Origin of the sequence: Streptomyces sp. NPDC059169, assembly GCF_042755225.1 — a bacterium.
Classification (GTDB): Bacteria; Actinomycetota; Actinomycetes; order Streptomycetales; family Streptomycetaceae; genus Streptomyces.
Map to the genome: position 1 here is coordinate 1 of NZ_JBHZCF010000021.1, position 55,335 is coordinate 55,335.

Annotated in this window: 56 protein-coding genes (1 of these 56 only partly in view); 20 read left to right on the top strand and 36 right to left on the bottom strand. The window is 69.6% G+C overall.

Annotation, left to right across the window (positions count from 1 at the left end; genetic code table 11):
• Positions 1–296: 296 nt before the first annotated feature.
• The 3 genes from ACFXOM_RS30400 to fxlM are packed head-to-tail and all read right to left on the bottom strand — an operon-like array spanning position 297 to position 4,688.
• On the bottom strand, positions 297–1,505 hold the full coding sequence (locus tag ACFXOM_RS30400; protein ID WP_361370291.1) for a bifunctional class I SAM-dependent methyltransferase/NUDIX hydrolase: 1,209 nt from the start codon (positions 1,503–1,505) through the stop codon (positions 297–299).
• Between the two features lie 26 nt (positions 1,506–1,531).
• Positions 1,532–2,401 (bottom strand): NUDIX domain-containing protein, encoded by an 870-nt coding sequence (locus tag ACFXOM_RS30405; RefSeq protein WP_385040449.1) that lies wholly within the window; start codon positions 2,399–2,401, stop codon positions 1,532–1,534.
• Positions 2,394–4,688 carry a methyltransferase, FxLD system gene (fxlM, locus tag ACFXOM_RS30410; RefSeq protein ID WP_385040451.1) on the bottom strand — a complete coding sequence of 765 codons (2,295 nt, stop codon included), beginning with the start codon at positions 4,686–4,688 and terminating at the stop codon, positions 2,394–2,396. Before fxlM ends, ACFXOM_RS30405 begins: the two co-directional genes overlap by 8 nt.
• On the opposite strand from fxlM, the gene ACFXOM_RS30415 reads away from it, so the two are divergent.
• The 4 genes from ACFXOM_RS30415 to ACFXOM_RS30430 are packed head-to-tail and all read left to right on the top strand — an operon-like array spanning position 4,687 to position 10,619.
• Positions 4,687–6,165, top strand: coding sequence for a site-specific integrase (locus ACFXOM_RS30415; RefSeq protein ID WP_385040454.1), 1,479 nt, complete (start codon positions 4,687–4,689; stop codon positions 6,163–6,165). The genes fxlM and ACFXOM_RS30415 overlap by 2 nt on opposite strands.
• On the top strand, positions 6,165–7,940 hold the full coding sequence (locus ACFXOM_RS30420; RefSeq protein WP_385040456.1) for a hypothetical protein: 1,776 nt from the start codon (positions 6,165–6,167) through the stop codon (positions 7,938–7,940). The genes ACFXOM_RS30415 and ACFXOM_RS30420 overlap by 1 nt, the downstream gene beginning before the upstream one ends.
• Entirely contained in the window at positions 7,937–10,117 is a 2,181-nt protein-coding gene (locus ACFXOM_RS30425) for a site-specific integrase (RefSeq protein ID WP_385040459.1), read from the top strand. Before ACFXOM_RS30420 ends, ACFXOM_RS30425 begins: the two co-directional genes overlap by 4 nt.
• Before the next feature lies 1 nt (position 10,118).
• Positions 10,119–10,619, top strand: coding sequence for a hypothetical protein (locus ACFXOM_RS30430; RefSeq protein ID WP_385040462.1), 501 nt, complete (start codon positions 10,119–10,121; stop codon positions 10,617–10,619).
• A gap of 210 nt (positions 10,620–10,829) precedes the next feature.
• On the opposite strand, the gene ACFXOM_RS30435 is transcribed toward ACFXOM_RS30430, so the two are convergent.
• The gene (locus ACFXOM_RS30435; RefSeq protein WP_385040464.1) at positions 10,830–11,165 is read right to left on the bottom strand and encodes an alkylmercury lyase; all 336 of its coding nucleotides are present in this window, start codon (positions 11,163–11,165) and stop codon (positions 10,830–10,832) included.
• Between the two features lie 87 nt (positions 11,166–11,252).
• Here ACFXOM_RS30435 and ACFXOM_RS30440 point away from each other — a divergent pair, with 87 nt between their 5' ends.
• Both ACFXOM_RS30440 and ACFXOM_RS30445 read left to right on the top strand, forming a co-directional pair.
• Entirely contained in the window at positions 11,253–11,678 is a 426-nt protein-coding gene (locus ACFXOM_RS30440) for a heavy metal-responsive transcriptional regulator (RefSeq protein ID WP_385040466.1), read from the top strand.
• Between the two features lie 75 nt (positions 11,679–11,753).
• A complete protein-coding gene (locus ACFXOM_RS30445) occupies positions 11,754–12,074 on the top strand; it encodes a DUF427 domain-containing protein (protein ID WP_385040468.1) in 321 nt (106 codons plus the stop codon).
• A gap of 10 nt (positions 12,075–12,084) precedes the next feature.
• On the opposite strand, the gene ACFXOM_RS30450 is transcribed toward ACFXOM_RS30445, so the two are convergent.
• Positions 12,085–12,756 carry a CDP-alcohol phosphatidyltransferase family protein gene (locus tag ACFXOM_RS30450; RefSeq protein ID WP_385040470.1) on the bottom strand — a complete coding sequence of 224 codons (672 nt, stop codon included), beginning with the start codon at positions 12,754–12,756 and terminating at the stop codon, positions 12,085–12,087.
• Positions 12,757–12,902: 146 nt separating this feature from the next.
• Here ACFXOM_RS30450 and ACFXOM_RS30455 point away from each other — a divergent pair, with 146 nt between their 5' ends.
• Complete coding sequence (locus ACFXOM_RS30455) at positions 12,903–13,472, top strand: SRPBCC family protein (protein ID WP_385040473.1); 570 nt, start codon at positions 12,903–12,905, stop codon at positions 13,470–13,472.
• Positions 13,473–13,827: 355 nt separating this feature from the next.
• Here the strand turns inward: ACFXOM_RS30455 and ACFXOM_RS30460 are convergent, their stop codons facing one another.
• The 3 genes from ACFXOM_RS30460 to ACFXOM_RS30470 are packed head-to-tail and all read right to left on the bottom strand — an operon-like array spanning position 13,828 to position 16,975.
• Positions 13,828–15,204 carry a dihydrolipoyl dehydrogenase family protein gene (locus tag ACFXOM_RS30460; RefSeq protein WP_385040476.1) on the bottom strand — a complete coding sequence of 459 codons (1,377 nt, stop codon included), beginning with the start codon at positions 15,202–15,204 and terminating at the stop codon, positions 13,828–13,830.
• 32 nt (positions 15,205–15,236) lie between these two features.
• Positions 15,237–15,947: a hypothetical protein gene (locus ACFXOM_RS30465; RefSeq protein ID WP_385040478.1), complete on the bottom strand. Its 711-nt coding sequence runs from the start codon at positions 15,945–15,947 to the stop codon at positions 15,237–15,239.
• Positions 15,944–16,975, bottom strand: coding sequence for a DUF3179 domain-containing protein (locus ACFXOM_RS30470; RefSeq protein ID WP_385040481.1), 1,032 nt, complete (start codon positions 16,973–16,975; stop codon positions 15,944–15,946). Before ACFXOM_RS30470 ends, ACFXOM_RS30465 begins: the two co-directional genes overlap by 4 nt.
• Positions 16,976–17,119: 144 nt before the next feature.
• Between ACFXOM_RS30470 and ACFXOM_RS30475 the strand changes: the two genes are divergently transcribed.
• The 8 genes from ACFXOM_RS30475 to ACFXOM_RS30510 all read left to right on the top strand — a co-directional run bounded on the left by ACFXOM_RS30475 (position 17,120) and on the right by ACFXOM_RS30510 (position 23,313).
• Positions 17,120–17,575 (top strand): MauE/DoxX family redox-associated membrane protein, encoded by a 456-nt coding sequence (locus tag ACFXOM_RS30475; RefSeq protein ID WP_385040484.1) that lies wholly within the window; start codon positions 17,120–17,122, stop codon positions 17,573–17,575.
• Positions 17,559–17,876, top strand: coding sequence for a hypothetical protein (locus ACFXOM_RS30480; RefSeq protein WP_385040487.1), 318 nt, complete (start codon positions 17,559–17,561; stop codon positions 17,874–17,876). Before ACFXOM_RS30475 ends, ACFXOM_RS30480 begins: the two co-directional genes overlap by 17 nt.
• 32 nt (positions 17,877–17,908) lie before the next feature.
• Positions 17,909–19,477, top strand: a complete 1,569-nt coding sequence (locus ACFXOM_RS30485; protein WP_385040490.1) for a radical SAM protein — start codon at positions 17,909–17,911, stop codon at positions 19,475–19,477.
• Complete coding sequence (locus ACFXOM_RS30490; protein WP_385040493.1) at positions 19,474–20,295, top strand: class I SAM-dependent methyltransferase; 822 nt, start codon at positions 19,474–19,476, stop codon at positions 20,293–20,295. The genes ACFXOM_RS30485 and ACFXOM_RS30490 overlap by 4 nt, the downstream gene beginning before the upstream one ends.
• Positions 20,296–20,379: 84 nt before the next feature.
• Entirely contained in the window at positions 20,380–20,862 is a 483-nt protein-coding gene (locus tag ACFXOM_RS30495) for a hypothetical protein (protein ID WP_385040496.1), read from the top strand.
• Positions 20,859–21,758: a Crp/Fnr family transcriptional regulator gene (locus ACFXOM_RS30500; RefSeq protein WP_385040498.1), complete on the top strand. Its 900-nt coding sequence runs from the start codon at positions 20,859–20,861 to the stop codon at positions 21,756–21,758. The genes ACFXOM_RS30495 and ACFXOM_RS30500 overlap by 4 nt, the downstream gene beginning before the upstream one ends.
• An 88-nt stretch (positions 21,759–21,846) precedes the next feature.
• Positions 21,847–22,437, top strand: coding sequence for a redoxin domain-containing protein (locus ACFXOM_RS30505; protein WP_385040501.1), 591 nt, complete (start codon positions 21,847–21,849; stop codon positions 22,435–22,437).
• Positions 22,438–22,449: 12 nt separating this feature from the next.
• The gene (locus tag ACFXOM_RS30510; protein ID WP_385040504.1) at positions 22,450–23,313 is read left to right on the top strand and encodes a cytochrome c biogenesis CcdA family protein; all 864 of its coding nucleotides are present in this window, start codon (positions 22,450–22,452) and stop codon (positions 23,311–23,313) included.
• A 676-nt stretch (positions 23,314–23,989) separates the two neighbouring features.
• On the opposite strand, the gene ACFXOM_RS30515 is transcribed toward ACFXOM_RS30510, so the two are convergent.
• The 26 genes from ACFXOM_RS30515 to ACFXOM_RS30640 all read right to left on the bottom strand — a co-directional run bounded on the left by ACFXOM_RS30515 (position 23,990) and on the right by ACFXOM_RS30640 (position 49,691).
• On the bottom strand, positions 23,990–24,946 hold the full coding sequence (locus tag ACFXOM_RS30515) for an NUDIX domain-containing protein (RefSeq protein WP_385040506.1): 957 nt from the start codon (positions 24,944–24,946) through the stop codon (positions 23,990–23,992).
• A gap of 21 nt (positions 24,947–24,967) precedes the next feature.
• The gene (locus ACFXOM_RS30520) at positions 24,968–26,950 is read right to left on the bottom strand and encodes an ABC transporter ATP-binding protein (protein WP_385040509.1); all 1,983 of its coding nucleotides are present in this window, start codon (positions 26,948–26,950) and stop codon (positions 24,968–24,970) included.
• The gene (locus ACFXOM_RS30525; RefSeq protein ID WP_384738937.1) at positions 26,947–27,414 is read right to left on the bottom strand and encodes an NUDIX domain-containing protein; all 468 of its coding nucleotides are present in this window, start codon (positions 27,412–27,414) and stop codon (positions 26,947–26,949) included. The genes ACFXOM_RS30520 and ACFXOM_RS30525 overlap by 4 nt, the downstream gene beginning before the upstream one ends.
• A 387-nt stretch (positions 27,415–27,801) precedes the next feature.
• Complete coding sequence (locus ACFXOM_RS30530) at positions 27,802–28,638, bottom strand: 3-deoxy-manno-octulosonate cytidylyltransferase (protein ID WP_385040513.1); 837 nt, start codon at positions 28,636–28,638, stop codon at positions 27,802–27,804.
• Between the two features lie 33 nt (positions 28,639–28,671).
• Entirely contained in the window at positions 28,672–29,220 is a 549-nt protein-coding gene (locus tag ACFXOM_RS30535) for an NUDIX hydrolase (RefSeq protein WP_385040515.1), read from the bottom strand.
• Positions 29,221–29,224: 4 nt separating this feature from the next.
• Complete coding sequence (locus ACFXOM_RS30540; protein ID WP_385040518.1) at positions 29,225–30,346, bottom strand: adenosylhomocysteinase; 1,122 nt, start codon at positions 30,344–30,346, stop codon at positions 29,225–29,227.
• A gap of 31 nt (positions 30,347–30,377) precedes the next feature.
• Positions 30,378–31,376, bottom strand: coding sequence for an NAD-dependent epimerase/dehydratase family protein (locus ACFXOM_RS30545; RefSeq protein WP_385040521.1), 999 nt, complete (start codon positions 31,374–31,376; stop codon positions 30,378–30,380).
• Between the two features lie 37 nt (positions 31,377–31,413).
• Positions 31,414–32,250, bottom strand: a complete 837-nt coding sequence (locus ACFXOM_RS30550; protein ID WP_385040524.1) for an aminoglycoside phosphotransferase — start codon at positions 32,248–32,250, stop codon at positions 31,414–31,416.
• Positions 32,247–32,903, bottom strand: coding sequence for a histidine phosphatase family protein (locus ACFXOM_RS30555; protein ID WP_384738926.1), 657 nt, complete (start codon positions 32,901–32,903; stop codon positions 32,247–32,249). Before ACFXOM_RS30555 ends, ACFXOM_RS30550 begins: the two co-directional genes overlap by 4 nt.
• Positions 32,900–33,667 carry a phosphotransferase gene (locus ACFXOM_RS30560; protein WP_356050323.1) on the bottom strand — a complete coding sequence of 256 codons (768 nt, stop codon included), beginning with the start codon at positions 33,665–33,667 and terminating at the stop codon, positions 32,900–32,902. Before ACFXOM_RS30560 ends, ACFXOM_RS30555 begins: the two co-directional genes overlap by 4 nt.
• Positions 33,664–34,509 (bottom strand): methyltransferase domain-containing protein, encoded by an 846-nt coding sequence (locus ACFXOM_RS30565; protein ID WP_385040527.1) that lies wholly within the window; start codon positions 34,507–34,509, stop codon positions 33,664–33,666. The genes ACFXOM_RS30560 and ACFXOM_RS30565 overlap by 4 nt, the downstream gene beginning before the upstream one ends.
• 31 nt (positions 34,510–34,540) lie before the next feature.
• Positions 34,541–35,050, bottom strand: coding sequence for a topology modulation protein (locus ACFXOM_RS30570; RefSeq protein ID WP_385040530.1), 510 nt, complete (start codon positions 35,048–35,050; stop codon positions 34,541–34,543).
• A 96-nt stretch (positions 35,051–35,146) separates the two neighbouring features.
• The gene (locus ACFXOM_RS30575) at positions 35,147–36,199 is read right to left on the bottom strand and encodes a hypothetical protein (RefSeq protein ID WP_385040532.1); all 1,053 of its coding nucleotides are present in this window, start codon (positions 36,197–36,199) and stop codon (positions 35,147–35,149) included.
• Complete coding sequence (locus tag ACFXOM_RS30580) at positions 36,196–37,914, bottom strand: carbamoyltransferase (RefSeq protein ID WP_385040533.1); 1,719 nt, start codon at positions 37,912–37,914, stop codon at positions 36,196–36,198. Before ACFXOM_RS30580 ends, ACFXOM_RS30575 begins: the two co-directional genes overlap by 4 nt.
• A gap of 8 nt (positions 37,915–37,922) precedes the next feature.
• Complete coding sequence (locus tag ACFXOM_RS30585) at positions 37,923–38,879, bottom strand: thymidylate synthase (protein WP_385040534.1); 957 nt, start codon at positions 38,877–38,879, stop codon at positions 37,923–37,925.
• Entirely contained in the window at positions 38,876–40,723 is a 1,848-nt protein-coding gene (locus ACFXOM_RS30590; RefSeq protein ID WP_385040536.1) for a hypothetical protein, read from the bottom strand. Before ACFXOM_RS30590 ends, ACFXOM_RS30585 begins: the two co-directional genes overlap by 4 nt.
• On the bottom strand, positions 40,720–41,460 hold the full coding sequence (locus tag ACFXOM_RS30595; protein WP_385040539.1) for an HAD family hydrolase: 741 nt from the start codon (positions 41,458–41,460) through the stop codon (positions 40,720–40,722). The genes ACFXOM_RS30590 and ACFXOM_RS30595 overlap by 4 nt, the downstream gene beginning before the upstream one ends.
• The gene (locus ACFXOM_RS30600) at positions 41,457–41,936 is read right to left on the bottom strand and encodes a LuxR C-terminal-related transcriptional regulator (RefSeq protein WP_385040542.1); all 480 of its coding nucleotides are present in this window, start codon (positions 41,934–41,936) and stop codon (positions 41,457–41,459) included. The genes ACFXOM_RS30595 and ACFXOM_RS30600 overlap by 4 nt, the downstream gene beginning before the upstream one ends.
• 24 nt (positions 41,937–41,960) lie before the next feature.
• The gene (locus ACFXOM_RS30605; RefSeq protein ID WP_385040545.1) at positions 41,961–43,193 is read right to left on the bottom strand and encodes a cytochrome P450; all 1,233 of its coding nucleotides are present in this window, start codon (positions 43,191–43,193) and stop codon (positions 41,961–41,963) included.
• A gap of 13 nt (positions 43,194–43,206) precedes the next feature.
• A complete protein-coding gene (locus ACFXOM_RS30610) occupies positions 43,207–44,385 on the bottom strand; it encodes a cytochrome P450 (protein WP_385040547.1) in 1,179 nt (392 codons plus the stop codon).
• Positions 44,382–44,984 carry an ATP/GTP-binding protein gene (locus tag ACFXOM_RS30615; RefSeq protein WP_175309475.1) on the bottom strand — a complete coding sequence of 201 codons (603 nt, stop codon included), beginning with the start codon at positions 44,982–44,984 and terminating at the stop codon, positions 44,382–44,384. Before ACFXOM_RS30615 ends, ACFXOM_RS30610 begins: the two co-directional genes overlap by 4 nt.
• The gene (locus ACFXOM_RS30620) at positions 44,962–45,318 is read right to left on the bottom strand and encodes a DUF742 domain-containing protein (RefSeq protein WP_329159791.1); all 357 of its coding nucleotides are present in this window, start codon (positions 45,316–45,318) and stop codon (positions 44,962–44,964) included. Before ACFXOM_RS30620 ends, ACFXOM_RS30615 begins: the two co-directional genes overlap by 23 nt.
• Positions 45,315–45,725 carry a roadblock/LC7 domain-containing protein gene (locus tag ACFXOM_RS30625; RefSeq protein WP_385040550.1) on the bottom strand — a complete coding sequence of 137 codons (411 nt, stop codon included), beginning with the start codon at positions 45,723–45,725 and terminating at the stop codon, positions 45,315–45,317. The genes ACFXOM_RS30620 and ACFXOM_RS30625 overlap by 4 nt, the downstream gene beginning before the upstream one ends.
• Entirely contained in the window at positions 45,722–47,185 is a 1,464-nt protein-coding gene (locus ACFXOM_RS30630) for an ATP-binding protein (RefSeq protein WP_385040553.1), read from the bottom strand. The genes ACFXOM_RS30625 and ACFXOM_RS30630 overlap by 4 nt, the downstream gene beginning before the upstream one ends.
• The gene (locus tag ACFXOM_RS30635) at positions 47,185–49,029 is read right to left on the bottom strand and encodes a glycoside hydrolase family 15 protein (RefSeq protein WP_385040556.1); all 1,845 of its coding nucleotides are present in this window, start codon (positions 49,027–49,029) and stop codon (positions 47,185–47,187) included. Before ACFXOM_RS30635 ends, ACFXOM_RS30630 begins: the two co-directional genes overlap by 1 nt.
• A gap of 233 nt (positions 49,030–49,262) precedes the next feature.
• Positions 49,263–49,691 (bottom strand): DUF6415 family natural product biosynthesis protein, encoded by a 429-nt coding sequence (locus ACFXOM_RS30640; protein WP_385040559.1) that lies wholly within the window; start codon positions 49,689–49,691, stop codon positions 49,263–49,265.
• 255 nt (positions 49,692–49,946) lie between these two features.
• Here ACFXOM_RS30640 and ACFXOM_RS30645 point away from each other — a divergent pair, with 255 nt between their 5' ends.
• Together ACFXOM_RS30645 and ACFXOM_RS30650 are read left to right on the top strand one after the other, a co-directional pair.
• Complete coding sequence (locus ACFXOM_RS30645) at positions 49,947–51,335, top strand: Tat pathway signal protein (protein WP_267804764.1); 1,389 nt, start codon at positions 49,947–49,949, stop codon at positions 51,333–51,335.
• Between the two features lie 72 nt (positions 51,336–51,407).
• Positions 51,408–51,908 (top strand): SAM-dependent methyltransferase, encoded by a 501-nt coding sequence (locus ACFXOM_RS30650; RefSeq protein WP_329159780.1) that lies wholly within the window; start codon positions 51,408–51,410, stop codon positions 51,906–51,908.
• Positions 51,909–51,970: 62 nt separating this feature from the next.
• On the opposite strand, the gene ACFXOM_RS30655 is transcribed toward ACFXOM_RS30650, so the two are convergent.
• Positions 51,971–52,357, bottom strand: a complete 387-nt coding sequence (locus ACFXOM_RS30655) for an ATP-binding protein (RefSeq protein ID WP_327372178.1) — start codon at positions 52,355–52,357, stop codon at positions 51,971–51,973.
• Between the two features lie 254 nt (positions 52,358–52,611).
• Between ACFXOM_RS30655 and ACFXOM_RS30660 the strand changes: the two genes are divergently transcribed.
• The gene (locus ACFXOM_RS30660) at positions 52,612–53,853 is read left to right on the top strand and encodes a helix-turn-helix transcriptional regulator (protein WP_385040562.1); all 1,242 of its coding nucleotides are present in this window, start codon (positions 52,612–52,614) and stop codon (positions 53,851–53,853) included.
• 66 nt (positions 53,854–53,919) lie between these two features.
• On the opposite strand, the gene cutA is transcribed toward ACFXOM_RS30660, so the two are convergent.
• Positions 53,920–54,246, bottom strand: coding sequence for a divalent-cation tolerance protein CutA (cutA, locus tag ACFXOM_RS30665; RefSeq protein ID WP_361370203.1), 327 nt, complete (start codon positions 54,244–54,246; stop codon positions 53,920–53,922).
• A 157-nt stretch (positions 54,247–54,403) separates the two neighbouring features.
• On the opposite strand from cutA, the gene ACFXOM_RS30670 reads away from it, so the two are divergent.
• A complete protein-coding gene (locus ACFXOM_RS30670) occupies positions 54,404–54,802 on the top strand; it encodes a WbqC family protein (RefSeq protein ID WP_385040566.1) in 399 nt (132 codons plus the stop codon).
• 258 nt (positions 54,803–55,060) lie between these two features.
• Positions 55,061–55,335: the 5' portion of an NUDIX domain-containing protein gene (locus ACFXOM_RS30675; RefSeq protein WP_385040569.1), read on the top strand. 259 nt of this gene lie beyond the right edge of the window; only the first 275 of its 534 coding nucleotides appear in the window; the start codon lies at positions 55,061–55,063; the stop codon falls past the right edge of the window.

Genomic DNA, 55,335 nt, shown 5'->3' on the forward strand with positions numbered 1-55,335 from the left:
TTCTGCGAGCTGGTGATGTCTGACCGCTCGGACTCGCTGCGGTCGTGGGCGGTCGCCAGCTCTTCCACGGCGATCAGAAGCGCGGGGCTGGTCCCGGCCTGTGTGGATGCCCTGTCTGCCATCTGGCTCTCCTCTCGGCCTCTCCGCCCGCTCCGGGCGAAAGCTTCGAGTTACCCCCCTCCACCACATGGCAGTAGAGCGAGATTCGGACATATGTGCGAGATCGGTGTGGCGCGCACTGGTGAAGCCATAGCGCAAGTCGCGGTGCCGCCACAGGCTCGTACTCGACGATGGGTTCATGCGCTTTCACTTCCCGAGTGGGACGACGGTGTCGCGCGGCGGGCGTAGGGAGTGAAGTGGGCCGGCGGGTGATCGATGGGCAGGTCGGGGCGCCAGGCGGTGAGGATCTGGGCGCTGCACTCGAACAGCCCGTCAGGCAGTTCGTCAAGCGGCCACCAGGACCAGTCGCCGACGCTCTCGTCCGGCTGGGTGGTGGGTTCGCCCTGCCAGGCGGTGACGAGGGCGCCCACGGTGACGCGTACGACGCCGCCGAGGTGATCGACGAGGGTGCCCAGGAGGGTGATGTCCTCGGGGCGCGCGGACAGGCCGGTCTCCTCGGCCAGCTCGCGCACGACCGTCTGCTCCAAGGGCTCGCCGACCTCAACGGATCCTCCGGGTAGCTCGAGAGTGCCGCGACGGTGGCGGCCCAGGAGCAGGCCGCGCTTGCCGAGGACGATGGCGCCCACGCCGAACGCCGCGTGCGGGACGGGCGGGCGACGGCTGCGGGGGCGGCTGGTGATCCGCGCAGATGCGGCGGTCCTGCGCCGCGCCTGGATGAGCTGGCAGATCACGGGGTTGTCCGGCTCGGGCGCATGGAGCTGAGTGATCGCCTCCACGGTGAATCCGTAGTCGGTCAAGAGGTCTTCCCACACCTGCGCGGTCAGCACCCAGGTCTGCAGCGGCAGCGGCTGCATTCCCTTGAGACCGACTGTCTCCTCGCGCGGGGCCACGGTCGCGGAGGGGCTGTGGCCGTACCAGTTGGTGTGCAGCACGGAGAAGACGAGCGGGGCGCCGGGGAGCAGCCCGTCGCGCAGCGCGGGCAGGACGATGTGCGGGTCGATCCCGGCGAGCGTGCAGATGCCGTACGCCGCGTCGTACGGCTGAGCATGCCGAAGGTGCTCGATCACGTCCGCGTGCAGGAACCGGACGCCGGGTACGTCGCCGAAGTGTCCGGTGGCGCGTCGATGCTGGGTGGGCGAGAGTTCGACCGCATCGACGAGTGCGCCGTGGCTCTGGGCGACGTGGACGGCGTAGTGGCCGGCGCCGGAGCCGATGTCCAGGACCCGCTTTCCGGTCAGAGGGCCGAGGACGTCGTCGCCGGGGCCGATGCCGTCCCAGAAGCCCCATCGCAGCTGTTCAGGTACGGGCGGCATGTAGGAGCGGTCGAGTTGGAACTGGCCGTAGGCGGTCCAGGTCTCGGGGTTGGGGGATACCTCGGCGGACATGCGAACTCCAAAGGGGAGGGGCGGGGTCAGGCGGGACCGGTGGCGAGGTACTGTGGTCCGTTTCCGGCGCGGGCCTGTTCGATGGCCTCCAGGCGGGCGAACGCCGTCTTGCCCATCAGGCGTCGCCACTCGTCGAGGTCGTGGATGGCCCACAGGTCGTGCTCGGCCGGGTCGAGGCGTATCTGCCGCAGCTGTTCCGTGCTGAGGGTGCCGCCGTCGAAGATGAAGCCGACCTTGCCCATAGGCCAGCGGGGGCCGGGGTGCAGGTAGTGCGTGAGCAGCAGACGGGGCTGGTCCTGGCCGAGCTGGAGCCCGGTTTCCTCGGCCGTCTCGCGGCGCGCGGTTTCCAGGGGGTCCTCGCCGGCGTCTGTGTTCCCGCCGGGAAGCTGCCAGGGTCGATCGCCGTACACCGAGCGCAGCTGGACGGGCCGGTCGTGGTCGTCGCGTACGTAGAAGCAGCTGTACACCGTGTGGTGAGGAACGGTCTGTACGTATGCCTCGGGGGACATGGGCAGGGGCTGCCCGGCGAGTGCCGGCCGGTGGTCGAACTCGATCGCGAGCGGTCCCAGCGCCTCCTTCACCGGCGGGTAGATGCGGCGCAGGTTGGCGAGCTGCTCTGCGCGCGTGGTGTCAGGGTCGATGCGGCTGGCGTCCTCCGTGGTGAGCAGCTCGGCGAACGAGGCGTACGGCGTGATCCGCGCGGCCTGCAAGTCGAGGGCGCGTCCCGACTCCTCGCCGTGGAACATGAGGACGTCGCCGACCGCGATCTTCTTCATCCGTGGGGTGCGTACCCGGACTTCGATGGTCTTGCGGCCGGATTCCACCTGGGCGTAGTAACGCTCGTAGAGGCCCAGTCGGTGCTGCGGCTGCACCAGGTCGGGTACCGGATCAGTCATGGGCGCTCACCTTCTCCGGCTGCACGTCCGTGGCATCGACGGCGTCTGAGCGCCAGGTCCACACGAGCCGGCTGTGGGTCTTGTCCAGCAGGTGCCCCACGGGCAGCTCAAAGTCGGGGGTGCCGGCAGGGAAGACGTTCAAGTCGGGGTAACCGTGAGCCCGTTCGTGAGCGTGCCAGCGGTGCACGCCGACGGCGAGCTGGTCGGCAAGGGTGGGTCCGGACGGTCCGAAGCCGTGCGCCAGGAACTCCGAGCGGCGCTGCTCGGGCGTGGGGCCGTCCTGGACCAGGGTGTGGGTGAGGTAGGCGAGGGAGCCGTCGGCTGTGATGGCGGCGGCGTCGGACCGCTTGGGTAGCGCGGTGATGCCGCTGTCCGGGTCATGGTTGCGGGCGAGGCGGCAGAAGCCGGGCAGCGTGGTGGCGAGGAACAGTTGCAGGGTCTCGAACGACTCGTTGCCGGCCACGGTCACGCCGGTGGCCACTTCGTGGCGCGGGCCCGCGAGTGCTTCGTCCAGGCCGGAGGTGTCGGCGGGGTCGCCGTCGGGGAAACGCAGCTGCAGTTCGCCGTCGGCTAGGTTGACGGAGGGGACGGCGAGGGCAGCGGGCCCGCGGTCGCGGATGAACCCGCAGAACGTGAAATCGGTCGCACGCAGCATCTGGCCGTGCTTCTGGAAGGCGATGGCTCGGGTGTAGTCGTGCACTTCCAGCGGGAGCACGAGATAGCGCCCGTCGGCGAGGTGGTCGCGCCAAGCGGGAGCAATGTCCCAGCAGTTGTAGGTGATCACAGCAGCGTCGAAGCCGCCACGGGGGATGTACTCGACGGCGCCGTCGCTGGCGGAGCCGAGCGCCGCGGTGACGCGACCGTTGCCGGCCTCGGCGGTCAGCCGCCGCGTGCGGTGTACGACATACGGGGCTAGATCGACGGTGATCACGCGACCGGTCGGGCCAACCACGTGCGCGATCAGTTCGGCGTTGTAGCCGCCCGAGCCTCCCTCGAAGACGGTCATCCCCTCGGCTAGACGCAGGTGCTCGATCATGTCGGCCTGGAGCCAGGCCGCGGAGACAGAGCTGGTCGCGCGGGCCCGGTCGTCGTGCTCGGTGACCACGGCCAGGTTGCTGTGGTAGGCGGTACGTAGAGGGCTTTCGGGGGTGAAGCGGTGGCGTGGGACCGAGCGGAGCGCCTGCTGGACGGGCAGGGAGGGTGCCCAGCCGCCGGCGATGACGCGGTCGGCCATCTGCTGGCGCCGTTCGATCGCCTCGGATGATTCGCCGGGCACCGGCGGGCAGGTGTTGTTGACCGGATAGGTGTGCGCGGACGGTACGTACGGCAGGACTCCTGGCCAGACCGTGTCCAGCGCCCGCGCGGATACGGCGGACAGTCGGTCCAGGCGCTGCAGATCATGAAGCGGATGCCAGTCCACGTGCCCGGACTGGTCCGGTTTCGGCGGCTGGGCTTGGCCGGTGTGAGCAGTGATTCGGACGATCGCGCTTGTCCGGGAAAACCCCTCCTGAGCGTCCACGGATAGTCCGAGGACGTGGGCGTCGGCGGGATCGGCCGTCATTCCGGTCTGCTCGGCCAGGGCGCGCACCGCGGTGTGTTCGAACCGTTCTCCGGGCTCACTCGGCCCGCCGGGCAGCTGCCACCATCGGTGCGTCGACCTGCTCAGCAGCACGCGGCCGTGGGCGTCGGTGACCACGGCCTGCACCTCATTCGTCGAACTCGGCTGCGGGCACGGTGGATTCGCGATCTGGACCGCGGGCTTGTTGAGGCCGCGCAGCACCAAGACGGCCATGCCGTTAGCGGTAAAGCGCTGCGCCTGGGCCCACATGCTCATCAGAAGGGCGACCTCGTCCTCGTCGAGCGCGATACGCCGCCGTTCGATAGGGGTGGTCGCGGCCAGCGGGGTCACGACAACGAGGGCGCCGTGCTCGCGGAGCCGCCGGCCGAGAGTGCGGACCAGCCGCATACGGTCACGCACGAATGCGTACACCATCCGCAGGGTGATCAGGTCATAGCCGCCTGGGGCGAGCTTCGAAAGGTTCCCGCGCTCGATGTCCAGGTTCAGCCAGCGGACGGACGGGGCGTCGGGGCTCGTGTCGGCGGTGGGGAGGGCGCTCTCGGCCCAGTCCAGGGCGTCGACGGCATAGCCCATCGAGGCAAGATGCAGAGCAAGCTCGCCGGTCTTGTTTCGGCAATCGTGCAGTGTCTCTTTGATGACGGCGCCTCCCGCTGACCAGCAGTTGTGAGGGAGTTCAAGGGGTGTCTCTCTGCTTAACATCCCTTGCATGGAACAGGCGTTCTACTCATCTGAGGGCTGGGAAGGCTGGGGCTTGGAGTTCAAGCCGGTCATTCCCGAGGGGATGGTGCTCGTCTTCGACGACGACCTTCGGTTTGAAGACGAGCACGGGCTGCGTACCTCGGCGATCGTGAACCGGTGGGCCTGCGAGCTGCCGACCAACGGCTGCCCCGCGGCGAACTCGTGGCCATCGTATGTCGGTGCCGTACGCCAGTGGTCGGAGTTCGGGGAAGAGCACGGAGTCGGTCTCTTCGACAGCCGCGAACGGCTCAAGGCGCTGCTGAGCGCCTACGCGGTGTACCGGTCGCAGGGTCCTGTCGACGGCAAGCAGAGGTTCAGGGTTACCACCTGGAACCAGCACATGACCATGCTCAGCACCTTCTATGGCTGGGCGATCGAGAACGGCTACACCACCTCGCTGCCGTTCACCTACCGGCAGGCCACGGCGGTCTTCTCCGGCCAGCGGCGGGAGGTCCGCCGGAACTCCGCCCGGCGTCGGCAGTCGAAGTCCCATGTGACCGTCAAGTACCTGGAAGACGAGTTCGCCGACCTGTTCCACAAGGGTCTGGCCCGGCTGCAGCCGGACGGGTCGGTGGAGCGCGGCTACCGCGGCCGGGAGATGGCCCGCAACGCGGCGGTCGGACGGTTCGTCTTTTCCTCGGGGCCGCGCAAGCAGGAGTTCTCGTACCTGCTGGCCTGCGAGGTGCCGAAGCTGCCCAGCCGTCGCAGTGACGTGCCGGTCCTCGTCCCGCTGCCGGAGGGCATCACCAAGGGCAGCAAGTTCCGCAACACGTGGATCGACTACGAAGCGCTGGCTGAACTGCACAACTACCTGGAGTTCGAGCGGGCTGCGGCCGTTCAGGGATCCACCTGGATGCCGCCGCGACGCTGGGGTGAGCCGCTCGTCGTGACGGAAGCGACGGCGCGGGGCGGACGGGTGAACGGCAGCTGGATGAGCTGGGAAACACTGGGGCCGGCCGAACGGCGTCGGCTGGTCGCGCCCAGCGGCGGTTCGATGCTGCTGTCCGTGTGGGGGCCGGGGCGCCCGTTCACCGACTGGAACACCGTGTTCGAGCGGGCGTCAGACCGGATCCGTGAACGCTACGAACCGCGCTTCCCCCATGTCACCCCGCATCGCGGGCGCCATACCTTCGCCATGCAGACCATGGCCAAGCTGGTGCGCGGGTACTACGAACGGGCTGCTCGCGTAGTTGGGGAAGGCGATGACGATGCCGGTCTGGCGTTGTACCTCAAGACCACCGAGCCGCTGCTGGTGCTGCGTGACCTCCTTGGTCACTCCAGCGTCTTGACCACGGAGCTTTATCTCAACCGCCTTGACACGACCCGGATCTTCGCCGAACTGTACCGGCGGGTCGGCGAGGACGCCGGTCTCTTGGACCGGTCCGCTGCGGACGAGGCCGCGGCGGAGTTCGAAGACGAAGATGACGACAACGGCGAGGACCGCTGATGCCTGCCACCGTGATCGAGGACCCGCTGGGCATCGCCGCCGTCTTCAGCGACGGGACGAGCGTGTCCTTGACGGTGAACGTCAGGGCGGGCGGCAAGACCTACAGTACGCGGAACCCTGTTCTGGCCCGGGACATGCTCTCGGGGCTGGCCGATCTCGTGCATCCGCACGGTGACGTGGATGCGACGCGCACGCTCAACGAGTACACCTCGGCGATCCGTGCGCTGACCAACGGCCTGGCCGACCTGGGGTTCACCGGCGGTGCGGCCGAACTGACGCGTGCTCATCTCGCCGAGCACTGGCTGCGCGGCGAGCACCGGGCCGCGGTCGAGTCTCTCAGCCGTCGGATGCTCGCCCGCATGGACGATCTGCACGGGCTGTTGAAGCCGGACGTCCGGGAGATGGTGGACGGCCGCCAGTTCCAGGTGTCGCGGCGCCGCCGTACCGAGAGCTCGCTCGTACCGTACACCGAGGGCGAGTGGGCCCGGCTGACCGAGGCGTGCGAGAAGGCGGTGAAGGACTCGTACTCCGTCTTCCGCAGCGCGAGAAGTGCCGCTGAAGGCGGAGAGGATCCGCTCACCGGTGGGTGGAGCGAGGCGAACGTGTACTGGGCCTACGTGAGGTGGGGTCCGCTGGAGGCGATGCCGTATGCCGACTGGTCGCCCGGCCACTTCTCCGGCCTGCCGGAGGGCCAGTTCCCGTACCGCAAGGTCGCTGTATCGGCACGGCTGTTTCCCGATGCCTCCACGGTGCTGGCCTACCGCCTGTTGCTGGGGGTCTACACCGGCATCGTGCCCGACGGCCTGGACGATCTCGGGCTCGGCGACGTGGACTGGGCCGGCGAGTCGACGATCTTGCTCTCCTACATCAAGCGCCGTACGGCTGAGGAGAGCCGGACCCTGACCAGGAGGGCCACGCGGCTCCTGGAGCAGTGGCTGGACCACTCCTCGCTCACTCGGAAGTTCGCGCCCATGGACATGCGTGACGCCTTGTGGGTGCGCTACGTACCCCGGGGCCGGGTCACGTGGGTGACCACGGTCCCGCAGGAGGAGAAGATGAAGAGGTGGATCGCCGCGCAAGGGCTCCTGGCCGATAGCGGCAAGTCGCTGCGGGTGCACCTGCACAGGATCCGGACGACGTACGACTCGATGCGTGACCGCCGCGCCTGGGCCGGAAGCCGGCGCGCCACGCTGGATCCCAACCGAAGCCCGCAGGTCGAAGCCGACCACTACCTCGGCGCCGGCACGCCTGAGCAGCGCGCCCTGGTCGACGAGATCATCGTCGAGGCCCAGCACGACATGCTGCGCAAGGCCGAGCCCCCGATGGTGCTCACCACCGAGGACACCGCCTCCCTCGTACGGGAGTATCCCGAGCGGGTCGCCGGCCTGGGGCTGGACGACGCGGCGCTCGCCGAACTCGTCAACGGCGGACGGGACGTGTTCAGCGCTGCCTGTGGCGATCACCTGTCGGGCCTGCACGGCCCCAAGGGGAAGCCGTGTCCGGCCCGCCCGTGGGTGTGCCTCCTGTGTCCGCTGGCGCTGTTCACTGCCCGGCACCTGCCGAACCTGATGCGTCTGCGCGCGTTCTTCGCCCGCCAGTGGGACCTGATGCCATCCGGGGAGTTCATGCGGAATTTCGGTCCGTACGACCAGCGGGTGGCCGAGATCCTCACTCCCGGCGTCTATTTCCCGTCCCCGCTGCTGCTGGAGGCCGCCGCCCAGGTGGCCGACGCCGACGATGAACTGCCGCTGCGGCCGGAGGAGACAACGCGATGATGAACCATCCCAAGACCGCCGCGCCGGATCAGGTCCAGCCCCATCCCGGTCCGCTGGCGCGCGTCGACATCTGCGAGGCGGTGGGGCTCGCGGTGCGCCCGGGCGGGAAGCGTCCCCTGGTCGGCGACCTGATCTGGGACTTCGCAGACCTGGAGGATCTGCCCGTCCACCTGCGACCGGGTCAGGTCCGCCTGGACTTCACCAGCATCGGCAACCCGAAGTGGCGCCCCCTCGCCCAGGAGTACCTGTTTGCGCGCATGGCCCCCGGACACGAAGCCGTACGGCACCTGCCCAGCGCCTTCCGCATGCCGCTGCACTTCGACACCTGCCGGAGCCGTCTGGCCGAGCTGGCACGGTGGTTCAACTGGCTCACGCGGCGCCGCGTCACGTCCCTTCAGCACGTGACGCAACAGCACTGCCAGGGCTTCTATGACTCTCGCAGGCACACCCGGGGCACGCACGGCGGGCCACTGCGGCCGACCAGCTCGCACACGCTCATGACCGCCGCTCAGGCCGTGCAGGAACCGGTCTTCTACAACGACCTGTTCACCACCGACCGCTTCACCGAAGGATTCATCCCCTGGGCCGGCCGAACCCCCTATGAAGTCGCGGGCCGCAAACGGTCCACCGAGAACGTCGTGCAGCCGCTGCGCGACGAGGCACTGCGCCCCTGGCTGGCCGCGGCCCTGTACATCGTGCAGACCCTCGGCCCCCACGTAGTCAACCTGATCCGCGCCGTGCGCCAGCACGACGACGGGGCGCCTTGGCCGGGCGAGGGCACGAATGTGAAGCGACTTGAGGCGGTGATACGTACCCACCTCGACCAGGGCGTCCCCTTGGAGCCGGTCGGGGCCCGGGAGACCGGCTCACGGCTGGTCGAGGGCTGGTCCGCCGACGACCCCCTGCTTGCGCTGAACGTGCTCTCCATCGCCCGGGAGGCGGGGTTGACATCCTTCTCCTACAGACACCTCGCCCCGCTGCGTCCGCTGCTGGAACGGACCGTGGCGGCGGTGGGGCTGCGGCCGAGGTGGGCGTGGAACGCCGCCCCGGTGGAACGCGCCGACGGCGCCGGGACCGTCCCGTGGACCGAGGGCTTCGCCACGGCCGAAGAGGCGGGTCACCTGGTGGAGCGGGTACGGACCGCCTGCCAGGTCGTCGTCGCCCTGCTCACCGGGCTACGCAGCAGCGAGCTGGCAGCGATGCCCCTCGACGCGTGTGTCCCGCCGCAGGACCTCGGCGCGGGACGCACGCGCTACCGGCTGCGGACCAAGCTGATCAAGGGGCAGGAACAACTGGGCGGCGTCTGGGACGAGTGGGTCACCGTGGCTCCCGCCTATGACGCGGTTGCCCTGGCCATCGATCTCCTGGACCCCCGACGGCCCGGCAAGCACGTCTTCGGCCGCACCACGATGGCGAAACGCTGTACGAAGCTGCGTGAGTGGGTCAACGGCCCCGAAGGACAGCGGCTGGGCCTCGCACCGATTCCCGACGACCGGATCAACATGCGCATCACCCGGCGTACCCTGGCCATGGCGCTCGCACACCGCCCCGGCGGACTACTGGCCGCCAAGATCCACCTCAAGCACGTCTCCATCGTCACCACCGAGGGCTACGCCGCCAGCCCCGGCGGTTCCCAGGCCAAGTTCATGGCCGAGGTCAGCGCGGAGGAGCAGATCCGCAACAAGGATCTGACACTGGCGGCGTTCCGCGACTTCCAGAACGGAATCCGTCCCGCCGGACCCGGCGCCCGCGACCTGATCGCCCACTTCGAATCCGTGGACGACAAGATCCGCGAACTACAGGCATCATCTCCTGGCGTCCGCCCCGGGGACGAAGAGGTGATCCAGTTGCTGGCCCGCAGGGCAAAGACGCTGCACCTGGGAATCGCCAACTACTGCTGGTTCGCCGACCCCTCCAAGGCGCTGTGCCTGCTCCTGGCCGGCACGCCGAAAGCGGACAAGCCGCTGGTCGGCATGTGCGACTCGGCCCGCTGCCCGCAGGCCACCCACCACAGCCGACACCGGCCGGTATGGGCCTCCAGCGCGGAGAACAAGAAGGTGTTCATCGGCAAGATCGGACGTGGACAGAAGGACGAGAAGGCCCGCCTGCAGAAGGAACTCGACCGCGACCTGAGGGTGTTGGCCGAGATCGACGCCGCGACCGGAACGGCAGCGTGACATGGGACGAATCAGCGAGGACACCCGAGCCCGCAACGAAGAGGCGATCCGCGCGGCAATGGACCGGCTACTGCGTGGCGACCTGCCGCCCGGCGGCAAATGCGACCTTCGAACCCTGGCGAGCGAGTCCGGGGTGCCCCGCACCGCTTTCTACGCCAAGAAGAACCGCGACGGCACCGCCCGGCCAGGGCCGTATCAGCACCTGGCCCAGGAGTTCGAACGACGCCTGACCGCCCTCAGGGACGCCGGGACGATCCCTGACCCCCGGGCTGCGCAGATCGAGCGGCTCAAGGAGGCCAACACCGCACTCAAGTCCCGGCTGGATCAACGTGATGCCGAGTTGGAGGACCTCAAGGACTTCAAGCGACGTGCCCTGTCTCGGATTGCCGCCCAGCACCTGGAGATCGAGCGTCTACGGGAACAAGCCGCAGCCGTCGGCAACGTCCGCAGGCTCCCATCGAGCAGGGCCGGGACGGCAGGAGCAACTCGCCGAGCTCGGTGAGTTCAAGCAGCGAGCGCTGTCCCAAATCGCCGCGCAGCAGATGGAGATTCAGCGGCTTCGGGAGGGCCTGGCCGCACCGTCGAATCTCCGGGCACTTCCCCGGGCTCAATGAGGATCTGCCCCCTACGGGTCATGTAGCTGAACTCCGGGCCATATGAGCGGATCCTGGTCATTGCGATGGCCATATGCCCCGGTGTGCCGGGGCTGCGGTCAGGGCAGGACACCGCTCTCAGTCAGGACTCGGTGCAGGTCCGCAGTGGCCGGTGCCCCCTCGGTCGTGCCGTCGGCATGGCGGTAGAGCCGGCAGGACAGGCCCGGTTGGAGGCCCTCCGCTGCGAACGGGTCGGCTCCGTCCAGCAGGAGGGTGGGCGAGCCCGACATCCCCTGCCGGACGGCTTCGTCCGCGTCGTGGACCTCGATCCATTCCACCGGTACGACCCGGTCATGGAGAGCTTCGGTGATGCGCTCGCGGATGAGCGGGGCGTTCGGGCAGTCGGGCACGGTCAGCACCGTGACGCGCGCCGTCTCAGTCTCGGAGTGGTTCATGGCGGACCCCTTCCTGACGTGGTTCTTCCTGGTGTGTGGACGGTAGACCTTCCAGTGCGCTGGAAGGTCAAGGGCTAGCCTGGAGGAATGCGCATCGGTGACCTCGCCGCCGTCAGCGGGGTGACGGCGAAGACCCTCCGGTTCTACGAGCAGGCCGGGCTGCTGCCCGCCCCGCCCCGTACCGCGGGCGGCTATCGCGACTATCCGCAGCAGACGTTGCAGCGGCTCGCGTTCATCCGTGACGCCCAGGGCGCGGGGCTGAGCCTGGCCGAGATCCGCTCCGTGCTCGCTCTGCGTGATGCCGGCGCCTCTCCCTGCGCCCATGTCACGGCGCTCGTCGAGGCGCATCTTCAGGACATCGACCGGCGCCTGGCCGAGCTGCGCGCCACCAGGGCGGTGCTGCGGGGGCTTGCGGAGCGGGCCGCCGCGACCGATCCGGCCGACTGCACCGACGTCGAGGTGTGCCGCATCCTCACCAGGGCGGGCAGCGCGGTTGGTGAGCGTCCTCACTGAACCCTCCGGCCGGGCCCGCCTAGCGTGAGGGCTCCCGGGACATACCGGTCCCCGTTCAGGTAGAGGAGCAAGGCCATGCTGCGTGCGGTGTGGAACGGAACGGTGATCGCGGAGGCTCCGCGCACGGTGATCGTCGAGGGCAACCACTACTTCCCGCCCGAGTCGCTGCACCGGCAGTACCTCACGCCGAGCAGGACCAGGTCGCTGTGCTTCTGGAAGGGAGTGGCCCGCTACTACAGCCTTGAGGTCGACGGGCTGACGAATCCGGATGCCGCCTGGTACTACCCCAAGCCCAGCCCCCTGGCCCGGAAGATCAAGGACCATGTGGCGTTCTGGCAGGGCGTACGGGTCGAGGGCACTCCGGAGCCGGACGCCCCGGCAGACGGCGGGCAGTGACCGAGGCGGGTCAGCGGCGGGCCAGGTGCCGGAGGGCGACGACGGCCTGAAGGGCGGCGGCCGGGCGCAGCAGGACGGGTCGGGGCCGCTCGGGCATCGCGCCGCGGCGCAGGGCGAGGCCGGTGACGGTGACGACGGGCAGCGCCCAGGCGGCGATGGCCGCCGCCTGTACGGCGGGGTTGGGTTCGTGGCGCAGGGTGAGCCACGTCCAGAACGCGGCGTCGGCGAAGGTGTCGGCGTAGTCGCCGAAGGGGGAGGTCGTGCCCTGATGACGGGCCAGGCGCCCGTCGGCGATATCAAGGCCGACCGCCAGGACGCCCGAGGCGCGGCCGGTTCCGCCGGGCAGGGCGGGAAGGTTGGCGCGCAGCAGCGTCAGGACGTCTGCCGCGGTCAGGCGGGTGCGGTGCTCCAGCAGCCCCAGGTGCGAGGCGGCGAGGACCCAGCTGGCGGCCACCCAGCGCCGCCCGGGCCGCCTGCCCCGCGCCAGCCGGTACAGGACGCCGTGCAGGGCGGTGAGCTCGGCCAATGCTCGGGGGCGGCGGACGGCCTGGAGCAGCGACCGGTGTGCGGCCTGGCCGAGGAAGCGCACGACGGCTTGCGGGACGAGGCGGTCTTCTCGCAGCTCGGCCAGCAGCGCGTTCGTCGCGGCGCGGCTGTCGGCCATCGCGGATACGGGCTCCATGCTTCTGGGTCCTCCACCACTCGGGGGTGGCGCTCAGGGTAGGGGCCGACGCGCCGGGAGGAAGGTGAGCGCGCTCACTGATCGGCGGACATGCCCGGCCTAGCGTCGTACGTGAGACAGGGACGGACGCGTGGAGAGGTCGGGCAATGGCGTGGATCGGTGCTCTGGGGGCGGTGACCGTGGCCGGCGTGGGCGCGGCGGGCGGGTATGTGGGGCTGGTGACGGGGGCACTGCCGCTGGATGTGGGGGTCGGGCGGCGCACGCGGCTGTTGGGGTCGCAGAGTGTCGACATCGCGGCGCCGCGCGAGGTGGTGTTCGACGTCATCGCCCAGCCGTATCTGGGCAGGGCCACCCGAGCGATGCGCGAGAAGGTCACGGTGCTGGAACGGGGCAGCGACATGGTGCTCGCCGCCCATCGCACCCCTGTCGCGGGCGGGCGGCTGACGGCGACGACGGTGGAGACGGTGCGGTTCACCCGGCCGGAGCGGGTCGACTTCCGCCTGGTGCGCGGGCCCGTCCCGGCGGTCACCGAATCGTTCACGCTCACCGAGCACGAGTCCGGTACGCGGCTGGTCTATGAGGGCGAGCTCGCCACGGATCTGTGGCGAGCCGGGCAGTGGTGGGGCGGTCTGGTCGCCCCCCGGTGGGAGGCGACCGTCGCGGCCTCCCTGGCCGCGGTCCGGCAAGAGGCGGAGCGGCGCTCTGGTCTGCGGTGAGCGGCTCGCCGGTACCGCACGGCGGGCCGACGGACGCGGTGGAGTGCAGGCGGCGTGTCTGTTCGCACTGAGAGGGAAGGGCGGCGATGAGACATGGTGGCGCGGCCGAGCGGGCCGGCCCGGCGGGCCGGGACGCAGCAGGAGTTGAGGCCGGCGCCGGGCGGCGCGCCAGCGCCTGAGGAGCGGGCAACCTCCCGCGGTGCCCCGGGTCCGGTGCGGGTGCGTGATCGAGTGGGCGACCGGCTGACCAGGGCGCTCACGCGGGCGGTGTTCTGCTGGCTGCCGCCTCCTCACCGCTGACCGGCCGGGCGCGGGGTCGGCCGCCCCGCTGTGGTGCGTCCGTGCCCCTGAGCGGTCAGTTGGCACAGCCGAGGTCGGCGAGGGCGTCTTCCACGGCGCGGTGGAAGGTGGGGTAGGCGAAGATCATGTGCCGCAGCCGGTCGACCGGGATCTCCATCTGGATGGCCACGGCCAGTCCGTAGAGGACTTCACCGCCTGCCGGGCCGGCGGCGGTGGCCCCGATAAGGACGCCGCGGTCGGCGTCCTCGACGAGTTTGATCAGGCCGTCGTTGCCGACCTTGTGGATCCAGCCCCGTGCGGACGAGGGCACTCGCGCGGTGCCGGTGCGTGCTCGCAGGCCCTGCTCGCGGGCGGCGTGTTCGGTCAGCCCGACGGAGCCGACTTCGGGGTCGGTGAAGGTGACCCGGGGCGTCGCCCGGTAGTCCGCGCCCGGTCCGGGCCGGCCAAGGATGTCGCGTACGGCGATCTCAGCCTGGTACATCGCGACATGCGTGAACAGGCCCCGTCCGGTGATGTCACCGACGCCCCAGACCCCTGGTGCAGCCCGCATCTGCCCGTCCACGGCCAGAGCGCGGGCCTGGGGGTCGAGCCCGATGCTCTCCAGGCCGAGCCCGGCCAGGTGCGGCCGGCGTCCGGTGGCCACCAGCAGGTGCTGCCCGGTGATCTCCTGTCCGCCCTCCAGGGTGAGCCGGAAGGCGTCGTCCGCGTGGTGGACGCCGGTGGCGCGGGCTGCGGTGCGTACGGTGATGCCCTCCTCTTCCAGCACGTCGGCCAGCAGGGTGCCGACGGCGGGTTCTTCTCCGGGGAGCAGCCGCTCCATGGCTTCGACGATGGTGACCGCGGTGCCGAAGCGGGCGAACGCCTGCGCCAGCTCCACGCCGATGGCGCCGCCGCCGAGCACGAGGAGTGAGGCCGGGGGCTCCTTGACCGAGACCGCCTGCCGGTTGGTCCAGTACGGTGTGGCCTCCAGGCCGGGGACGGGCGGGATCTGCGGGCGGCTGCCGGTGGCCAGCACCACCGCGCGCCGGACACTGAACGCCTGTCCGTCAGCCTCCACGCGGCCGGGGCCGGCCAGGCGGGCACGGCCGCGGACGAAGCGCCCGCCCTTGTGGGTGAACCGGTCGACGGCCACCTGGTCGTTCCAGTCGTCGGTGGCCTCCTCGCGGATCCGGTCCGCGACCGGCGCGAAGCTGGCGGCTACCTGAACGTCTCCGGCCATGCCGGGCACACGCCTAGCCTCGGCGAGCAGGTTGCCGGCGCGGATCATCATTTTGCTCGGGATGCACGCCCAGTACGGGCACTCCCCGCCGACCAGCTCCGCTTCCACCCCGACCACGTCCAGCCCTTCCTCGGCCAGACGCTCGGCGGCATGTTCACCGCCGACCCCCATTCCGATCACCACGGCATCGACTTCGTGCGGTACGTGCGCCATGAGGGACCTCCTTGAACAACCGTGCCCGACGGTCACGGCTGTTGCGTATCGGGGACAGCAGGGTGTGTGGGCACCGCCGCGTCGCCGGTGCGCCTCGCGTGGCGCGGGCGCCGCGTGGTGCGGGTGGCCTGGGAGGTGCCCCAGACCAGCGTGGCGGTCAGCATCACCAGGGTGAGCGGGTAGAACACCGGCCGCAGCGGGATCAGGACCGGCAGGAGAGCGGCGGCGGTACTCGCGCCCAGGACGAGCAGGAACGTGGGCACGCAGCAGGCGAAACCGAGCAGGAACGCCGGAAGCACGCCCAGTAGCCGGGCGCAGCGGGTGCGCCGGCAGGAGGCGGCCTGCTGGGCGGCGTGGGCGGCCACGGCGATGTTGCAGCCGACGAGCGCCGCCACGGCGGCGCCGAGCAGCAGGTTGACCGGACTCAGGAGAACCGCGACATGGCTGGTGGGGTGCCAGGCGAGGACCGGCTCGAACAGATACGGCGCGCGGACCTCCAGCAGCTGACCGGGAGCGGCCTGGAACACGGGTGCGCCGGTGAACCGGCCGGAGACCGAAACGGCGAGGTCTCCGACGGAGAACAGGTACACCAGCAGGGTGAGGCTTGCGGCGATCAGCGCGGCCCTTCGGCGGCGGCGTACGCCGAGGGCGACACGCGCCCGCCCCGGCGCGGCCTTGATCGCGGCGGCGGCAGCGTCCCAGGCGTCACCGGCCCTGACGAATGCGGTCAGCAGGCCGCTCATGTCCGCACCTGGGCATTGGGGTAGAAGGAGTACCAGGCGAACCACATGGCGTCGAGGAAGTCCGCCGGCTCCCACCGCTCACCGACCTGCTGAACGACGCGGGCGGTGCCGAGTCGGTCGTCCCAGCGGGCCTCCACCCGCGTGCCGCCCACCTCCGCTCGCACGGTCCGCTGCGTGCGCACCAGGTCCTTGTGGATGGCCAGCCGCTCCTTGCCGACCTGGACGCCGATGACGACGTCCTTGTCGGCGAAGCGGTCGCTGGAGGCGAGCACGGGGAAGATCGGCCGGCCCTCGGCGTAGTAGCCGCCGCGGTTCGGGTAGGCGTCGTAGGAGCCGTACGGGTCGCTGCCGTACGAGCGCAGCGCCCCGGTGTCGGTGGATAGCACGGCCGTGTCGGGGTGCGCGGTGCGCCACTGCTTCCACGTCGTCCACACCAGCGGGACGGTGTCCAGCTTCGTGCCCTTCAGCGGGCCGCTCACCGCCTGTCCGAGCAGCTGGGGCCACTGTGAGCCGGTCTGCCGGTCGTACATCAGCAGGTTGGAGTTGACAAGCTTGCCGGTGGTGCCGAACGTCAGGTCCTGGACGCCGGGCGGGGCGGAGAAGCCGATGACCGTGCCGGTCAGCGGGCAGTAGGTGACCGCGAGCGGCTGGCCGCCGACGGTGTCGTTGACGATCTCGTGCCACACCAGCACCAGCTGCGGGTACGCCCTCACCTCACCTTGGTACTCCAGGCCGAAGACCGGATCGTCGTCGTCGAGGAAGCCGGCCTCGCCCGCCGCGACGAAGCGGGGCTTGTCGATGGAGGGGATGCCGTCCTTGCCCGGCCCGCCGGACACAGCCGATCCGGCGAGCGCCTCCAGCGACGGATCCTGGCCCGCCTGCACGGCCGTCACCGGCGCCGGGCGGTCGGCGAGGGTCTGCCAGCCGATCACGCCCCCGCCCACGAGCAGAACGACGACGCCCCCGATCACTCCCGCGCCCTTGATGGCCTGCCGCCGTGACGGGCGGGGGGACTGTGGACCGTTCACCTGGCACCTCCCGAAACGGCTCGGGACACCGGCTCGCATGGCGGGCGAACACCGCTTCACACCTCTGATCGTGCCCGGATCGAAGGGATGGTTCGGTGAGCGCGCTTACAGTTCTCGCCCTCTGCAGCGGCCTACGGTCGGATCATGGTGCTCAGGATCGTGCTCGGGACGGTATACACGGCGATGGCCATCGGCCAGCTCGCCTCCTTTGAGCACATGCCGCGGATTCTGTCCGCGTACGGACTGTCGGCCGCCGGCGCCGCGACCGCGCTGGCCGCGGCGCTGATCGCGGGCGAGCTGGTGTGCGGGGTCTGGTTCCTGGCCCGCCCCCGCTCCAAGGCCCTGGCGCCGGTATGGGTGTACATGGCCGTCTCGGTGGTGTGGACGGTGCTGGCCGTGCAGGCGTACGCGCGGGGCCTGGTGGTGGACAACTGCGGCTGCTTCGGCATCTACCTCACGCAGCGGCTGAGCTGGTTCGTGCTGCTCCAGGACGCGGCGACCTTGCTGTACGCCGGCCTGCTGGTCCGCTCCGCCCGCCGGGCGCCCGCCCCTTCACCCGCTGACCGAAAGGAGGCGAGCGGTGATGTCCGCGTCCCGTGAACGCTCCGGGCTCGGCGGCATGGCCACGGCCGTGGGTGCCGGGCTGGTGATGGTGGTGTGCTGCGCGGGCCCGCTGCTCGTGGCCGGCGGAGCACTCGGCGCCGTCGGCGGGGCACTGGCCAGTCCCTGGCTGATCACCGTCGGTGCGGTCGTGCTGCTCGCCGGCACCGGCTACGCCCTGCGCTGCCGGGCCCGTCGACGCCGGGGCGCCGGGCCGCAGGACTGCTGCCCGACCGCCCCAGCCGAGCCCCAGCCGAACGAACAAGTTGATGTAGCCGATCCGGGCGGCGAAGTCCGCTGAACGCAAGCCCCCCATGGAAGAGGAGTTCTTCGATGACCCAGGCGCCGGCGCCGAGGCGCAAGACGGACCGGGACGAGGTGTTCGTGGAGTTCACCAAGTCCATCTGCCCGCTGTGCAAGACACCCGTCGACGCGCAGGTCAACATCCGCGCGGACAAGGTGTACCTGCGTAAACGCTGCCGCGATCACGGGGAGTTCGAGGCGCTGGTGTACGGGGACGCTGAGGAGTACCTGTCCTCGGCGCGCTTCAACAAGCCCGGCACGATCCCCCTGACGTTCCAGACCGAAGTCAAGGACGGCTGCCCGCTGGACTGCGGGCTGTGCCCGGAGCACAAGCAGCACGCCTGCCTCGGGATCATCGAGGTCAACACCGGCTGCAATCTGGACTGCCCGATCTGCTTCGCCGACTCCGGCCACCAGAGCGACGGCTACTCCATCACCCATGAGCAGTGCGAGCGGATGCTCGACGCCTTCGTCGCCTCCGAGGGCGAGGCGGAGGTGGTGATGTTCTCCGGCGGGGAGCCCACCATCCACAAGCACATCCTCGACTTCATCGACCTCGCCCAGGCCCGTCCGATCAGGAACGTCAATCTCAACACCAACGGCATCCGTCTGGCCACCGACAAGGCGTTCGTCGCCGAACTCGGCAAGCGCAACCAGGTGCCGGGCCGATCGGTGAACGTCTACCTCCAGTTCGACGGCTTCGACGAGCGTACGCATCTGGAGATCCGGGGCAGGGACCTGCGTACCTTCAAGCAGCGGGCGCTCGACAACTGCGCGGAGGCCGGGCTGACCGTCACCCTCGTCGCGGCCGTGGAGCGCGGCCTGAACGAGCACGAGCTCGGGGCGATCATCGAGTACGGCATCGACCATCCCGCCGTCCGCTCGGTGGCGTTCCAGCCGGTCACCCACTCCGGCCGGCACGTGGAGTTCGACCCGCTTCAGAGGCTCACCAACCCCGACGTCATCCGGCTGATCAGCGCCCAGCGGCCCGGCTGGTTCCAGAAGGGCGACTTCTTTCCCGTGCCGTGCTGCTTCCCGACCTGCCGCTCCATCACCTACCTCCTGGTGGACGGCGAACCGGGCAACCGCACCGTCGTGCCGATCCCGCGGCTGCTGAACGTGGAGGACTACCTCGACTACGTCACCAACCGCGTCATGCCCGATGCCGGCGTCCGTGAGGCCCTGGAGAAGCTGTGGTCGGCCTCGGCTTTCATGGGGACCGAGACGACCGAGGAGAAGCTGCGGGCTACCGCCGAGGCCCTGGACTGCGCGGACGCTTGCGGCATCGACCTGCCCGAGGCCGTGAAGCAGCTGAATGACAAGGCGTTCATGATCGTCGTGCAGGACTTCCAGGACCCCTACACCCTCAACGTCAAGCAGCTGATGAAGTGCTGCGTCGAGGAGATCACCCCCGACGGACGGCTCATCCCCTTCTGCGCCTACAACTCCGTCGGCTACCGCGAACAGGTCCGCGCGCAGATGTCCGGCGTCCCCGTCGCCCCGGTCGCACCGAACGCGCTGCCCCTCGCCGAGCGGCTGACGACGACCCCGTACGGATCGAAAACCACCCGCACCGGGAGTGAGGAGCTCCGGCCGTGACCCACGAGGAGATCAAGTCCTGCTGCGCGGACGCCTACTCCAGGGACATCGTCGCGATGCTGCTCGGCGACTCCTACCACCCCGGCGGCACCGCCCTGACCCGCCGCCTCGCCGACAGACTCGCGCTCGCCCCCGGCATGCGCATCCTGGATGTGGCCTCGGGCCGTGGCACGACCGCACTGCTGCTCGCCGACGCCTACCGGGTGCGGGCGGACGGCATCGACTACGCCCCGTCCAACACCGCCCTCGCCCAGGGAGCCGCCCAGGCCGCAGGGCTCGCCGACCGGGCCGTCTTCACCACCGGCGACGCCGAGCACCTGCCCTACGAGAACGCGGTGTTCAACGCGGTGGTGTGCGAGTGCGCGCTATGCACCTTCCCCGACAAGCACCAGGCCGCAGCCGAGTTCGCCCGCGTCCTGAAGCCCGGCGGACGCCTCGGCATCACCGACGTCACCGCCGACACCGACCGCCTCCCGCCCGAGCTGCGCGGGCTGACCGCCCGCATCGCCTGCATCGCCGACGCCCGCCCGCTCGACGAGTACGCCGAGATCCTGGCCGCAGCCGGGCTGCGCACCCTCACCATGGAGCGGCACGACCAGGCGATCATCCGCATGATCGACCAGATCCAGGCCCGCCTGAGCCTGCTGCGCGTCACCGCACCGGCCCGCCTCGCCGAGGCCGGTATGGACCTGGACGCGGCCCCGGCCGTCCTGGACGCGGCCCGCGCCGCCGTCACCGACGGCGTTCTCGGCTACGCGCTGCTGACCGCGGTGAAGTCACCCGGCGAACCGCCCGGCGAACTACCGTCGGGTACGTAAGCGCCCTCACATACCTGCCTGTGCCCTGCGTCCTAGCGTCAGCGACGAGAACGGAAAGACAAGCGCAAGAGAGAGGACGATCACATGGCCACCACCGTGCAGGCATCCCCGAAGACGGCCGCGATTCCCGTGTACGCGGTGTGGGGTGCCGCGGCCGGACTGGTCGGCGGCATCGGGATGGGCATCTGGATGTCGGTGTCCCGGCCGGTCATGGACACCGCCATGATCACCATGGTCGCGGGGCTGCTGGGCTCCACCAACGCCTTCGCCGGCTGGCTGATCCACCTGGCCATCGCCACGTTCGCCGGCATCACCTTCGGCGTGGTGCTGGGGCAGTTCGCCCAGCGCCTCGCCCCCGCCGTCGTCCTCGGCCTCGCCTACGGCGCGGTGTGGTGGACCGTCGGCGCACTGTGGATCATGCCCGCCAACATGGGCATGCCCGTCTTCGAGTGGAACGACGTCACCGCCTCCAGCCTCGGCGCCCACCTCGTCTTCGGCCTCCTCGCCGGAGCGACGTTCGCATCCATCGCCCAGGCCACGGGCAAGCGCACCGGCCCGGCCCGATGAACCACGAGGCTCTCGCGTCAACCCCCGCCCCACTGCCCGGGGCGGCACCGCGCCGCATAGCCGTCGACGGCGGTGCGGTGCCCTACTGTCTGGCGGACAGCGCCGAGGCGCTGGCCAGCCCGGCATGGGGCGCCGCACCCCCACCGTGGGCCCCGGGACGACGCGAGGAGACGCACGACATGAACCACGCCGCATCGGATGACGACGCCGAGCGGACCTGGTGCCTGGCCGAGGTCGACATCTTCTGCGACCTCTCCGAACAGGAGATGGAAGCCATCGCCCAGGCGGCACCGATGAAGACCTACCATGCGGGCGAGATCCTCTACTCTCCCACCCAGCCCTCCGAGGTGCTCTTCATCCTCAAGAAGGGCCGGATCCGCGTCTTCAGGGTCTCCGCCGACGGAAGGGCGCTGACCACTGCGATCATCTCCCCGGGCACCATCTTCGGCGAGATGGTCCTGCTCGGTCAGCACATGTACGACAACTACGCCGAAGCCCTCGACGACACCGTCGTGTGCGTCATGAGCCGCGCGGATGTACACACGTTCCTGCTCTCGGACGCCCGGATCGCCGCCCGGATCACCGCGATCCTGGGCAAGCGGCTGTCCGACCTCGAACAGCGACTGTCCGACAGCGTGTTCAAGACCGTCGCCCAGCGCATCGCCACCACCCTGGCCACGCTGACCAGCGCCCAGCCCCCGGCCGGCCCGCTTCGGCCGGTCGGACGCCACCCCCAGATCGCCCTGACCCACGAACAGCTCGCCGCCCTCGCCGGAACCTCCCGCGAGACATGCACCAAGGTCCTGCGCGACTACGCCGACCACGGCCTGCTGCGCCTCGCCCGCGGACGCATCACCGTCCTCGACCCCGAACGGCTCAGGGACGCCGCGGGCTGACGTCACCAAACCGTAAGACTGCAACCCACAGCCCGCCCGGCCCGCCACCGCTACCTTTGCCACCGGCATCAACCCACAGGAGTCCTCCTTGCGCGCCCGCACCCTCCTCCCGGCCGCCCTGGCTGCCGCCCTCCTCACCGTCACCGGATGCGGCTCCGAGGGCGGCTCCGACTCCGCCGGCGACGCCGGGGCCTCCCCGTCGAAGGCGTCATCCCCCGCTCAAACGCCCGCTGCCCCGAACGGCAGCGGCAGCGGGGCTGAGGGGGCCGTGGTGCCCGAGGCTCTGAACTTCACGGCGACCACCGTGGACGGCAAGCCGTTCGACGCGAAGACCCTCGCGGGCAAGCCCACGGTGCTGTGGTTCTGGGCGCCGTGGTGCCCCACATGCAAGGGCCAGGCCACCGAGACCGCCAAGGTCGCCGCCGACCACGCGGGCAGGGTGAACGTCGTCGGCGTCGCCGGCCTCGACAAGAACGCCGCCATGCGCGACTTCGTGTCCGACACCGGCACCGGCTCCTTCCCTCACCTGTCCGACGAGAAGGGCGAGGTGTGGAAGCGGTTCAAGATCACCCAGCAGAGCTTCTACGTGATCGTCGACCAGACCGGAAAGACCGTCTACGAAGGCGTCCTGCCCGGCGGCAAGGGACTCGCCGACAAGGTCGCCGGACTCACCGGCTGAGCAGGACCCGCCATGGCCGACCTTCCCCTCGCCCTCGCACTCGGCGCCGGCATGCTCGCCGCCGTCAACCCGTGCGGCTTCGCCCTGCTCCCCGCCTACCTCTCCCTGCTCGTCCTCGGCGACGACACCCCCAGCCGCACCGTCGCCATCGGCCGGGCCCTGACGGCCACCGCCGCCATGACCGTCGGATTCGCCGCCCTCTTCGGCGTCTTCGGCCTCGCCATCCAGCCCGTCGCCGGGCAGGTCCAGCAACACCTGCCCTGGTTCACCATCACCTTCGGCGTCCTCATAGCCGCCGCCGGAGTCTGGCTGCTCGCGGGCCGGCAACTGCCCACCATGGCTCCCAAGCTCCGGCGCGCACCGAAGGTGACCCGCTCCCTGCCCTCGATGGCCCTGTTCGGCGCGGCGTACGCCACCGCCTCCCTCGGCTGCACCATCGCCCCGTTCCTCGCCATCGTCGTCTCCGCCTTCCGCAGCGGCTCCACCGGCGAGGGCGTCGCCCTGTTCACCGCCTACGCCGCCGGGATGGGCCTGATCGTCGGCGTCGCCTCCCTGACCGTCGCCCTCACCCGCACCACCGCCGTCACCCGACTGCGCAGCCTCGGCGCGTTCGCCCCTCGCCTCGGCGGCGCCCTGCTCACACTCGTCGGCGCGTACGTCGCCTACTACGGCTGGTACGAGATCCGGGCCTTGCGCGACCCCACCACCACCGACCCCGTCATCGACACGGCGGCCGGCATCCAGCGGGCCGTCGCCGACACCCTGGACGCCGCCGGTCCGGCCGTGATCGCCGCGCTCTTCGTGCTCCTGCTGCTCGCCTCACTTCTGATCTGGCGCCGCAAGCGCACGAGTCGGTACACCAGCGTCCAACCGTGATCAAGCGTGCGTGACAGGAAGAGGATCGCCTCCAACCTGCCGCAGATGTCGCGTCAGCGACTCCTGGCGGACATGCCAGGAAAGCCGGGCTACGGCTTACAGTCGACGCCCGCCCCACCCGCGCCGCCGCGCCCTGGCACTCTGCCGAGTAGCAGCCTCGCCAGCGCACAACTCGACTTCCGTTCCCGATACCCGGACGCCCATCTCCTTCGACATCCTGCTCCTGGAACTGGCGACCCGACCTCGAAGCCCCGCAGTCCATGACTGGATCGAAGTTGTTGGCCTGACTCCCCGGCAGAGTGCTCGCTAGAGTGTGGGCTTCATCACGGTCTGGACCAGGAAAAGCGACACGATGAGCTGCGCTAATGCGACACGAGCCGAGTCAGCCGTTCGACCGTAAAGCGACACGACCTGCGGGGGACACGGTCTCTGCGGAAACAACCGGTCCCGCACCCCACGTCGAGTGCTCGGCCTCCATCGGAAGCGGGCACGTGCTGGGCGAGCAACGTGCGTTCGTCCTTGTCGAGAGGCCGGTAGCGGCGTCCCTCGGCATAACCGCTGTTCCATTCATCCTGCGAGGTGAACAACGAGTGGCACATCCTTACTTTGAGGGGTGGCTGGAGAGGCGTCGGCCAGAGCCAGCAGGGTCGGAACGGCGGGGCCGTTGAGGGATGGGTCAGCTCCACCCCATCGCCGTGTACGGCTCGTCGCGGGCGATAGCTCGTAGCGCGACGCGGGTGTACTCCACGAGGGACTCGGGCAGGGCGTCGAGCGGCCACCACCGCCACTGGGTGCACCGCTCGGGTTCGAGCACGCGCGGCTCGCCGCTCCAACGGGAGGCGGTGAAGAACAGCTGGATACGCGAAGTGGAGCTGCCGGGATCGAGGAGATCCAGGGTGTGGGCCAGGCGGAGATCTTCAGCGACCATCGTGAGCCCGGCCTCCTCGGCCGTTTCGCGGACCATGCAGGCCAGGGCAGACTCGCCGGCCTCTCGGTGTCCGGCCGGCAGATGCCAGGCGCCGGGAGCGAAGGCGCTGTCGGGGTGGCGTTGGCCGAGCAGCACCGCGCTGTCGCGTACAAGGACGAGATGCGCTCCGACGATGCTGCGATCTCGGTGCTCGTCCGGCTCCGTCACCTTCACGATCGCGGGCATGCCCGAGCCGTCGAGGAGGGGCTGTGGAAGGCGTCGATGTTCGTCGAGGGTCGCCATGGTGGCGGGGTCCATCGTCAGCGCGGCCGTCTCGTCGATGCGCGTCCACCGCAGCTGGATGCCTTCGCGTAGTCCGATCTCGTGGACGGCCCGGTTGAGCGTGCCGAGGTAGACATGCACACGGTTGGTCAGGACACCGTTGGCATCGACGGTGTCCCGGGTCCGGAACGGGACGAGGTCCTCTACGACAAGACCGATCTCCTCCTGTAGTTCACGCCTGATGCAGTCGTCGTTGCTCTCTCCAGCGTCGAGGCGGCCTCCGAGCAGACACCAGTGGCCGGCGCGCCAGATTGGCTTGTTAGCCGCGCGCAGGTGCAGCAGGTACTCACCGCTGTCGTTGACGAGCAGCGCGGCGGTGCCACTTCCACGGAGTAGTTCCGCGTGGCCGGGGCTGTGCACGGTGTCGGTGGACTGAAAGGACACGATGCTCCTTCGGAGGGCTGGTCAGGCGGACTCGGAGGCGGCCGTGGGCCGGGCGGGGCGGGGCAGGACGGGGGCGTACTGGGCGGCCTGGGCGCGGAACATGGATGCGTATTGCTTGTTCGCTTCGATCAGCTCGTCATGGGTGCCGTGCTCGGCGACGTGCCCGTTGTTCAGGACGTAGATCTGATCGGCCCACCGCACGCCGGACATGCGGTGTGTCACCAGCACCACGGCCCGGTGGGGCGCGGCCAGCTCTCGGATGCGGTCGAAGGTACGGATCTCGGCCTCGGGGTCCAGGGCGGAGGTGGGCTCATCGACGATGAGGAGGCTGTCCGCGGTGGAGGTCTCAGTGCGCCAATGCGACCGCGCCAGACCGAGCTTCTGCCACTCTCCGCCGGATAGTTCGGTCGCACCTCGGAACATGCGGGCCAGCAGCGTGTTGAGCCCCTCCGGGAGTTTGTCGAGCACCGACGCTGCACCCGCGAAGCGCACCGATGGATTCAACTCCTCATCGGTGGAGGGGCGGTGGGGACGGCCGATCCGAATGTTCATCGAGGCGGTCATCGGCCACCGCTGGAAGTCCTGTGTAAGTTGCCCAACCCGCTCGAAGAGCTTGAAGCGGTTGAGCTGGGTGACCGGGGATCCGCCCCAGGAGACCGAGCCGGTGGTCGGGACCAGGAGGCCGCTAATGATCTTCACTAGCGTGGACTTGCCCGCGCCGTTGTCGCCGACCACGGCAGTCACGCTGCCCATGGGAAGGGTCAACGACACCTTGTCCAGGGCCGGTTCATCCCGGTCGGGATAGCGGTAGCCGACCTGCTCCAGCACGATCGCGTCGACCCGCTCCGGCAGGTCATCCCCGCTGTCCGGAATGGTGCGCCGGGCTGCCTCGACGAGGAAGCGCTCGTGATCCTGCACGTACAACGACTCCTCGTGCAGGTCGTTGACGTTCATCACGAGGGCGCCGAGGCTGGCCGAGCCGGAGCGGATGGCGAACACCGCCGTGCCGGCGACGGCCAGGCTCATCTGCCCGCCCGTGACCAGCCAGAACATCACCGCATAGGTCGCCGCCGTCGCGATGCCAGACATCGCCTGCGCCAGCAGCTCGGTCGCCGCCTTCCCGTTGGCCAGCCGCTGCTGTTCTTCCTCCGCGTTCTCGGCCATGTCCCGGTAGCGCGCCAGCAGATAAGGGCCCACACCGTGCAGACGCACTTCCTGGGCGGCGCTGCGCTCGGTCAGCAGGTTGCCGATGAGACGACTGGCCCGCAGGTGCTCGACCCAGTTCAGCACCGACACGTAGCGCCGCTGCGCCACCCTCATCGCGCCCCAGCCGCGTGGGGCCACGATCAGCAGCAGCATCGGGATCAGAGCCCAGTGCAGCACGAGGAGGATGCCGGCCGTGGAGATGAGCCCGATCATGCTGTTCAGGCCGGCGACGCAGGTGGAGATCATGCGGCGCGCGTACGTGGGGCCGTAGTAGGCCACGTCGAGCAGCCGGCGAAAGGCCGGGTCCTCGATCGCCTCCAGTTCGACGGCCTGCGCCGCGTCCAGGTACTCCGTCGTGGCGATCCGCTCGACGAGTGGTTCCAGACGGCCGGCGCGCGATGTTGACCAACTGGCCAGACCTGAATTGACCACGGCCGCGCCTGCCCCGACGAGCATCGCCGGCAGCGCCGCGTTGAGGCGGTCCGCCGGGCTGCCCGCGCCGAGCAGTGCATGCATCACTGCGTTGAGGACGAGGAGGTTCACCGCGGCGACGATGCCCTGGCCGATCTCGCAGGCGCCGACGCTCAGCAGAGCGCCCCGGTCGGCCCGCCAGGCTCGCCGCAGTGTGCCCCACACCTGCCGGGGCATGGAACGAAGTGCGCTCCATAGCGTCAACTCGAGCCGAGCGTGCTCGTGTTCGGTCCACCCCATGTCATAGCGAAGCGGTCCTCCGAACAGCTCCTGTTCGGAACGGGAGACCTTGGGCTCCTCCACTCGGGGACGGCGCAGAATCCTCATGCGGCGTCACCCGCAGTGGTGGGGGCGGCTTTGATAACGGCGTACAGGGTCCCTTCGACGAAGTGGCGGAGCACGCCCTGGGTGTAGGGGTGACAGTCCTGGGGCGGGTCGCCGGGTTCGGCCCACAGGAGCTCCGAGTGCTTGTGGGGCTCGCTATTCGTCGGGGTTCCTTCCCAGGAGCGCGTTACCCAGGCCGTCCCGAGCCGCCGAGAACCGTCTGCCGCGACGAACTGGAATAGCCCGCAGAACTCGGCGTCGTGGGGGCTGATCCGGATCCCCAGCTCCTCCTCGGCCTCCCGGATCGCCCCTTCCAGGGGGGACTCGCCCTCCTCCAAATGACCTCCCACCACTGTGAGTTGTCCGGGCGCGTACTGATCTTGTGCACGCCGTAGAAGCGGCATCCGTCCGTCCTGGCGGTACGGGAGCATGAGCACGTCGACGATGCTGGTGTAGCGGTCCCTCACGCGAACGCCTCCTCGGATGCTGCTCCGAGGCGCTCCGTAGCGCCGACGGGCGCACAGGGATGAGGGGGACAGGCTCCAGGCGGAGGTCCGAGGCGCACGGGCACATGGAATTCGAGCGTGGTGTGCGCGCCAATGGCGATCATCTGGCGGGGCATACGGCCTCCTCGGTGTGCGTTCTCTCGGACAGGTGCTCGGAATAACGGCCTGCTGGGCCAGTCGTTCGGGGCACAGAAGGGGTATTTCTTGGAACACATGTGCTGTTCTGGGGGTTTGGGCAGGTGCCCCCCGCGTCCTCAGGGAGGCGGGCCTCAAGTTCGTCACGCGTGTGGGGGGCGACGCGGCTTCGCCGCCGTGTCGGAGGTTGCGGCGGTTTGAGGTGATGGGCAGTCAGGCGGGTCGCGAGGGCGCTGCGGCCGTGGCGAGCCGAGGTGACGTAGGTGACCGAAATCGTGGGTGTGCTGCGGTGCGGCGGGCGAGCATCGCGGCGGCGCGTGCAAGATCCTCCGGGGTGTCGACCGCGATGCCGCTGTCGGACACGGGCAGCATCTGCACTCGGTGGCCGTGCTCGATGAACCGCAGCATCTCGACGCCCTCGGCCTGTTCGAGAGGGCCCTGCGGGAGCTGCCGGAAGCGTTCGAGAGCCTCGCGTGTGAAGCCGTAAAGGCCGAGCTGTCGCAGGAAGGAAGGCCGGCTGCTGCGGGGGTAAGGGATGGGCTGCCGCGAAAACATCAGCGCCTGGCTGTCGGTTCCGACGACAACCTTGACGACGTTGTGGTCGAGTACGGCCGCGGTGTCGCTCAGCTCGGCGTACGCGTTAACGGCCAGGGCTTTGCCGTCCAGGTTGGCGAGCGCGTCGGATAAAGCATCGATGGCTGACGGCTCAATGAAGGGCTCGTCGCCCTGGACGTTGATGTACGCGTCCGCGCGGAGACGCTCGGCGCACTCTGCGACGCGGTCGGTTCCGGTGGCGTGCTCGCCGGTCCGTACGCAGTCGATGCCCAGCTCGTGGCACGCTGCCTCGATGCGCTCGTCGTCCGTCGCCACTACGGCGCTGTCCAGAGACGTGGCTTCAAGACAGCGCTGGTGAACGTGCCAGAGCAGCGGCTTGTCGCCCAGACGGGCCAGGGGTTTGCCGGGGAAACGCGAAGCCCCCCACCGGCAGGGGATGACGGCTATCTGCCGGCGTCCAGGTGTTTTCGGTGGTGAGGATGTGGTGGCGGCCACGGGATCTCCTAGCGGTCGGCTGGGTGTCGGAAGTCAGAGAAGGGCGAGTTTGGCGCGGACCGTGGGCGCGGCGGCCTCGGTGAAGGGACGCCACTCGTAGCCGCCCACTTCCGCGGCCTGCAATGTCACTTCGTGCTCCGAACGGAGGCGGAAGATCCAGCGGAAATCGATGTGCTGGTGATCGGGCTCGCTTTTGGAGGGGTTTGCGTCGATCGCGTGCACGTCGATGTCGAAAGGGATGTCTGCGAATCCGGGAAGAGCGACAACGGCGCTTGGCGGTATGCCTGCTTCTTCGTGGAGTTCACGCAGTGCCGCAGTGGGGAGGTCGGAGTCCTCTGCCTCGTTGTGGCCCCCGGGCGCGAGAACCTTTCCGGAAGCCTTGTGGTGGATATGGAGGATCCTCTGGTCGCGGTCGAGGAGGATGGCGCTGCAGGTCACGTGGGCCGGGAACGTCTTGCGGCTCGTGGGGTCGTCGCCGCCGGCGAGTGCGGTGAAAAGCGGCGCCAGCCCGTCGCGTTCGTGCGGGTAACGGGAGAGGTACGTCTCGGTGACGGCGCGGATGTGCTGTGTGGAAGGGGGCACGGAATCACCTTTCGAAGTGGTCGAGCCAGGTCCTGGCGATGGCGTGACGGTCGGATGCCGCCATCTCGTGCATGCCGGGCTCGAACTGGTCGCGGCTAAGAGCTGCTGTGGCGGCGAGTATTTCGGCCTGGACGAGATGGATGTACGAGCCGACAGCGGCGCCGTGCACGAAGTTGACCGCGCCGCCGTCGGCGAGCACGAAGAAGTAGTGGCCGGTGATCTCGTACCGAGTCAACTCCGGGCTGATAGACGTGCGTTGGTAGAGACTGTGGAGGCTTCCAAGCTCAAGTTCGTCCTCCGAGGAGGTGACCGACCCGAGATACGCACCGTTGCGCAAGGCAGCGAAGTCGCTCTGCTGCAGGGCGAGGTTGCCGGTCGCACACAAGACGAGTTCCGCCTCGCGGACCGCGTCCGCGGCGGACGCGCAGGTACGGAAGCCCAGCGAGTGCGCCTGCACCTGCCTGACCGGGTCCTTGTCGTACAAGGTGACGCGCAGGTCCAGCGCCCGCAGCGTCTGAGCGATAGCGCGCCCGACTTTCCCGAAGCCGATGACGCAGGCGTTGCGGCCGGTCAGAATATCTCCGCGCCCGCGCACAAGAGCCTCGGTGGAGAAGACGATCGAGCGACCCACGAGGTGGTCCTCGCAGTCCTTGAGCGGGGAGCGGGCCACGGAGACGACCGGGCACGGCAGGGAGTCGAGCGCCGCGTATCGCTGGTGTCCGTTCTCGGTGTCCTCGACGACGCCGAGGATGCGGCCGGAGAACTTGCTCACGAGGGTGTCGAGGCTTGCCGCGAAGTAGCCGCCGATGTCCACCAGGACGACGTCCCGGCCGCCGGCCGTGTCCTCCAGGTAGTCCAGAGCCTGGGTCTCGTCGGTGAACCGTTCTCGGGTGAGGTCGTGGACTGGGAGGGTGCGGCGGACGTCGTCGAGGGTCGGCTGGTGGATCGACCGGGGCTTGGGGAGTACGGCACCGACCGTGGACACCTCGGTCATGGCGCGCAGGAACGCCGGCCGCTCGGGGAGCAGATGCGTGATGACCAGCGTCGTGATCGCCTCGACCGCGGGGAATTGCGCGGTGATCTGCCGGAAGAAGGAGTCCAGCCGGGCTCGCTCGGGACTTTCCATTGCGTCTCCTCTCGGGCTCCGGGTCGCGGAACTATGCGGCTCGGCTGTAGTTGGGGACCTGTGCGGCTAGAGCCTGCATGTGAGCGCGCAGCCCGTTGTGGAGGTCGACTCGCGGCTGCCAGCCGAGGATCTCTCGGGCACGGCTGGGGTCGGCGCGAGTGAGGAGGACGTCACCGCTGCGCGCGTGGTTCTGCTCGATCTGGATGTCGCGGCCGATGAGGCTGGTCGCGATGTTGATCACTTCCAGCAGCGACGCGTTCGACCCGCCGCCCACGTTGATCGCGCCCTGCGCGGTCGGCACGACGGCGGCGGCGATCGTGGCGGCGACTACGTCGTCGATGTAGGTGAAGTCGCGTCGCTGGTGGCCGTCTCCGTACAGGCGCAGCGGCTGTCCGGTCAGAGCTGCCTGCAGGGCGCGGTGGGTGAACATGTCCGCGCGCTGGCGGGGGCCGTAGACGGTGAAGTACCGCAGGGCGACGACGCTGGGACCGTTGGGGCGCGTGGCGTAGGCGAGGCAGAGCTGTTCCTCGGCCAGTTTGGTCACCGCGTACGGGGACGCCGGTTGCGGGCGGTCGGCTTCGACGCTCGCGCCGCCGTCGGTCGGCCCGTAGACGCTGGAGGAGGAGGCGACGATCAGCCGCGGAACGCCGATGCGCGTGCAGGCTTCCAGGACCCGGTGGGTGGCCAGCACGTTGGACGCGAGGTAGTCGCCGAACTGCGGACCCCAGGAAGGCCGTACGCCGGGAATTCCGGCGAGGTGGAAGACCGCGTCCGCGTCGATCAGGAGAGGGTCGATCGCGCAGTGGAGGAGGTCGGCAGTGACGTGGTGGTAACCCGGGAGGCCCCGCAGGGCGGCGAGGTTGGCGCCGGCCGTGTGGTCGGTGGACGGGTCGCGGCGGTCGACGCCGATCACGGTGGTGCCGGCCTGGACGAGGGCGTGGGCGAGGTGGGAACCGATGAATCCGGCGGAGCCGGTCACCACGGCTCGGCGGGGGGCAGCGGCGGTCGGGTGCTGCTCGTGCTGCGGCACGGGAATCTCCAGAGAGGTGTGGTCGAAGGGGGGAAGGTCAGGTGAGGCGGGACAGGACGGTTCGGCCGTGCGCGCTCAGAGTGAGGTCGTTTTCCTTGTGGCCCTTGACCAGGGCGGTGGCCGCCTCGATGGCGCCGAAGGACTCCAGGAGGCGCCGTTCGGCGTCGGTCAGCGGACGCCCGTAGCCGTCGAGGAATGCCGTTCGGAGGTGGGGTGCGGCTTGCCAGCGTCGGAACTCGAGCCGCGCGAAGTCGCGGACGCGGGCGTCGCGTCGCATGTGCTCGAAGTCGCAGACACCGAAGTCGTCTCCGACCAGCCAGTTCCGCGGCTGGTAGTCGAGGTGGCAGACCGCGCCGTCCATGAGGCTGTTGCCCAGGATGGCCGCATGGTGCTTCAGCAGGATTCGCTCGGCCGTGTCGATCAGGTCGGCGTGAACGGCCCGGCCGATCCAGCTCTGGAGGCGCTCGGCGAGTGCTGCGCCGACGGCGCCGCCCTGAGGCATGGAGGTGGCCCGGTGGAGCTTGCCGAGGACGTGGCCGGCCTCGTGATGGGCCAGTTCCTCCTCGGGTGAGCCCGGGGCTGCGGTGTCCGCCCGAGCGCCTGCGAGCGCGGTTAGCAGAAGGGTGCGGGTGGCGTCGTCACGGCCGACTAGCTTCGGCGCGTGGCCGGTCAGCTGGGTGCCCCATGTCCGGTAGGCGTGGAGTTCGCCTGCGTACCGGTCGTGCTCGGCATGCTGCTTGGCGACGAAGTGACGCCCGTCGTCGGCCACCACGCGCACGACCCGGGGAGGGAGCAAGGGGTCCGGCGCGATCTCGACTGCGCCGAGGAGGCAGTGCGCCAGTTGGATCCGGGGATCGTCCGATGTCGCGATCACGGGGTCGGCTCCGGCGTGAGGAGATTGAGGTGCTCGGTGTCGTTGTGCCGATCGAGCATCCAGCGGGTCTGGCCCAGGCGGTTGCGGTGGTGCTGCCAGCGGGTGATGGAGGCGTGGTTGTGCGTGAAGCCCGCCGGCGAGCCGATCGGGATGTCGAGGAGCAGGGTGTGCGCGGTGATCACCGTCTCTCCGTGGGCGGCGAACACGATGCGCTTCCCCTCGTTCTCCTCGATGAGCTGACTCAGGTTCCTGCTGGCGCGCTTCAGGTACCCGTTCCAGGTGTCTGAGCCAGCGGCCCAGGGAGTGTCGGGGTGCGCATGCGGGCCGCCGTTGGCGGCCGTCTTCACCGCATCCCAGGGTTTGCCATCGGCATCGCCGTGGACGGGGCCGTCGAGCCGGTCGTCGATGTGCAGCGGGATCTGGAGCGTCTGGGCGATAATCTCGCCGGTCTGGACGAGGCGAATCCGCGGAGCCGCGTAGACCTTGTCGAAGGGCTTCTTCAGGTGCTCGGTGGACAGGCGGCGCGCGGCCTGTTCGGCCTGGGCATACCCCAGGTTGGTCAGTCCCGTGCAGGTGCGAGGACCTCCGACGAGTCCGTCGGCATTGCACTGGGCTTCACCGTGCCGCACGAAGATGAGTTCGGTGGTGATCACGATGCTCCTTGAAGGCGGAGACGGATGTGGGCGGGCCAGATGTGGCAATAGCCGTTCCGGCCGAGGTAGGGCGCGGTGAGTACGGCGTGCAGCGCCAAGCCGTCGTCCAGGCGTTCTCGGTCTATGGGGTCCAGCTGTGGGGCGTGCTGGCGGAGCGCCTGGCTGTAGATGTCGCAGGCGTCGTCGATCGCTTCGCTCGCGAGGGGGCCGTAGGTGAGGAGAAGCGTGGCGACCAGCTTCGCGAGGTCGTAGCCCATGGGCGCGAGACTGAGATCGTCGGTGTCGACCGTGACGATGTCCCCGGCGGGAGTGATGATGAAGTTCCGCGGGTTGCTGTCCTTGTAGAAGGCACAGGGCCCCTGCGCCGTCTCCTCCAGCAGGCCGAGCATCGAGTGCAAGGACACCTTGTTCGGCAGGTAGCCCTGTTCGTGGCGCCGTCGGAGCGCGACCTTGCGCGGGCCGAGGTACTCGTCGAACGTCGTGCCGTCTTGGAAACGATGCGGAGTGTTCAACGACGCGGCCTGCAGGTCACTGCGCCAGGCGGCACCGTGAGCGTGGCCCAGCAGTTCCGCTGTGCGCGGGAGATCCTCGGGGCGTACGGAGCGCCCCTCGACCCGCTCGAAAGTCAGGCTGGCAGGGCCGATGACTTTGAGGGCCGGCTGCCGCAGCGGCTTCGCGTGCTCGTTGATCCACCGGTAGTGGCGGACGGCCGCCGCCGCGCGCTCCGGCGTCTCGTAGTGCTTGGTGAACGGCGGAAGGGTCATGCCTGGCCCTTCTTCGGATGGGCGACGACGAAGGTGATGAGGGACCGAGTGGTCAGCTGCTGGTCCGGAAGGAATTCGTGCAACGCCGCCGCCATAGCCCCGGGGTTGCCGTACAGGCCGGGCGCGAGGTGGTACTTGGGGTTCGTGGCCAGGTATTGCGCCGTGTGGTCGTGGCCGTCGAAGGTGAAGGCGTGCTCCTCGTCCAGGACGGCGATCACGTCGAGCGAGGAGGCGGTCAGGTCGGCGAGGTTGCCGCTGTGCGCTGCGGTGTAGAGGCTCTCGTGCTTATCGCCCCGCGCGTCGAGGCCGGCCGAAGCGACCAACTGGTCCATCTCCCGGTAGCTGTCGAGTGCCTTGGTGACGAGCACGGCCAGGCCCCCGGGGGAGAGGACCCTGGCGATCTGCGCGATGACGTCCTTGGGCTGCGGCGAGTGGTAGAGGCAGAACGCGGCGACGGCGACGTCGCACGACCCGGCGGGCAACGGGAGGTCGTGGAAGTCGCCTTTGACGAAGTCCACCGTGATGTCGGGTAGCTCCTTGGCGCGCTCGCGGGCCTGGGCGAGCAGGGCGGGGGCGGCGTCCAGGCCGACGACGCGCTGCGGCCGGAGTTGCTCGGCGATGCCCAGGCTGCTCGTGCCGCGACCGCAGCCGATGTCGAGCACCACGCCGAGCCGGTCCGGCTGCGCGTGGTGGGTCTGCACCAGGCTGACGATCGTCTCGGGCACGGGGTTGCCGGAGGTCTTCGCGCGCATCAGGGCGCTGGTCCGCCCGGACAGCCGGGAGGGGTTCCCGTACAGCTCCTGTTGCCGGGCGGGGTCCAGGAAGGCGTTGGGCTCGTTCATGCCGCACCCCCTGCCCGGGGGCGCGGGTCGTTCAGGACTGCTCGGCGGCCACCTTCCGCAGCCAGCGGCGCGTCTGGCGCCGGTTGGCCAGCAGCACCACGTCGGCTTTCGCGCCGAACTCCTCGATCTTCGCCATCACGCGGGGCCGCATCTTGCGGCGGTACGTGGCGACGTACTTGATCACGCCCCAGTGGATGCGGTTGTGCACCCCGTTGCCCTTGTGTCCCGCGCCGTGCCGGATCTGCCGGGCGAAGATCCCGTACAGCGCCGCCACGGTCGACACGTCCATCAGGACCACCGTGTCGCAGGCTTCGAGCCGCACCTGCAGCGTCGAGTTGTAGTTGCCGTCGATCACCCACCGCGGTTGCGCGACCAGCTCGCGCTGCACGGCGGTGAACTTGTCCATGGGGAGCGCGTTCCACTCGTCGTCGTAGAACGCGGCGTCCAGGTGCGTCACCGGGGCGTCGAGGATCTTGCCCAGTTCGCGGGCCACGTGGGATTTGCCGCTGCCTCCGCAGCCGACGATGGCGACCTTCTTCATGGTGCTCCAGCGTAGAGAGGTTCGGGTGTCCGGCGGAGCCATCCTCCAGGACACGTTTTGATGATCCAGGCGCCATGGTCTGTAGAGCGGTCGGCATCAGGCAGCTCCCCGCTCGGTCGTGCCCGGCCTCACGAGACCGTGCAGAAGGGATTCCAGGGTGTCGACCTGCTTGCTCAGGCCGAACAGGCGCAGACGGTCCACGCACGCGGCGATCAGGTCGGCGTGCTGCTGAGTGCCGGCGATCTCGCGGAGGTGGGAGAGGCGTTCGATCACGTCCCGGCCGGAGCGCACGACCAGCTCGTCCGGGACGAACCGGTTGACGTAGCGGATGTCCGCCGGGGCCAGAGGCAGGCACCCGGCGAGCACGGCCTCGAAGATGCGCTGGGTCATCTGCCCGACCGCGGCGTACCGCTCGGGCAGCATGAGCACCGTGGCCAGGGACCTGCCGTATACGCCGGCGGCGGCCTCGAACGGGATCCGGCCCAGGAAGTGGACGTGCGGCCAGCGGTTGGTCTCCGTCCACTTCCCGGCGACCAGGTGCGCGACGCGGGCGGCGGCTGGGGCGAAGAAGCGGTCGAAGGGCTCGTCGCGGTCGTACTGGTTGCCCACGTAGCCGAGCACGAGGTCCCGCCGCTGTGCCGCGAGGGCCACGGGGTCCGCCTGGGTGAGGAGGTTCTCGGCGACGGGGAAGAGTAGCGAGTGCGCTCCGTGGGTCGGGGCGAGGGCGGCCTCGCAGACGCGGGTGTGCGACGTGGTGCGCCACACGCTCTCGGCTCGCAGGGTGCGGTCCTTGTCCCAGATCACAGTGGGTGTCTGGTGCCGCACGGTGTAGTGGTTGATGAGCTGGGCCTGGCGGTGAAGGTCGCAGGTGTGCCCCTCGCTCCCGCACATGGTGGTGTTGCGGCCGGGGATCGCCCAGCGCCACTCCAGGAACAGGGCGTCGATGTGCGGAACGCCGTCGTCGAAGGTGTACGCGCCGCCGAGGTCCTCGCCCGCTTCGAGGCGGTCGCGGTCGGCCTGCAGGAAGACGATGTCGTGACCGTGGGCGATGAGGGCGTCGATGAAGGGGCGGCGGTGGCTGCGTCCCCCGTCCGGGGTGTCGGTGACCCCGTTGCCGAGGAAGCCCCAGAAGCTGTATCCGATCTTCACTTGGTGATCCACCGCCCTTCGAGGAGCAGGGCGTCGAGCCCGGAGTTGGCCAGGCAGTCCAGGGCCATTTCCGGTGTTCCGCATATCGGCTTGCCCTTGACGTTGAGGGACGTGTTGATCAGCACGGGCACCCCGGTCCGGCGGCCGAAGGCGGTCAGGACCGCGTGCATGAACGGGTTCTGCGCCTTGGTGACGGTCTGCAGGCGGGAGGTGCCGTTGGCGTGCACGATGGCCGGCACGCGCTCGCGCGTTTTGTCGGTCACGCCGGACGCCATGGACATGTACGGCGCCTGCTGGCCGAGGGTGAAGAACTCGCGGGCGCGCTCGGCCAGGACCATGGGGGCGAAGGGCCGGAACGGCTCGCGGAACTTCACGGTGGCGTTCAGCCGCTCGACGACGCCGGGCTCCAGTGGAGAGGCGAGGATCGAACGGTTGCCCAGGGCTCGCGGCCCGGCTTCGACGGCCCCCTGGAACAGGCCGACGATCGTGCCGTGGGCCAGCTGGTCGGCGAGGAACTCTGCGGTTTCGATGCCCAGGGTCTTCTGGTGAAGGGCGGGCCAGGGCGTGAGGTCGAGGGCTTGGTCCTCGTAGGACGGGCCGAGGTAGCAGGTGCGGGCGACGCCGGCCACCGGTCGCGGGCCGCGTCCGCCGATATGCACGGCGAGGGCGGCGCCGATCGCGGTACCGGCGTCACCGGGCGCAGGAGGCACGAAGACCTCGTCGAAGATGCCGGCCTCGATGATCCGGCCGATGCTCACGCAGTTCGTGGCGACACCGCCCCCCACGCACAGGCGCCGGGAGCCGGTGAGCACGCGAGCGCGGCGGGCCAGGTGCACCATGACCTGCTCGGTCCGCTCCTGGAGAGCCGCCGCCAGGTCCCGGTGGACGTCGGCCAGGGACTCGCCCGGGTGCCGTTCGGGGCAGGTCTCGGTGACGAAACGGCGGGACGTCCGCTCGTATCCCGACGTGAGGGTGCGCGTGGGGAAGTAGGCGGGGTTGATGCGGAAGCCGGTTGCGGTCGTGTGGACGGCGTGGGTGAAGAGGGAGCGGAAGCGGGCGGGGTCGCCGAGGGCGGCCAGCGCCATCACGGTGCCTTCCTCATCGCCCCGGCGCCAGCCCAGGTGCTCGGTGACGGCTCCGTACACGTACCCCAGGGAGGCTGGGTCGTTGATCGCCTCCAGGGTTTGCGCGCGGGGACGGAGCGTGTCGTGGCAGCGGGCGATGGTGGTGGTCTGCCGCTCTCCGAGGCTGTCGACCACGAGCACGGCGGCTTCGTCCCAGCCCGAGGCGGCGAAGGCCGTGAGCTGGTGGGCGCGGTGATGCAGCACCGGGGTAACACGGGCGGCGGGGAACTGCCTGCCGATCAGCCGCAGGCGCCGCTGGGTGCGCACGGCCACCTTGGCGAACCCGTGCGCTCGGGCGAACGCCCGGTCACGAGTTGTCGGGGAGAGCGCCATGCGCAGGGCGGCGGGCGACTCGGCGAGGTAGCGGGCGGGCTGGAAGTTGTAGGCGACGGTGTCCACGTCGGCTGAGGTGAGCTTGGCCCGGCCGAGCAGCCAGTCCACAGCGTGAGCGGGGTAGAGCTTGGTGTGCTTCTGCTCGGAGAGGCGCTCCTCCTCGACGAAGCCGATGAGTTCGCCGTCGACCAGGAGAGCTGCCGACGAGTCGTGGGTGTAGGAGCACAGGCCGAGGATGACCGAGAGAGTGCGCTTCATGGCGGCCGTCACCTCGCCCCGGCCGTCGTCGCAGCCGCGGGCTGGCGGGAGCGTCGTTTCAGCTCGCCATACCAGGCGGTGAGGGCCTGGCCGAGGGGGCCGTCGATGCCGTCGGCCACGCGCCACGCCTGCTGGTGCTGTCCGTCCTTCCACAGCCGGTAGCTGCGCAGTGTCCCGGCCATCGCGTCCCAGCCGGGTTGGCCGGTCACGTCCCGGGCCGCGACCTGATCGAGCAGACCGGCGAAGCCATTCCACCGTGTCCGCAGGTCGGGCATGACGGGGCTCGCCGTGAGCGAGGCCAGCTGCTCGGACTGGTCGAGGTGCTCCTCGTAGATGTGCAGCGACCCCACGTGCAGGTGGAACTCGCCCAGCTCCGCGTCGAGCCATCCGGCGACCAGCTCGTGCAGGACGGTGTAGAAGAAGACGTCGTACGGCATGCCGATCCACACGTCCTGGCCCCGCATCATGGTCGCCATGTGCAGTCGGCCGGCACGCAGATGGAAGCGGAATCCGAGGGTGCAGGGCACGTCCTTGTGCCCGGCGGCGTCCTGAACCGGGTCGTAGAGCTGGATCAGGGCGCGGCGGGAGTCGGGGTCCTCCTTGAGGATCTCCACGACACGGCTGAGCTGATCGACCTTGCCGGCCCAGTTCCGCATCCTGGGGCCGTACGCGCCGAGCAACACCCCATCATCGGCGTACTGCCGGAGCCGCGCGTTGTAGTCGAAGATCCACGGATCGTCCGAGCCGGACAGGTGCCAGACGCTCTCGGCCACGGCGAACGCCGGGTTCAGGATCCTGGCCGGCGGCGCGTACAGCAGGCGGGCCCGCGGCTGCGTGAGCAGCAAGTGGATGTCGCGGACTTCCCGCGTGGGCATGCCGCGCGGGCTGACCTTGTCGCCGGACTTCGTCAGCGTGACGGCTCCGGAGAACAACTCGGCGATGTTGTCAGCGGTCAGATGGGTCATGAGGCTGGGACTCCTTCGCCCTGCTCCGGCACGGGCGGCGTGCTGCGGGCATCGTCGTGAAGGGGGTCAAAGGGCAGCTCGGGGTGCGTGGCGCGGTGATCGATGAGGCGGGCGACCTGGGCGGCGCTGTCGCCGCGCCACCGGCACACCGAATCGGCGGCTCCGGCCGGCGGGCGAGAGCGGGGCAGCTCCGCGAGGGCGATGCCGACTTCGTCCGCGGAGCCACACCGTTGCGCGATGCCGTGGTCGGCCAGGCCGAGGGTCCGTTCGCCCGGGGCGGCAAGTTCAAGGACGGGCACGCCCAGCAGCGCTGCTTCGATGCCGCATGTCGAGTAGGCGCTCGCGACCACATCCGCGCCGGCCAGGCACCCGCGTGCTCCAACCCGAGTGTCGGCGACGGCCACCGGAAGACCGGTCGCCTGCTCAAGAAGCGGGGCGAACACGCTGTCGCGCTGCGCCGGATGCGGAGCGATGACCAGTCCCCAGTCCGGGCCAGCCGACCGCAGCCCGCCGAGGAGGAGTTCGGCCTGGCGGGCGAGATGCTCGGGCCGGAAGGGCTGGCAGGCCCACACGGCGATCTTCGACGGGGCACGCCGTGTGCCGACCGACAACAGCTTTTCCAGGTACCGGCGCTGTGCCCCACGGCCCAAAGCGGCCAGGGCATCGAAGCGGGGCTGCCCCAGGACGTGCACCTCACTCTTCGGGTGCTTGGCCCAGGCGAGGGCGAGCGGATGGTCGCGCTCGCCCATCACGACCACGTCCCGGCTGTGGAGGGCGGGCCACGCTACGGACTCTTCCGTCCAGGCGCCGTGCTGGACGTGCACCGTGTTGGAGTCGTGCCGATCAGCAAGGTGAACCGCCAACGCCCCGAGCGGACTTGTGTCGTTGCTGAGGACGACGGAGTGCGGACGAACGGCTCTCAGAACGCGGCCCAGCCAGTTCTCCGCCTGGACCAGAGCAGGCCAGGATGGCTGCGTGCAGCCGCCGCTCTTCGCCAGCAGCGTGGACAACAACCGGACGAGGCGGGACAGGCGGATCGCGTGCGGACCGACCTCGACGGTCCGGTCGTCATCCGCGGGACGCAGTCCGTCCGCCTCGCCTGACAGCTGGAAGAGCCCAACCGGTGCAGGACACACCCGCACGCTCTCGCTGCCCTCGGCCAAGCAGCGCTGACCGGGATCAGTGGCGAGGTCGATGAGCACGCTGTCGTGCCCCTTGCGCGCCAACTCCCGAAGAACCGGCATCAGGGTCTCGGCGTGGCGGGACGACCAAGAAAGGGCCACGACTCCGCGCCGGTGCAGGCCCGTGGGGAGCGGGTGCGGCTCGGTGATAGCCACGTCGGCGGGTAAGAGCGTGCTCAACTCGGCAGTGTGCGGCGGATTGTGTGCCGCCGTGCCGCCAAGTAGATAGGCAATGCCCGACCAGGTGACCGTGTAGGTGCGGTACTCCTGAGAGCTGCTCGGCCGCACACCGACGAGACCTTCGTACGGCACCGGGGTGATGGGTCCGGGTGCGGTGACGAATGGCTCCCAGAGGCTCAATGCCAGCAGTTTCTGCAGGACCTGCGTGACCAGTCGGCGGACCGGTACGTGCTGGACATGGAGCCAGTCAGCTCCGCCGGGCGTGTGGGCTCGGCCGCCGCCGTACTCGTGCAGGGCGGCCATGACGCGTTCGGTCAACGAGCGGAGGTCCTGCTGGTTCAGCGGCAGCGCCTCCAGATCTCCCGTTCTGATGCGGAGGGAGTCGGCGACGTCAAAGCGGCCGGCGCCGACTAGGACCCAGGCGGGCCGGTGGCCGTCTTCTCTTCGGACAAGGCCCAAGTCTCCGAATGCCGAGGTGGTCACGCCAGGCTCCCTTCGACAATGGGAGTGCATGCCGTGGCCTGGTGGAGGAGGTCGAGCAGGTCGGTTGGGGACTGGGCGACCGCCACAGCAGGAGAGCCGGGCTCGCCGTACCCCCAGGCGGCATGAATGTAGGGGACGCCGGCACGAGTTGCTGCCTCCCGGTCCACCGGCATGTCCCCGATGTACACGGCCGACGCAGGGTCGACTCCGAGGTCCACCAACGCGAGGAGGAGAGGGTCCGGCGCCGGCTTCGACCGCCCGGAACCCGCGGGTGTCCGCACGGTGCCGAAGGGGCAACCAAGCTGCGCCAGGAGGGGCGCGGCCCGATCGACGTGCTTGGATGTCACGACTCCAAGCCGCCAGCCAGCTGCCACGAAGGCGTGCAGGACGTCCGTGATCCCGATGAACTCCTGGGCCAAATGCGCTGCGGCTGTCGAGCCGGCTCCGTAGGTCCGGTGGACGCCGTCAGCGTCGACGACACCGAGCCGCTCCATGATGTCGCTGAACTCCCGCCCCAGGTGGGCTTCGTACGCGGCGAACGGGATAGCGAGGCCGTGGTCTTCCTGGACCTTCCTCCACGCCTCGCGCATCACCGGCCGCGTGTCCAGTAGGACACCGTCCAGGTCAAGAAGGAGTGCCCGTTCAGCATCGGGAGGCTGGAGGGCCGACGGTTTCGGGCGATGGTGCAGGGGCGCGGAGGACTGCTCGGAGGCCGTGGGAACGGGTGACGTGGTCACTTGCTCGCTCCGCTCCGCACCGTGCTGGTCTGCTGGACGGTCAGCAGGTTCCAGCCGTGGGCCCGGGCGACCAGCCGGGTGGTGTCCGGTGCCCCGGTATCAGCGAGCAACTGGAGGAGCGCCGCGCAGAGGTCCGCCGGTGCCATGTTGGCGCCGCGCGCGATGTCGAGCGGCTTGGTGTGCTCGGCGACGGCCTTCAGCAGGTTCGTCTGCTCGGTGCTCAAGTCGGGGGCTGGCGTGTCCGGTACCGGGGCCGTGGCCTCGTTTGCGCTGAGCAGACGGTGGGTGACTACGGCAAGGGAGCAGCGTTCGGGGCAGTGCAGCTTCCTGCGCAGGGAGACCATGTGCGCGCGGACCGTGTGGTGCGACAGGGTCTCGGTGTCGGCGATCTGGCCTGTTGGTAGGCCGTTCACCACATGCTGGGCGATGCGCCGTTCGGCCGGGGTGAGCGGTGTGGTCGGGGCTGGGGCGGTCATGGTGGTCTTCCTCGTCGGTATCGGTCAGCGGCTCGACGTCGGGCGCAGGCGCACAGGGACGGAGGTGTGTCCGTTGCTGATCAGGCTCGGCAGCCTCTTCAGATCGGTCCTGTCCGTGGCGAGTTGGGCGTCGGGGAAGCGTTCGAAGAGCAGGCGCAGGGCGGTGGCGACTTCGAGTCGGGCAAGTGGGGCGCCGAGGCAGAAGTGGACGCCGTGTCCGAAGGCGAGGTGTTCCTTGCTGGGGCGGGTGGCGTCGAAGCGGTCGGCGTCCTCGTGCCAGTCGGGGTGCCGGTTGGCGGCGGCGTAGGAGGCGAGGATCGCCTCGCCGGTCTTGATCGTCTGGCCGTCGGGGAGGGCGATGTCGGTGCGGGCGTAGCGCAGGGGAAGGTGCTTGACCGCGGGCTGGTGGCGCAGGGTCTCCTCGACTACGCCCTCCCAGGTGCAGCGGCCGTCCCGGACGTGGGCCAGCTGCTCTGGCTCGGAGAGCAGGGTGGTGATGGCCTGGTCGATGACGTTGACGGTGGTCTCGTACCCGGCGCTGATCATCAGCAGGAGCGTGTCGCGCAGCTCGGCGTCGCTGAGGGCGGAGCCGTCGCCCTCCTCGTCGCGGGCGGCGATCAGCAGCGAGGTCATGTCCTCGCCGGGCTCGGTGCGCTTGATCTCGATCAGGGCGTCCAGCAGGCCGTACAGGGTGGCGGTGTTCGCGGCTTGTTCCTCGGCGGAGAGGTGGGTGGCGAATACGTTGTCCACCACGGTGCGGAACTCGGTGCGCCGGTCGGCGGGGACGCCCATGAGCTTGCCGATGACGGCGATCGGGAGCGGGTAGGCGAGGTGCTCGCGCAGGTCGGCCACCTCATCGGCCGGGAGGGCGTCGAGGTCGTCGAGGATGCCGTTCACGAGGATCTCGATGTCCGCCTGGAGGGCGGCGGTACGGCGGGCCGAGAGGGCGGGGGCGACCATGCGCCGCAGGCGGCTGTGGTTGCCGCCGTAGGCGGTGAACATGTTCTCCACCGCCACCCACAGGGCCAGCGGCCAGGTGGGGACCGTCTCGGCGAAGGCAGGCCAGTGGGCGCGGCCGTCCTTGGAGACGTCCTTGCTGGTCAGAAGCTGCTTAAGGAGGGCCGGGTCGGAGACGGACCAGGCGCGCACGCCGAGGATGTCCACGAGAGTGGCGGAGCCGCGCTCGCGCAGGGCCTGGTGTTCGGCGTCCGGGTCGGATCCGGTGGGGTCGAGGACGAGTATCTGCCGTTCGGACACGTTGGGGCTTCTTTCAGCTTGAGGGGAAGGTGACGGGGAGGGCGACCAGCGAGCGGTGGAAGGGGCCGGGGCGCCAGACGAGGTCGTCGCGGTGGCCGTCGAGGTCCATCTCGGGCAGGGCGTCGAGGACGTGGAGGATGGCGGTTTCGGCGATGAGGTAGGCGTGCGTGTTGGCCGGGCAGCCGTGCGGGCCGGCGCCCCAGGCGAGGTGAGCCCGGTTGCCCAGTGGCCGGTGGGTTCCCAGGGCAGGGTCGTTGTTGCAGGCGGCATAGCTGATGACCACCGGCTGGTCGGCGGGCAGCAAGTACCCGCCGATGTCGGCCGGGCGGGGCGGGTAGGACATCGCGAAGTTCGCGAGCGGCGGGTCGCGATAGAGGACGCTGTCCAGGGCCTCGCGGACGGAGGCGTCGCCGGCGTGCAGGTCACCAGAGAACTCACTGTTGGTGAGCATCTCCAGGAGGGTGTTCGTGATCAGGTTGGTCAGGGGTTCGATGCCCGCCCCGTACAGGGTGATGAGCTGCTGGCCCATCTCGGTGTCGTCCAGCCGGGCGACATGGACGAGGAGCCTGCTGGTCACGTCGTCGCCGGGCTCTCGGCGGCGCAGGGTGACGAGGTCCGCCACGGCCTGGGCCATGATCTGGTTGCCGATGGAGGCGTTGACCCCGTCGAAGATCTTCGCCATTCCGTCCGCGATCCGGTGGCCGACCTCGTCGGGGCAGCCGAGTAGGTGGCTGAGCGTCTGGAACGCGAGAGGCCAGGCGTACTGGGACAGCAGGTCCGCCTTGCCGCTGCCCTTGAAAGCGTTGATGGTCTGCTCGGCAACCAGTTCGACGTGGGCTCGCAGCGCGTGCTGGTCGACAGCCCCGAGGGCTTCCGTGTTCGCGGCCCGGTAGCGGGCGTGCTCGGCACCGGCCGAGCGCAGGGCGTTGGGGCGCCACTCCATCATCGGCCGGATGGGGCAGGTGTCGGGGACGGAGGTCTGCCACTGGCGCGGGTCGGCGGGGAAACGTTGCGGGTCGCCGAGGATGCGGCGAGCCTCCTCGTAGCCGACGACCAGCGTGGCGGGCACGCCAGGGGCCAGGTCCACGGGGATCAGGGGGCCGAACTGCTCGCGCATGCGCTGGTAGGCGGCGTGCGGATTCTGGGCGAAGTCCGGTTCGTACAGGGGGATGCGGTGGGTCGCGGTGCTCACGGTCGGGGCTCCAGACGGTGCGCGAGACGGGCGAGGTATTCGGTGAGCTGGATCAGGGCCTGCATGCAGGACGCTCGCTCGCGGGCGTCGCACACGGTCAGCGGCGTGTGTCCCTCCAGGGCGAGGGCCTCGTGGACTTCTTCGAGCGGGTGGCGGGGCGCGCCGTCGAACTGGTTGACCGCGACCGCGTAGGGGACGCCGTTCTCTTCGAGGAGGCCGAGGATTTCGTGGGAGGCGTCCAGGTCGCGGGGGTCGACGAGGACCAGGGCGCCGAGGGCGCCGATGATCAACTCCTGCCAGAGGAAGCTGAATCGAGCCTGGCCGGGGGTACCGAACAGGTAGAGCACGAGGTCGTCGCTGAGGTGCTTGCGTCCGAAGTCCACGCCGACGGTGGTGGTGGACTTGGCAGGCGTGCGGGCCAGGTCGTCGACCAGGGCGCTCGCCCGGGTGATGGTTTCCTCCATGTGGACCGGAGGCACCTCGGAGACGCTGCCGACGAAGGTGGTCTTGCCCACGCCGAAGGCTCCGGCGACCACGATCTTCGCGGTAGCCGTCACCGTGCGCGCGACGAACCGGTCAGGCGTGAGCGCGGAGTCCATGAAGAACCCTTTCGATGAGTGAGGCCGGGGGCCGGTCGTCGTCCTGGCCCTGGGCGAGGGTCATCAGTCCGTGTCCGATGAGGTCGGCGACGAGAATCCGGGTGGTCGATGGCGGGAGGGCGAGTGCGGAGGCGATCTCGGCGACGGCCAGCCCTCCGCCTTGCGCGGGTGCGAACAGGGCGAGCACGCGCCGTGCGTCCGGGTTGAGGCCGGGACGGGTGCCGGTCGCGGCGAAGACCAGGCTCTCCAGGCGCACGTCCTTGCTGGGGCGGGTACGTCCGCCCGTGCGGACGTAGGGCCTGACCAGATCCGGGTCCTGCCGCGGCCTGCTCATGCCAGCGGTGCTTCCGTGCCGCCGGCGATGCGTGTCTGGACACCCAGCTGTTCGCCCACGCTCGCGGCCAAGCGCAGGGCGGCCTCGCTGATCACCCCGATGTCCGCGTGAGGGCTGTCGGTGTGGACGGCGAGCATGGTGTTGTCGCCAGCCGGGATGAGCAGGGAGATGTGGTCGACCGATTCCATGACGAACTGGCAGACGCCCCCGCCGTTCGTCTCCCGGTCGTAGGCCCGCGATGCTCCCCACAGCGTGGAGGCGATGGCCGAGATCTTCTCGGCGCGCTCGCGCGGCAGCCGGTCGGTGTAGGCCGGGCTCATGCCGTCCGCGGCGACCAGCACGGCGTATTCCACGCCAGCGGTCTTCTCCAGGCTTTCGAGGAGCCAGCCGATGTTCTTGTCGGTCATGCGTCGTGTCCTTGGTCGTTGTCGGCAGTGGGGACGTGGGTGCCCTGCTCGGCGCGGGCGCGCTGAGTGCCACGGGCCCAGGCGGCGATCACGCTCGCTCGCCCCGGCTCGGCGTTGGCAGGGCGGGGAACGGGGGCGGAGGCGGGTGCGGCGCGGCGGCTGCGCACCGTCAGTCCGCTGGCGGTCGTGCGGGCAGTGGAACGCTCCTGGTCGGATTCCCCGGCCGTCGGCGGGACGGGGGTGAGCGCGGGTTGTGTGGCTACCGGAACCGGGGCGAGAGCAGGGAGCCGGTCGGACGCGGCAGAGGCGAGAGCAGCTGGCGGATCCTTCTGCACCGGCTGCGAGGATGCCGGCGGCGCCTGGGGCGCCGTGGTGAGGAGGTCCTGGGGAAGGGTGAGGAGCGCGCGGGTGCCCAGAAGGGAGTTGGGCGCCTGGACATCGACCCGGAATCCGTAGGCGCGCGCGAGGGCGGCGGCGACTCGGAACCCGGTCTGCGGGCGGGCGCCGAGCTGCGTTATGTCGTCCGTGCGCTGCCCGGTGAGGATGTCCCGGGCGCTGTCGAGCTGCTCCGGCGTCATCTGTAGGCCGCTGTCGTCCACGAGGACGGTGACTCCGTGGTGGCCCTGTTCGAAGGACACGTGCACTCTCGACTGTGGTGGCGAGAAGCGCAGCGCGTTGTCCAGCAGGAGCGCGAGGGCGTGCACCACGGGCCCGACCACGCGGGTCTTCACCGCGACGTTGAGTTCCTCGGGCTGTACGCGCTGGTAGTCCTCGACGTAGCCCATCGCGGCCCGCACCACATCGGTGAGCGTCGTCGTGGGCCAGTGCCGGGTCAGCTTGCCGCCGGCCAGGATGGTCCAGCCCTGGGCGACCAGCAGCATCTGCTGCACGGTGTGGTCGATATCGGTCAGCGTCTCGAACGCGGCGTCGTCCTCGTGCTCGCGCACGCCCTCGCTGACCTTGCGGCTGGTCTTGGCGGCCATGCCCACGAGCGCCGACGACACACTGCGCACTGCGGCCTCGGTCGACCGCACAGCAGTGGAACTTACCCGAGCGATCTCTTCCTGGGCGGCGGTGTGCGAACGCCGCAACTCCTCCGCCCCGAGCGTCTTCGCCTGCTCGATCTCCTGGTGCGCCGCGTACTGGATGTCGCGGATCACGGCGTGGACGACGCCGGCGGTGGACTTGACCACGTTGATCAGGTGCTCACCGACTGCGGTGCCGGCCAGTTCCGGTGCGGGGGCCGGCACCGTGATCCGACCGCCCGAATGGTGGATCTGGGGCAGCGTCTCGTGGACCAGCTTCTGCAGGGCACCCTCGGTGGCCTGTTGTTCGCGGGCCAGGAGGTGTGCCCGCCGCCGCGTCTTCTGCCATCGGCGGTGGCTAACCCAGGCCGCTGCCACCGCGACGATGGCCGCGGCGGCGAGCACGATGACCATGGTGGTGGCGGTCGTGTTCATCAGACAGCCACCGCCAAGAGCACGTCGGCCTCGGCTGCGGGCGCCCCCGAGTCGAGCTGCTGCAGCAGGAGTGCGGACCCGATCACCCCGATGTGGCTGTACGCCTGTGGGAAGTTGCCCAGTTGTCGCCCGGTGGCGGGGTCGTACTCCTCGGCGAGCAGGCCGAGGTCAGTGCGCAGGGCCAGGAGCCGGTCGAAGAGAGCGTGGGCTTCGTCCGGGCGGCCAGTCAGGGCGAGCGCATCGACCATCCAGAACGAGCAGAGCAGGAAGGTCCCCTCGTCACCGTTCAGGCCGTCGAGCCCGATGCGGTCGCCGGCGGTCGGGTAGCGCCGGACGAGGCCCTCCGGGGTGGACAGTTGCTGACGTACTGCCTCCACCGTCCCGAGCACTCGGGGATCGTCGGGAGGCAGGAATCCCACCCTGGGGATCAGCAGGAGGGCGGCGTCGACCTCCTGTGATCCGTAGGACTGGGTGAAGGTGTTGCGGACCGGATCGAATCCGCGCGTGCACACCTCCTGGTGGATGGCCTCGCGCAGTTCAATCAGGGCGAACAGGTCGGCGTCCAGGACGGCGGCCTCGACGAGGCGGATGGTCCGGTCGATCGCGGCCCAGGCCATGACCTTGGAGTGCACGAAGTGGCGGCGCTCACCTCGGATCTCCCAGATTCCCTCGTCGGGCGTCTGCCACCGCTCGGCGAGGTGCTCGACCAGTCGTTGGTGCAGGACCGCGGTGTCGCCGCAGCGGGCCACCCCGCTTTGGTGGGCGAGGTACAGGGTCTCGATCACGTAGCCGTACACGTCGAGCTGCAACTGGTCTACAGCCCCGTTGCCGATCCGTACCGGGCCGGAGTTCTCGTAGCCGGGCAACCATCGCAGCTCCCGCTCCTGGAGATCCCGTTCTCCGGTGATCCCGTACATGATCTGCAGGTTCTCCGGATCGCCGGCCACGGTCCGCAGCAGCCACCGCCGCCACGCCTCGGCCTCCTGCCAGTACCCCGAACCGAGCAGGGCGCCCAGGGTGGTGGAGGCGTCGCGCAGCCAGGTGTAGCGGTAGTCCCAGTTCCGGCGACCACCGATCTCTTCCGGCAGCGACGTGGTCGGCGCTGCGACGATGCCGCCGCTGGGGGCGTACGTCATCGCCTTCAGGGTGATCAGCGACCGGACGACTGCTTCCCGGTGCGGGCCGTCGTAGGTGCATTGGCTCGTCCAATCTTCCCAGAAGGCGAGGGTCGCCGCGAGCGCCGCGTCGGGATCCGGGATCTCCGGCGCGACACCGTGGGAGGGCTCCCAGCTCAGTACGAAGGCGACGCTCTCGCCGGCGGTGACCGTGAAGGAGCTGACGATTGCGCCGTCCTTCTCAACCTGCCCGGTGGACGTGTCCAGCCACAGGGCGTCCCCGCCGCCCTCAGCGATCATGCGTCCGCTCAGCTCATGGATCCACGGGCTGACCCGGCCGTAGCCGGGGCGGGCGCGCAGCGTGGAAGCCATGGCGATCTGGCCAGCCGTTCCCTCCACGATCCGGATGACCTGCGGTGCCCCGTCGCGCGGCGGCATGAAGTCGGTGACCTTCGCGCTGCCGGAGGACGTTGTCCAGACTGTCTCCAGCACGAGGGACTCGCCGACATAGCGCCGCTTGGCAGTCGCACCGGCTCCCTCTTCGTGCGCAGCGGCCGGGGCTATGTGCCACGCTCCGTGCTTCTGCGTGCCAAGCAGCGCAGTGAAGGGGGCCGGCGAGTCGAAGCGGGGCAGGCACAGCCAGTCGATCGAGCCGTCGTCGCAGACGTGGGCACTGGTCTGCATGTCGCCGATCAGGCCGTAGTGCTCGATACGCGGAAGGCGTTTCATCGTGTAGATCTCCGTTAGGCCCCGCGAGTCCGGGGAGGGCTTTAGGGCCGTCGAAACGGCCGGCGAACTGTCGGTGAGGCGAGACTCCGGTGGTCACCGGTGAGGCGGCGACTCGCTCCGCGCCGGTGCGGGTTCTTCGTCCGCTGACGGGGAACTGGTTGCGCGATCACCGCGGAGAATCAGCCATGTCGTGGGACCAGGGATCAGGACGATGAGAACCGCCCCGGTGGCGGTCATGTCCGGGGCGCCGACGCGGCCAGGACGAGACAGGCGAAGGCGATCGCGAAGACTGTGCCGCGCAGCAGGTTGATCGGCGGTGTCCGCCAACGCCGTCCCCGCTGCCGCATCGCACGGCCGGTGCCGTGGGCCTCCACGGTCGCCACGAGCTCCTGGGTCGCCTCGGCCAGTTGGACCAGATGCGCCCTGCTGGGCATGTAGCCGTCGGGGACCCCCGCCGAGCCGAGCTGCTGCGCGCGGCGCAGCGCTGGCTCCTCCTTGGGCACCATGACGCCGAGTCGATTGATGTGGCCGCGCAGACGCCTCGCGAGGTCTTCAGCGTCGGCGGTGGTCTCCGGCAGCGGCGAGTCCTCGTCCAGCACGAGCGCCACTGTCTCGGCTGCGGCCACCGCTTGATTGCGCGGTGAAACAGGCTCGACAGCCATGCGGCCCTTCCTGTTGGACGCGACGTGTTGACAGGCGTCCTGGCGGGGAGCCAGCGAGAGGCGCATGACACAACTCCTGTTCGGATCAGGCCAAGTTGATTGGGGTTCGCCGTGCGGGGGCGGCGGTCGTCGTGCAAAGTGAGTGATCCGGTCGCTACGTTGAGCGAACCGTGAATCCCCGCTGGGGGGTATGCCTGCGCGACCGCCGAGGCCGTCAAAGGCGTCAAAGATCATTTCGGAACCGAGGGGCAGCCCATGGCCCGTGTGCGAAACGTCGCCCTCGCCGCACTTCTGCGCGAAGCGGGCTGGTCTCAGCCGCAAGCAGCCGCAGCGGTCGCCCGGGTAGCCGCGGAGAGCGGGGTGCGTGAGCTGGAGGCCATTTCCCGCTCGCACATCGCCATGTGGGTGCAGGGCACGCAGCCGAGCGGTCGGGCACCTCATATCCTTCGCGAGACGCTGTCCCGCAGGCTCGGCCGCCGCCTCACCCTGGCCGACCTCGGGCTGGAAGGTGAAGGCACAGGCCAAACCGACAGCGGTTCCGACTGGAGCGTCGATCCTCTGACCGTGCTGGCCGAGCTGGGAAGCGACGACCTCGATATGCACCGACGTAAGCTGCTGGCGACCGCTGCGTACTCGGCCGCCGGCCTGGCCTTGCCCACCGCCTCGTGGTGGGCAGCCGCTCCTGCCGCGGCGGCGAAGCGCCCAGCAGTCTCCTCCCGGCTGGTGACGCAGGCCGACATCGACGACGTCCGCGATCTGACGACCTTCTACTCCGCGCGTGACCAGCAGCGAGGCGGCGCCTCTGGCCGATCGGCCCTCGCCGGCCATCTTCGCGACGAAGCGGTGCCCCTGCTCGGCAGCAGGTTCCGCACGGAGCAGCTTCGTCGCGACACCTACTCGGCCGTGGCGGAGATGGCCTATTTGTCGGGGTGGATGGCTTTCGACGCCTCCGAGCACCGCACCGCCCAGCGCTACCTCACTCTCGCCGGCCGCATAGCGGCCGAAGCGGGCGACGGGCCGCTCGGCGGCCACATCCTGCGCGCCCTCGCGCACCAAGCCGTGGACCTTGGGCACCCCCGCCGCGCGCTCGTTCTGGCCGACGCCTCCATGAACCGCGACCGCTACGGCCAAGCTAGCCACCGTGAGAAAGCCCTGCTCGCGATCGTTCACGCACGCGCCCTCGCAGCCGACGGCGACCGCGCCGGCACTCTCGCGGCCATCAGCCGCGCGGAGCGGGATCTCTCCCGCGCCGACAACAGCGAGGCTCCGAGCCGCGTGAGCTTCTTCCAGGAAGCCTCCCTGGCCCACGAGACAGCCTGCGCCCTGCGCGACATGGGCCAGCCGCTGGACGCGGAGATCCACTTCAAGCGCAGCGTGGCCACCCGCCGCCGCCAGCAGTACGCCCGCACGCACAGCGTGACCCTCGGCTACCTCGGCGCCGTCCAGGTCCAGCAAGGCCGCCTCGACGAGGCATGCGCCACCTGGAACCAAGCACTCGACGCCATGGCCGGCGTCCAGTCCGGCCGTGCCCGCGACGTCATCGTCCGCATCCAGAGCGACCTCTCGCCCGTCCGGCAACGCGGAGGCCGACATGTCACCGAACTGGACCACCGGGCACGGGGCATGCTGCGCACCATAGGCTGACCACAGAGCGGGTTCGCGGCGCTGGCCGGGGGCCGCCGTGCAGGCTACGCCGAGGGAGAGGAACGAGCGCCGATGGCGACGTACGAGGTCGAGTCGATCGCAACAGTCGTCGGGGGCCACACCCGCGTTCAGGACGACTACCAGGGCGGGGTCGAATCGATCATTCGGCTCGACGACGCGTACCCCCTCGAAACGCTGCAGGGAATCGGAGAGTTCTCCCACCTGACGGTGACGTGGCGCTTCCACCTGGCGCGACCCGAAGACGTCGAGCTCCACGCACGCAGCCCACGGGGAAACCAGAACTGGCCGCCGACAGGTACGTTCGTCCACCGCAACCACCGGCGCCCCAACCAACTGGCGATCAGCTACCCGCGGTTGCTCAAGGTCGAAGGCCGGGACCTCCTGGTCACCGATCTCGACGCCGTAGACGGAACGCCCGTGATCGACCTGGCACCGTACTTCGAACAGATGGGACCTCGGGGCCCGATCCATCAGCCCGCATGGCCTGGCGAGATGCTCGAACCGAATTACTGGGCGAAGGCAAGCGAACGGCCCTCGGAGCGCCCTGCGTAACGGGAGTGACTGAGCTGTGCTGCTCCTCGTTTGGCTGGTCGGGGACCAGCTGGAGGTCTGACTCAAGCCGCAGCCCTCGCGTACCGGAACTCACACCACGTTTCCTCGCCGCTGCTCTCCCACGCGTCTGAGATCGCATGGACAAGCCGGATCCCGCGACCGGATTCACCGTCGGGTCCGGCTTCCTTGAGTACAGCGGGGGCAGGGTTGCGGTCGGTTACCGAGACCCGCACCACGTCGACAGTCACCGTGATCCGGAGCACGACTTCGCCCTCACCGTGAACCATGGCGTTGGTGACCAGCTCCGAAACGGCCAGTACGACGAACCCCGCCACCGGCTGCGAAACGCGGCACCGTCGCAGGAACGCCCTGGTTGTCTGCCGCATCTCCCCAGCTTTCGTGGGATCCGGGAGAAAGGCCGCCTGACAGGCATGGGGTGCCGCCGGTATGTCGGCCCATGCCGATGTGCTGCGTCGGTCCTCCTGGGCCGGCCTCACACACGACGTGCCTGCTGTGGCCGCAGAACTACGGATGCCCCCGCCGGGCGGGGTCGCCTCTTGGAGCCTGGTCATGGGGGCTATCGCACCGCGCGGCGACGCTGTCGACCAGGGGAATCCAGAGGGGGAAAAATCTGTCAAGGGGGGAAACCAGAGGGGGAATTGAGGCCATGATTGGATTCCGCCCACCAACAGAGGTCACACTCATGCCAGATCCGTTCGCCGACCTGCTCCTCCGGCTTCGGCAGGATGCGGGCCGGACGCAGGAGGAGCAGGCAGACGCGATCAACGCTGTCTCCGGCCGGGACACCATGACCCGCCGAGAGATCAGCCGCTATGAGAACTTTGAGAACATTCCTACCAATCACACAATCGGCCATATCGCGGCGGCCTGCGGTGTCCCCTTCGAGGAACTACAGCGGGAGGCTAAGGCTGCCCGCGCTCGGAAGAGAGACGGGCATGCCAATGCAGGGGAGGATCAGGACGCCGTGAAGCGTCGCACGCTGCTGGGTGGTGCCGCCATCGGCGTGAGCGCGGCTGCCGAGCCCTGGGGGCGCCTGGCCTTCGCCCTCAGTAAGAGCTCCAAGATCGATTCGCCCTCCGCCGTCGCGCTCATCGACCGGGCCGCTGAACTGCACGTCCAGGAACTCAATCTCAGTGCCCGGCGACTACAAAACACGGTCGAGTCACATCTTGACGCGATCACCGCGGCCCTGCCCCGTGCCGGCGAACACGAACGGGCTCTCACTATCGCCGCCGGAGAAACTGCCGCTCTGGCTGGTTGGGTGGCCTGGGACCTGGGCGAGCACGACAAAGCCGACGCCTACTACAAGGTCACGTCGCAGTGCGCGGCGACCGCCGGGCACCCTCCACTCCGAGCCCTGGCCCTGACCTACACCAGCTACGGCGCCTCGACGCCGAAGGCGAAGTTGGAGTTCCTTTCTCAAGCGGCTAGCGACGTGCGAGGCCACGGCAACGCTACTGCTGCCGCCTGGGTCCTCGGCAGGCACGCGGAGGAAGCTGCGGCGGCCGGCGACGAGACGGGGGCACTCCGGGCCTTGGAGCGAGCGCGCTTCGCCTACGACTTCGCGGATCACACCAGCGAGCAGGCGTGGGTCCGGTTCGTGACCCCGTACCGCATGGACTCGTTGGCCCTCTCCGTCTACGGCCAGTTGGGGCGTCCCGAACTCACGTCCACTGCAGATACCGCAGTCGACCGTCTAGGGGACGAACTACCGGACGGGGGCGTGGTGGTTCTCGGCGATCTCGCTTCGGCCCTACTGCGTGGAGGCGACGTCGACCAAGGCGTCTACGTGTCACGCCAATTCGCTACGGCGACACAGGCCAAGCCCAACACGATGGGCAAGGAGCGCGCAGAGACTATCGCAGCGTCGCTCCCCGACAGAGAGCGGGAACTCGCCGTCTATCTACGGCAGTTCGCATCCTGAGCCCCCTCCGGCGGTACGCGGCAAACCCGGGACGCGAATGCTGTCGTACGTCCGGCCCGTCGCTCCTCAGCCCTGCGCCGTCTCCTCGACAACCCAGGACAGGTACGCCTCCGACCCGCCGGTCACGGGCAGCGTGATCCATTGGGGGACGTCATACGGGTGCCTCTCGTGCAGCCACGCTTCCAGCGCCGGTAGACGGTCCGTCGTAGTCATGTACGAGATACGCCACTCCTGCGCCGCCTCGACCTTCCCCTTCCACCAGTAGAAGGCGGTGATCGGCGCATCGATGTGAACGCCCGCTGCCAGCTTGCTCTCGACCGCGCCCTGGGCCAGTGCCTTCGCCTGATCCTCGTCGTCGCTGGTCGTCTGAGCAATCACAATATCGTTGGCCATGCAACTACCTCTCCAGCTCGGGTACCGCGACCCTACCCAGCCGTCCAGGGCACACCAAAAGCCGGTCGCCGGCCGTGAAGGTGAGTGGGGTTCGATCACGACGTGGATCAGTCAGACGGCAGCGTGTCATTCGGGTTGCGCTCGCTTCGGCACTGCGGTGGCAGGTCCATTCATCAACGAGGTGGTGCGGCTGCATGATGCAGGCGTCGGCGCATTCCTTGCGCCTCTGGACCTCCTCGGCTGGCAGGGCCGCGTCCTGACCGCCAGCCGGCTGCCCGCCCGGCCGGGCCGATCCCAGCGGCTCGCTGACCTCACTAACGAGGCCAGGGCCGGCACATATCTGTGCGGGACCGGCGCGATGACCTATCTCGACCCCGCCCCGTTCGCCGCCCGCGGCATCACCGTCGCACCGTTCCTGCCCCCGGCCGCCGGCATCTGGGCCTCCGCCCGGCGCGTCACCGCCCTGTGGGCCTTGGCCCCCCTCGGTCCCGCTGACCTGGCCGCCCAGCTCCGGGCCTTCGCCGACGCCCGGGCCTCGCTCCAAGCCGCTGCCTGAGCACGGGGCGGCGAACCGGGTGGCGGTGTCGCGCGTATCGCGCCGTCCGCCTTCCTTGGCGATCACATCGCCGAGTTCGAGGCCGACCTACGCCAGGCCCTCACCAAGCTGCAGCCCGACGGGAAGTTCGAGGAGCCCATCCACACCGAAGCCCTGATCGCCACCCGCCCATAAGCCGATAGTGTCGGCGGCCGAAATCGGCCGCCCGTCACGGAGATGCCCTGTAGCGTGACCGGCCTTGACGATCGGAGGACAGCCATGCCTGAGAAGACCGCAGAGTCCGGCCGTACGTACGCCGCTCACTACGCCGACGTTCACCTGATCGTCCGTCAGGGCGACGAGTTTCTGATGGGGCGACGCCGCAGTCAGCCGGTGTTCCCTGGCATGTACCAGGTACCAGCAGGGCTGATGGAGGACCACGAGCCCGCCACGCTGGCAGCCGCCCGGGAGTTCACCGAGGAGACGGGCGCCACCGCCGACCCCTCCGACGTGCGGTTCGTGCACCTGATGCACCACGTCTCCACCCACGCCGG

What these genes read in the sequence shown, in the direction of transcription:
- ACFXOM_RS30430 (WP_385040462.1), top strand. Translation starts at nt 10,119, where the DNA reads ATGGGACGAATCAGCGAGGACACCCGAGCCCGCAACGAAGAGGCGATC.
- ACFXOM_RS30645 (WP_267804764.1), top strand. Translation starts at nt 49,947, where the DNA reads ATGGCCCGTGTGCGAAACGTCGCCCTCGCCGCACTTCTGCGCGAAGCG.
- ACFXOM_RS30435 (WP_385040464.1), bottom strand. Translation starts at nt 11,165, where the DNA reads ATGAACCACTCCGAGACTGAGACGGCGCGCGTCACGGTGCTGACCGTG.
- ACFXOM_RS30615 (WP_175309475.1), bottom strand. Translation starts at nt 44,984, where the DNA reads ATGGACTCCGCGCTCACGCCTGACCGGTTCGTCGCGCGCACGGTGACG.
- ACFXOM_RS30650 (WP_329159780.1), top strand. Translation starts at nt 51,408, where the DNA reads ATGGCGACGTACGAGGTCGAGTCGATCGCAACAGTCGTCGGGGGCCAC.
- ACFXOM_RS30495 (WP_385040496.1), top strand. Translation starts at nt 20,380, where the DNA reads ATGGCCACCACCGTGCAGGCATCCCCGAAGACGGCCGCGATTCCCGTG.
- ACFXOM_RS30510 (WP_385040504.1), top strand. Translation starts at nt 22,450, where the DNA reads ATGGCCGACCTTCCCCTCGCCCTCGCACTCGGCGCCGGCATGCTCGCC.
- cutA (WP_361370203.1), bottom strand. Translation starts at nt 54,246, where the DNA reads ATGGCCAACGATATTGTGATTGCTCAGACGACCAGCGACGACGAGGAT.
- ACFXOM_RS30580 (WP_385040533.1), bottom strand. Translation starts at nt 37,914, where the DNA reads ATGAAGCGCACTCTCTCGGTCATCCTCGGCCTGTGCTCCTACACCCAC.
- ACFXOM_RS30540 (WP_385040518.1), bottom strand. Translation starts at nt 30,346, where the DNA reads ATGGAAAGTCCCGAGCGAGCCCGGCTGGACTCCTTCTTCCGGCAGATC.
- ACFXOM_RS30600 (WP_385040542.1), bottom strand. Translation starts at nt 41,936, where the DNA reads ATGACCGCCCCAGCCCCGACCACACCGCTCACCCCGGCCGAACGGCGC.
- ACFXOM_RS30465 (WP_385040478.1), bottom strand. Translation starts at nt 15,947, where the DNA reads ATGAGCGGCCTGCTGACCGCATTCGTCAGGGCCGGTGACGCCTGGGAC.
- ACFXOM_RS30450 (WP_385040470.1), bottom strand. Translation starts at nt 12,756, where the DNA reads ATGGAGCCCGTATCCGCGATGGCCGACAGCCGCGCCGCGACGAACGCG.
- ACFXOM_RS30400 (WP_361370291.1), bottom strand. Translation starts at nt 1,505, where the DNA reads ATGTCCGCCGAGGTATCCCCCAACCCCGAGACCTGGACCGCCTACGGC.
- fxlM (WP_385040451.1), bottom strand. Translation starts at nt 4,688, where the DNA reads ATGCAAGGGATGTTAAGCAGAGAGACACCCCTTGAACTCCCTCACAAC.
- ACFXOM_RS30475 (WP_385040484.1), top strand. Translation starts at nt 17,120, where the DNA reads ATGGTGCTCAGGATCGTGCTCGGGACGGTATACACGGCGATGGCCATC.
- ACFXOM_RS30415 (WP_385040454.1), top strand. Translation starts at nt 4,687, where the DNA reads ATGGAACAGGCGTTCTACTCATCTGAGGGCTGGGAAGGCTGGGGCTTG.
- ACFXOM_RS30635 (WP_385040556.1), bottom strand. Translation starts at nt 49,029, where the DNA reads ATGAAACGCCTTCCGCGTATCGAGCACTACGGCCTGATCGGCGACATG.
- ACFXOM_RS30620 (WP_329159791.1), bottom strand. Translation starts at nt 45,318, where the DNA reads ATGAGCAGGCCGCGGCAGGACCCGGATCTGGTCAGGCCCTACGTCCGC.
- ACFXOM_RS30585 (WP_385040534.1), bottom strand. Translation starts at nt 38,879, where the DNA reads ATGACCCATCTGACCGCTGACAACATCGCCGAGTTGTTCTCCGGAGCC.
- ACFXOM_RS30640 (WP_385040559.1), bottom strand. Translation starts at nt 49,691, where the DNA reads ATGGCTGTCGAGCCTGTTTCACCGCGCAATCAAGCGGTGGCCGCAGCC.
- ACFXOM_RS30445 (WP_385040468.1), top strand. Translation starts at nt 11,754, where the DNA reads ATGCTGCGTGCGGTGTGGAACGGAACGGTGATCGCGGAGGCTCCGCGC.
- ACFXOM_RS30440 (WP_385040466.1), top strand. Translation starts at nt 11,253, where the DNA reads ATGCGCATCGGTGACCTCGCCGCCGTCAGCGGGGTGACGGCGAAGACC.
- ACFXOM_RS30425 (WP_385040459.1), top strand. Translation starts at nt 7,937, where the DNA reads ATGATGAACCATCCCAAGACCGCCGCGCCGGATCAGGTCCAGCCCCAT.
- ACFXOM_RS30485 (WP_385040490.1), top strand. Translation starts at nt 17,909, where the DNA reads ATGACCCAGGCGCCGGCGCCGAGGCGCAAGACGGACCGGGACGAGGTG.
- ACFXOM_RS30565 (WP_385040527.1), bottom strand. Translation starts at nt 34,509, where the DNA reads ATGAACGAGCCCAACGCCTTCCTGGACCCCGCCCGGCAACAGGAGCTG.
- ACFXOM_RS30455 (WP_385040473.1), top strand. Translation starts at nt 12,903, where the DNA reads ATGGCGTGGATCGGTGCTCTGGGGGCGGTGACCGTGGCCGGCGTGGGC.
- ACFXOM_RS30625 (WP_385040550.1), bottom strand. Translation starts at nt 45,725, where the DNA reads ATGACCGACAAGAACATCGGCTGGCTCCTCGAAAGCCTGGAGAAGACC.
- ACFXOM_RS30500 (WP_385040498.1), top strand. Translation starts at nt 20,859, where the DNA reads ATGAACCACGAGGCTCTCGCGTCAACCCCCGCCCCACTGCCCGGGGCG.
- ACFXOM_RS30405 (WP_385040449.1), bottom strand. Translation starts at nt 2,401, where the DNA reads ATGACTGATCCGGTACCCGACCTGGTGCAGCCGCAGCACCGACTGGGC.
- ACFXOM_RS30420 (WP_385040456.1), top strand. Translation starts at nt 6,165, where the DNA reads ATGCCTGCCACCGTGATCGAGGACCCGCTGGGCATCGCCGCCGTCTTC.
- ACFXOM_RS30630 (WP_385040553.1), bottom strand. Translation starts at nt 47,185, where the DNA reads ATGAACACGACCGCCACCACCATGGTCATCGTGCTCGCCGCCGCGGCC.
- ACFXOM_RS30660 (WP_385040562.1), top strand. Translation starts at nt 52,612, where the DNA reads ATGCCAGATCCGTTCGCCGACCTGCTCCTCCGGCTTCGGCAGGATGCG.
- ACFXOM_RS30520 (WP_385040509.1), bottom strand. Translation starts at nt 26,950, where the DNA reads ATGAGGATTCTGCGCCGTCCCCGAGTGGAGGAGCCCAAGGTCTCCCGT.
- ACFXOM_RS30480 (WP_385040487.1), top strand. Translation starts at nt 17,559, where the DNA reads ATGTCCGCGTCCCGTGAACGCTCCGGGCTCGGCGGCATGGCCACGGCC.
- ACFXOM_RS30570 (WP_385040530.1), bottom strand. Translation starts at nt 35,050, where the DNA reads ATGAAGAAGGTCGCCATCGTCGGCTGCGGAGGCAGCGGCAAATCCCAC.
- ACFXOM_RS30460 (WP_385040476.1), bottom strand. Translation starts at nt 15,204, where the DNA reads ATGGCGCACGTACCGCACGAAGTCGATGCCGTGGTGATCGGAATGGGG.
- ACFXOM_RS30560 (WP_356050323.1), bottom strand. Translation starts at nt 33,667, where the DNA reads ATGACCCTTCCGCCGTTCACCAAGCACTACGAGACGCCGGAGCGCGCG.